Genomic DNA, 57,671 nt, shown 5'->3' with positions numbered 1-57,671 from the left:
ATGCCTATACAATAGTAAATAGAAAGTCTATAGTGGAAACGTATATTTGAAAAGAGAGGTACCCTTTTAAAATAGAAGAAAGGCAGGAATTTTGAATGACTACTTTTAATGATACGCTTCTTCGTGCGGCACGAGGAGAGCAAGTGGAGCACACGCCGGTTTGGTATATGAGGCAAGCAGGAAGATCTCAACCAGAATACAGAAAAATAAAAGAAAAGTATTCTTTAGAGCAGATTACGCATGAACCAGAATTATGTGCATATGTTACACGTTTGCCAGTGGAAAATTACAATGTAGATGCGGCGATATTGTATAAAGATATTGTAACACCACTTCCTGGCATAGGTGTAGATGTGAAAATAAAAGCTGGCGTTGGACCAGTAATTTCGAATCCAATCAGTACAGTGCAAGATGTATATAATCTTGGTGACTTATCGCCAGAAGATGATGTTCCATTTGTATTAGAAACGATTAAATTGTTAACAACTGAACAGTTGAATGTTCCATTAATCGGATTTGCTGGGGCTCCATTTACACTTGCAAGCTATATGATTGAAGGTGGTCCTTCGAAGAGCTATAACAAAACAAAAGCGTTTATGATTTCAGAATCAGAAGCATGGTTTGCATTAATGGACAAACTTGCAGATATGATTGTCGTTTATATTAAAGCACAAGTAAAAGCAGGGGCGAAAGCGATTCAAATTTTCGACTCATGGGTTGGTGCTTTAAATGTAGCGGATTATCGTATTTTTATCAAACCAGTTATGACACGTATTTTCACAGAACTTCGTGAACTAGGTGTTCCATTAATAACATTTGGTGTAGGTGCAAGTCACTTAGCGAATGAATGGCATGACCTTCCGGTAGACGTAGTTGGGCTAGATTGGCGTTTATCAATAGAGGAAGCACGTGCGAAAGGGTTAACGAAACCGCTTCAAGGAAACTTGGATCCGTCGTATTTAATCGGAGACTGGGCAGAAATCGAAAAACGCGCGAAACTTATTGTGGAGCAAGGTGTAGCACAACCAGGTCATATCTTTAATATTGGTCACGGTGTATTCCCAGAAGTGAATCCGGATACATTAAAACGCTTAACAACATTTGTACATGAATATAGCCGCGAGCTTATTGCAGCAAAGTCAAACTAAACTTTTTTTGAGGTGACAATGATGAAAAAAACAATGGGATTATTAGTAATGGCATATGGAACACCGTACGAAGAAGCAGATATTGAACGTTACTACACACATATTCGCCACGGTCGCAAACCAAGTGAGGAACAATTGGCTGATTTAGCGGGCCGTTACAAAGCGATTGGTGGGATTTCACCATTAGCAAAAATCACGAAAAACCAAGCACAAGGATTATGTGATCGTTTAAACGAAGTACAAGATGAAATCGAATTCAAAATGTATATTGGGCTAAAACATATTGAGCCTTTCTTAGAAGATGCAGTTGCACAAATGCATAAAGACGGCATTACGGAAGCGGTATCAATTGTACTAGCTCCTCACTTCTCGACGTTTTCGATTAAATCGTATAACGGTCGTATTCAAGAAGAAGCAGAAAAACTAGGGAATTTGAAAATTACTTCTGTTGAAAGCTGGTATAACGAGCCAAAATTCATCCAATACTGGAATGAAAAAGTAAGCGAAGCATTTGCAGCTATGTCTGAGGAACAACGTGAAAAAGCATGTTTAATCGTTTCTGCCCATTCTCTTCCTGAGAAAATTCTTGCAATGGGAGATCCATATGCAGATCAGTTAAATGAAACAGCAGATCTAATCGCAAAAGCTGCTGGCGTGAAAAACTATGCAGTTGGTTGGCAAAGTGCTGGACAAACTCCAGAGCCATGGATTGGACCCGATGTACAAGATTTAACACGTGACCTAAACGAACAAAAAGGATACACAACATTCGTTTACACACCAGTTGGTTTCGTAGCAGAACATTTAGAAGTGCTATACGATAACGACTATGAGTGTAAAGTTGTGTGTGATGACATTGGAGCGACGTACGTACGCCCTGCTATGCCAAATGATCAACCATTATTCATCGATGCAATGGCCGATGTTGTACTAAAACAACTTCGTGCGTAACTAATAGGAAATGTAGTCCCCAAAAACTAATGCTAGGTGGTTTTTGGGGATTTTTTCTTGGAGATTTGGTTTAGTTGGAATTTAGAATAGGTTAGTTGTAAAATTTCCATGTTTAGTTGTAAAATCTGAGCATTTAGTTGTAAAAGCATATTTTATCCACATTAACCGAATATTTTTTAATACTTTAACGGAATTTCAAACTTTTTTCACACGTATTCGTTAAAATAGCTGTAGGGGGTGAGGACTTGAAAAGGCTAAGTATATTGTTCGTTTTATTTTTGCTTGGTGCGTGTGCAAAACCCTCACTACCATCCATTGATCCATCGATTGATTTTGTTGCGAGTTTAAATACAGCCGACGGAACGATCGATTTCATTTCAGCGCAGCAAAAAGTGATGGAAAGTTGGCAACTGGATGCTTCGTATACAGGGTTTACATTGGTAACAGACGACATTCTATTACTGTATGGATTTACCTTGAAGAAAGCAGTTCTAATCCAGTTATCTACTGGTAAGCAGCTGGCAACATTGGATGTAAAAGAAGGAACAACCTTTGCTTACGCATATGAAGAAAATATTTATATAACAAATGGAATAGAAAATACGGTCACTCTTTTTAATAAAAAAGGGGAAGCCTTAAAAGAAGCAGCAACTGGGAATTATCCGATGTCGATGATTGCACATGACGGTAATCTATACGTAGTCAACTTCAAAGATGAAATTCTTTCTATATTTTCATTAGATTTAAAGGAAAAAACTACATGGGATATCCCGAATTCTTCACATGGACTATTCGTAAATGGAAATGAACTATGGCTTGGTGGTCATGGGGCTGGCAGCAGTCCTAATCGGGTTATTAACAGATATAATATAGCGACTGGAGAGTTACTAGGTGAAATCGAAACACCGATGATGCCAGTGAATATGACGAAAGCTGCAAATGGGCATGTTTTTGCAGTCAGTCATGGAAGTAGCACTGTTTATGAAATTTCAGAAACGGGTGAGGTGCTAGCTTCACTCAAAGCAGGAGCGAATCCTTTTGCAATCGCAACATACGGAGATAATATCGTATTAGCAGGTTATGAGGATCATCAAATATACTTTATACAATCGGGAAAAGTAATAAATAAGGTACAAGTAGGAAAAGGACCATTTCAGCTAGTTGTAAGGGAGGCGAGCAAATGACGACCATATTAGTAGTGGATGATGAACAGGATATGCGTGGATTAATTGAATTGCATTTGCAAAAAGCTGGTTTTGATGTGTTACACGCTGAAGATGGAAAAGAAGCGCTGAAAATGGTTCATTCATTTTCCATCGACTTAATACTGCTAGATGTCATGATGCCTGGGAAAAGCGGATTTGAAGTTTGCCAGGATTTAAGGGAATTTACATTAGTACCGATTATATTTCTCACCGCCTTAGATGCAAAAACAGATTTAGTGAAAGGACTTGCGCTTGGTGGGGATGATTACGTCATTAAGCCATTTACCGCAATCGAACTAATAGCGAGAATAGATGCTATATTAAGAAGAACTGGAAAAGTATCCGAAGACAATAAGCTTATAAAAGGGATTATAGTAAATGACCCGTCTGCCAGATTAATATTACGAAACGATCAAAAAATTAACCTTACGCTCAAAGAATATGAACTGCTCCTTTTATTTATGGAAAATGAAGGGAGAGCATTTTCTAGAGAACAGCTACTGGAAAAGCTATGGGGCTTGGATTATGAAGGTGGAACACGAACGGTAGATACACATATTAAAACGCTTCGGTTAAAGCTTGGTATCGTTGCGGGAAAATATATTGAAACGGTTTGGGGAATTGGTTATCGTTTTGAGGTAAAAGAATGAAAAAGCTTTCGTTTAAAATATGGATGTTGCTCCTCGTTTTTATTACAACGACGATTGTGTTTTTAGTCATCTTTACGAATTTTTTGTATGAGGAACTTTACGTTCAACATACTGAAATGTCTATGAAGGAAGTGGCGGAAAACTTACAGCGTACATATGATGGCGGTGTCGTGACGAATGATTTTATTAAACAAACAGAAGATTATAATCGTTTTTCAGATGTGGAAGTATTTACGGTACGAAACCCCAGAGAGCTGAGTGCATGTCTTCCTTTTGATATTGATTATGACACGTTGATAGGGGCAGAAGAACGGGCGGAGTTGTTAGACGGAAATGCAATCACAAAACGTGGTTACGAAAAGCGATTTGATCGGGATGTAGCATCGGTTATTTATCCGCTCGTTGATGAGAATAGATTAGAAGGTATTATTTATGTATACGTACCTTTAACAAAAATTACCGAAATGGCTTCGAGTGATGTACTTTTTTTACTGGCAATTGTTTCTCTTTTATTAATTTGCTTGGCATATATTAGCTTGAAAAGTTTGCAAAGAGTGTTAAAACCATTAGCAGTACTAAACGAAGCAGCGCTGGACATGGCTGCAGGAAAGTATGATACACGAGTTGCAGTGGAGTCTCAAGATGAAGTGGGAGAGCTGGGGAAAAGTTTTAACCATATGGCAATGTCCATTCAACAAGAAGATGACAAAAAGCGAGACTTTCTTTCAATTGTATCTCATGAACTTCGCACGCCGATAAGTTATATAAAAGGGTATGGGGAGGCATTTGAACAAAACCTTATACCAGAAGAGAAAAAGGCTGAAATATACACACTTATCACACGAGAAGCAAATCGTATGCAGAAGCTCACGAATGATTTGTTAACCGTTGCAAGATCCGAGTCGTTAGTAGAGGTAGAAACAAGCCCACTCGTTTTAGCAGAAATAATTCGTGAAGCAGTGCAACTTGTAAAACCAATGGCCAACGAAAAAGAAATAACGTTTGCTAATTCGATAGATGAAGAGACAATTTTATGTGCAGACGAGCAAAAAACAAAGCAAATCCTTATTAACGTATTAGAAAATGCTATTAGATATTCACCTAACAATTCCGTCATAACAATTTCGAATAAAGCAACAAAAAAAGAAACGACTATTCAAATTGCAGATGAAGGTTGTGGAATCGAAACGGAGCATCTAGTGCATATCACCGAGCGTTTCTACCGAGTGAATAAGGCCAGAAGCCGGTCGGATGGCGGAACAGGATTAGGGTTATCTATTGCTGCACAATTAGTAGAAGTGCAAAATGGGAAACTTGCATTTGAAAGCGAAGTAGGAAAAGGAACTAACGTATATATTACATTACCAATTTGGGAGGATACATTTTCATGAAAAAAGGGATAGCGGCATTTTCAATAACGGCAATGATGTTAACTGGTTGTGGAGCAGAAGAGGAAAGTCATACAAATCATGAAGAAACGACTTTTCAAGAAATTGTTGTACAAATACAAACAGCTGAACAATTACCAGTAGGTGAAGAAGTTGTTCTATCTGCCAAAGTGTCTCAAGGGGAAGAAGCAGTTGACGATGCGGATAAAGTAGAATTCGAAGTATGGGAATCCGGTTTGCGTGATGAAGGAAAAATGATCGAAGGGACGTTAACAAAAGATGGTGTCTATGAAGCAAATCATACATTCGATCATGACGGGGTCTATTATATGTATGCCCATACGACTGCAAGAGGTTTACATACAATGCCAAAACAAAAATTAACAGTTGGCAGTCCTGATTTGAGTTCCGTATTACCAGACGAAAGTGATGACACAATGCATAAAGGTCACTAAAAAAATACTTGCAAAAAGAATACACTGGTAGTATTATAATGACTAGATGACCGAAATGGTTTTCTGGTCATTTTTCTTCAGAGAGAAAGGAGTGCTACTAAATGGATCGAAAAAAAGAAATTTTAGAAGCAGCAACAAGATCTTTTTCACTTTTTGGATATAAAGCCACAACGATGGAGCAAATAGCGAAAATCGCAAATGTAGGAAAAGGAACTATTTATACGTTTTTTGAAAACAAAGAAGTTCTCTTTCAAGAAATTGTGAGGGCAATGATTTGCGAGATGAAGCAGGAGGCGACGAGTGTAATTCGAGAAGGTGCTTCTTTTCAGGAAAATGCCCATGCTGCTTTGATGAAAATGTTAGAATTCCGAGAAACTCATCAACTATATGCAAAAATTGTGGATGAAGAAAAAGACTGGAGAACACCAGCAGTCAAACAAATGCTTCACCAAACGGAGGAAGCAATTGTCACATTCATTAAAGAAAAGATTGATAAGTATGTAGCCAAGGGAGAATTGAGACAAGTAAATAGTGAGCTTGTAGCATATTTATTATTTAAAGGCTATCTAGCCTTTATTAATGATTGGAATGTAACGCATGACGAATCATTATCCGAAGTAGAAATCGCAAACTTTTTTCAGGAAACAATTTTTCGGAGTCTCTTAGTTTGAGACTTATTTTTTTGATGATGAATGACCAGTTGGACAAAATGGTCAAATAGTTTTAGGAGGAAGATAGAATGATAAAAGCAGAATGGAAAGCGATATTGACGAATCGTAAACTGTTGATTCCTATTATCGCAGTATTATTTATTCCCGTTTTGTATGCAGGAATGTTTTTATGGGCTTTTTGGGATCCATATGCTGGTCTAAGTGATTTGCCTGTAGCAATCGTTAATTCAGACGAAGGTGCTGAAATGGATGGACTAGAGTTAGATCTTGGAGAAACCTTAAAAGATAAGCTGATCGATAGCGAGCAATTCAATTTTATATCTGTGTCGAAAAAAGAGGCACTACAAGGTTTAGAAGATCAGGATTATTATTTGCTCATCGAAATTCCAGAGAACTTTTCACAGCACGCAACAACCTTATTAGACGAACAGCCGGAAAAAATGGTTATTACGTATAAGGCAAATGAAGGATATAACTTCTTAGCCTCTCAAATTGGTGGAACTGCGATGGATCGAATTCGCGCAGAGGTCAATAAAGAAGTCACATCCACCTATGCAGAGCAGTTATTTGATTCGATTACTAAAATAGGTGATGGTTTTGCGCAAGCATCAGATGGTGCTGGTCAATTAAAAGACGGTGCCTCAGAATTAGATAATGGTGCTAGTGATTTGAAAGGCTATTTAGAACAACTGGCAAGCAGCTCAATCGAATTACGAGACGGTACTAATACAGTAGTAGATGGTATTCAAACAGCTGCAAAAGGATCTACTCAACTAAATGATGGAATAGCTAAACTTGCTGATGGGTCTACTCAGTTAGCAGATGGTGCAAACCAAACAGCAACAGGCGCAGGCTCATTAAAAACTGGTATAACAGATTATACGGCCGGAGTTGCAAAACTAAATGAAAGCTATCAATTACTTAGTGAAAAAGAAAAAGCTTTAGTCGCATCATTAGCACAGTTACAAAGCAGTTCTGCGACGGTAAATGATAGTACAAACCAATTATCGCAAGGGGCTTCTCAAGTAACTTCTGGTATTAAAGCGTTAGCGAATCAAATGGAACAAATCAGTGCAACACTTCCAGCAGAACAAGCGGCAGCACTAACAGAGACATTGAAACAATTAGAATCTGGAAGTTCGACTGTATCTGCGGGGTTAGAAAAACTTGCAAATGGAACAACTGCATTAGAGAGTGGAGCAGCTCAAGTGCATACTGGTGCTGAACAATTAAGTGCAGGATATACACAAGCTGCGCAAGGGGTTGCAAAACTAAATGAATCCTCGAGAGCACTAGTAGAAGGTTCTTCTAGTTTAGCAACAGGAACACATACATTAGCGGCAAAAATGAAAGAATTTAACACTGGTATTCAGCAAGCATATGCTGGTTCAACTAACTTGGTTAGCGGTCTAAATCAATTAGCAAACGGTTCAACCCAATTACAACAAGGAACTGGAACACTAGCAGAAAAATCTGGAGAACTTGCAGATGGATCTTCTAAGCTAGCAGATGGTACAAAAGCATTGGTCGATGGTACGGATACATTGCAATCTAGCTTGCAAGATGCAAGTAAAGAGGTTGGAGAAGTAAGTGCCAACGATGCAACATTCGATATGATCTCGTCACCCGTAGATGTAGAGACTGAAGCGGTCAATTCAGTACCGAACTATGGTACAGGTTTCACTCCTTATTTCTTGTCACTTGGTTTATTCGTCGGGGCATTACTAATTTCGATTGTATTCCCACTCGTACAACCAGCTATTAAGCCAACAAATGGGGCATCTTGGTTCACAAGTAAAGTAACAGTACTTGGAGTAGTAGGGATTATACAATCGTTAATCGCAGTAGCAATCGCATTATTTGCGCTTAAATTAGAAACACAAAACGTTGGGATGTTCATCCTAACTGCGATCATTACAAGCTTTACATTTTTAGCGATGATTCAATTATTTGTTTCTGTTCTAAGTGATTCTGGACGTTTCTTGGCTATTCTTGTGTTAATCCTTCAATTAACAACAAGTGCAGGAACATTCCCATTGGAATTAATTCCACAGCCATTACAAATTTTCAATAAATTATTGCCGATGACTTATTCTGTTCAAGCTTTCAAAGCAGCTATTTCTACAGGAAATATGAGTGCTCTATGGGCAAGTAACGGAGTTCTTATTGGATTTATGGTAGTATGTCTAGTATTAACATTTGGCTATTTCATGTTGTTGTTCAAAAAACGTCATTCCAATCAAACAGCAGAAGCATAATAAAAAGCGCTTATCTCAAAAAAGGAGATAAGCGCTTTTTGCTATTCAAAAATAAGCAATAAAAAAGAACGATAAGTGGTATAGCGCACATTATCCCTATATCACGTACAAAAAAAGCCAACTAGAAAGGGGAGGATCTAGTTGGCGTCTTGAATAATATTAAAGGTTATTGCATTTGTCACACTGATTTCCATAGCACTCATGTTGTTCTTCTATGGTCTCGCCACATGTAGCGCAATTCTTTTTAGGCAGATTACGGAAAAATTCAAGTACGTTTTCTAACATAGTTGTTCCACCTCCGTCTGTTATATAACTGTTTTTATTGAATTCATTGTAATATAACACAGAATCTTTTGTCAACATATTAATTCATTTTTTGTTAAAATAGGAGTAAAGGAGAGATCAACATGTATTTTATTGATAATAAAGGCATAACTGACCCACGTATTAACCTAGCAATTGAAGAGTACGCACTAAATACAATGGATGTGGAAAAAGATTCATTTCTTTTGTTTTACATAAATCAACCCTCTATCATCATTGGTAGAAACCAAAATACGATAGAAGAAATTAATACAGATTTTGTAGAAAAAAACGGGATTATCCCTGTCCGCAGACTTTCAGGTGGCGGCGCTGTGTACCATGATTTAGGAAATTTGAACTTTAGCTTTTTAACAAAAGATGATGGAGACAGCTTCCGCAATTTCAAAAAGTTTACACAGCCAGTTGTTGATGCATTGCAGAAAATGGGTGTCAACGCGGAACTATCAGGACGCAATGACATATTAGCAGAAGGCAAAAAAATCTCAGGAAATGCTCAGTTTTCAACTCGTGGAAGAATGTTTAGCCATGGTACATTAATGTTTGATACAGAAATAGATAAAGTTGTATCCGCATTAAAAGTAAGCAAAGAAAAAATTGAATCTAAAGGGATCAAATCAATACGAAGCCGTGTAACGAATATTGCTGATTTACTGGCAGAACCGATGACGATTGAACAATTCCGTGCTGAAATTCTTTCTTCTATTTTTGACGGATCCGACAATATTCAATATTGGGAGCTTACGGATGAAGATTGGAAAAACATTCATAAGCTGTCGGAAGAACGTTATCAACAATGGGATTGGAACTACGGTAAATCCCCTAAGTTCAATATGAAGCATTCACACCGTTTCCCAACAGGTGGTGTAGATGTTCGTTTAGAAGTAAATAAAGGTATCATTGAAGAAGTGAAAATTTATGGTGATTTCTTTGGCGTTGGGGATATCGAAGAAGTAGAAAATGTATTAACTGGAAAAGTGTATAGTAAACAAGCGATTGAAGAAGCACTGGAGTCAGTTGATGTACCGAAATACTTAGGTGGTATTTCAAAAGAAGAACTAGTACAACTTATTTATTAAATCGATCCAGTCGAAGTTCAGACTTCTACTGAAGCAAGTTAATTGCGTAAGCACAATTCAAAATCTGGACGCAATTATGCTTAGGCGTAATTGATCTTCAGTTTATGAAAATGGAAGGGTCTAACATACTTAACGTATGGAAGACTCTTTTTTGATATAATAAGGAAAGTACAATGTTCCTAGAGGAGGATTTAAGTGATGATACACCGTGTGTTAGTAGTAGAAGATGACCTGAAAATCGCATCGCTACTTGCAGATACCCTGAGGAAATACCATTATGAAGTACATACAATTGAAGATTTTGATCATATTGTCGAGGAGTTTACAGCGTTCGATCCCCATATTGTATTATTAGATGTGAATTTACCATCTTATGACGGTTACTATTGGTGCCGTCAACTCCGCCAGCTAACTACTTGCCCCATTATTTTTGTGTCGGCTAGATCAGGAGAAATGGACCAAGTATTCGCACTCGAAAATGGCGGAGATGATTTTATCACGAAGCCTTTTCATTACGAAATCGTCCTAGCTAAAATAAAAAGCCATTTAAGAAGAACATATGGGGAATATGCAGCTAAACAGGAAGAGCGAGTGGTGAAAGTAGGGAAATTGCAGCTCTATATGGAACGTATGGAATTACATACGTCCAAAGAAGAAATTCCACTTCAAAAGAAAGAATGTACCATTTTAGAATTATTACTGAAAAATTATCCTAAGCTAGTCACTAGAGAACAATTACTAGAAGAACTATGGGATGATCAATCATTTGTGGATGAGAATACCCTCAATGTAAATATGACGCGAGTACGGAAAAAAATGGCGGATTACGGTGTTTTATCAACAATTGAAACTGTTCGAGGAGCGGGATATCGTTTGAATCTAAGTCCGGAGGAAGCTTAATATGTTTCGGTTATTTATAAAGGAACATCTACTTTTTATCATTTTTCAGTTTTCCTTAGTACTATTTGTTATGCTGTTATACTGGCTAGATGGATTTCGAAATCTAGATACCGCTGTCTATTCCATTGTTATTAGTAGTATATTAACGCTTACTTTTTTAGGGACGTTATTTATGAAAAAATATACGTTTTATAAAAAAATTCTCTCAGTCCCAACCCAAATAGAAGTTGTTCTGCAACGAGCAGCACAATCCCCAGAAATTAGACAAGTAGAAATTTACTTACAACATATTTATCGTTTATATCAAAAAGAAGTACAGCTTTTATATGCAAGACAAAATAGACATTTACAATTTATGAATAGCTGGGTGCATCAAATGAAAACGCCTATTTCAGTTCTCGAATTGATGACGCAAAATAGTGAACAAATAGATTCGAAAAGTGTCGTGGAAGAAATGGATCGACTCAAGCGAGGACTTGAAGCAGTTTTAATGAATGCGCGATTAGATACTTTTGAAGAAGATATGCAAATCGAACGAATCGATTTAAAACAACTAGTAACCGAAGTCGTAACGGAAAATAAACGGCTATTCATCGGAAAGCATCTATTTCCTGTCATTTCGATGGAAGATGATTGTATGATTACTTCGGACAGAAAATGGATCCGTTACGTCATTGCCCAATTTGTAACGAATGCCGTTAAATACACTTTTGAGCAAAATAAAAAAGTGTATTTCGAAACGAATATCGAGGAGAAACAAATCATTTTCTCTGTTAGGGATGAAGGAATTGGTATCCCTGCGTCTGATATTAAAAGAGTGACAAAAGCATTTTTTACCGGAGAGAATGGAAGGAAAACTGGTGAGTCTACTGGTATGGGCTTATATTTGGCGCAGGAAATATGCAATCGTTTAGGGCATGAGATACGTGTTTCTTCAAAGGTAGGAGAAGGGACAACCGTATCGATCCAATTTGAAAAACAAGAAACTAGGAAGCAAGGTGGGCAAGATGACCATATTAATACTGGAGGAAGTAACGAAAGTATATGAAGGGAAAGTAGCACATCTAGCGATTAATCAACTTAGCTTTGAAGTGGAAAAAGGAGAGTTTATCGCTGTGATGGGCCCTTCTGGAAGTGGAAAAACGACATTGTTAAATATAATTTCGACGATCGATCGTCCAACTTCAGGAGAAATCACGATAAGCGGTTTAAAACCAGCAGAACTTCCCAAAAATGACTTATCACTTTTTAGAAGAAGAGAGCTTGGTTTTGTATTCCAAGACTTTAATCTACTTCCTGCACTAACGGTGGAAGAAAACATGGTATTACCACTTACGCTTGATGGTCAATCCTTAGAAGTGATGAAAGCCAAAGTCCAACAAATTGCAGAACATCTCCATTTAACCTCTATTTTAGAAAAAAGACCTTCCGAGATTTCCGGAGGGCAAGCTCAAAGAACTGCCATAGGCCGCGCGTTAATACATGAACCGAGCATTATATTAGCAGATGAGCCGACAGGAAACTTGGATTCCAAAGCAGCAAAAGATGTATTAGAAATTCTTACCCAAGTGAATAAAGTAAGTCAAACGACGATTATAATGGTAACCCATGATCCTATAGCAGCAAGCTATTGTGATCGAGTGTTATTTATAAAAGACGGGGAATACTTCAATGAGATTTATAAAGGTGACCTGAGACAAACATTTTTCCAACGGATATTAAATGTTTTGTCATTATTAGGTGGTGGCGGTGTAAATGACCTTTCAACAATTCGCTTATCATAACGTTATTCGTAATAGCCGAATATATGCTGCGTTTTTTATGGCTAGTATTTTTTCGGTTATGGTGTTCTTTATTTATTCCATGCTGATGTTTCACCCGAATATTGAAGATAAGTTTTTACGAGATGTTGCTTTTGGTGGAATGCTTGTTGCGCAAATTATTCTCATCATTTTTACTATGTTTTTTTTGTTTTATTCGATGAGTGCGTTTTTACAAGCTAGATTACATGAGTTTGGAGTTTTACTACATTTAGGAATGGAAAGGCAACAGTTAAATCGTTTAGTCTTTTTGGAAACGATGATTTTAGGGTTTATATCTATTACAATTGGCATTTTCTTTGGATTTTCATTTTCTAAATTTTTCTTTATGATTATTCGAGAATTATTTTTATTGGACAGCTTACCTTTGTACTTATCATGGAAGCCATTTGCTTTGACGATTGTTGTGTTTTTATCACAGTTTATCATCATATCGATCAGTAGTGTTGTATTCATCCGCAAGAAGGAGATTATCCAACTTATAAAAGGGGTTGGCAACCAAGGCGAAGTGGCTACGTACAAAAAGGGAAGTGCTTTATTGGGATTAGGCTTGCTATTTGTGGCGTATAGTCTCGTTATTTTTTCCGTTTTCCATATGAATATATTGGTGAGCTTACTTATTATTTTAATGGCTTTTATCGGCACGTACTTCTTTTACACGGATAGTATTTTATATATACTGGACATTATTCGAAGAAAGCAAAGTCTTTATTGGCATTCTTTTCGGCTTATCGCTTTTGCGGAAGTTTCGATTAAGATTAGGGAAAATGCGCGGATGTTTTTTGTTGTGACGATTGTGTCGACGATTGCGTTTTTATCTGTAGGTGTCGTTACTTCGTTTACTTCATTTACAGCGCAATATCGAGAATTAAACCCTGTCAGTATTTTCTACGCTAGTGATTGGGACAACCCTTTTGAAGAAGCACATATTATGAAATTATCGCAAGAACTGCAAAGTGAGGGCTTGTCTTATGAGCTTGTGAGATTCAATGTAAAAAAGCAAACCTCTTCTAGTTCGCATGAACCAGTTAATGTCATCAAGGAATCGGAAGTGAATAGTTTAGCTGTTGCTTTAAAAATTCCATTGATTGACTTGAAACAAGGAGAGGCTTTATTAGTCTCGGATAGCCAAGTAGATGTTGAAAATATTCGAAGTGGAAAAGAACAAACTGTGCTCGAGGAAAGTAGCATACCTATTCAAATAAAGGATAAGTATAAATACTCGATTTTCCCTTCATTCACCTTAAAAAATAGAACTTTTATTATTAGCGATGAAGATTTTTCTCTCCTGACAGAACCGCTCTCTGGTTTTGGGCTAGAAGAGTCTAAAATTACTTTTTTTGCCTTTCATGTACCAGAGTGGTTGCGTACAAAAGATGTTGGAACAGACTTAGATAAGATTATGACGGAGACGATGGGAATATCGGAAGTGAATCCTAATCCATTTTATTTTAATAATCCTGGATTGAATTTCTCCGTTATTCGCGCTACGTTTGCATTATTATTGTTTACTGGTTTGCTTGTAGCGGCAGTGCTCTTACTAGCAGCAGGAAGCTTTGTCTATTTTAAATTGTATACCGATTTGGAAAGAGATAAAAAGCAATTCGATGTCCTCCGAAGAATGGGGATTACCGAGCAAGAATTAGTGAAAATCGTAAATCGACAGTTAGTGCCACAATTCTTTTTGCCTTGGGGACTTGCAATGGTACATAGTACATTTTCATTTATTTTCCTACAAGCTTTTTGGGTGGATCTAGCAGCGGTTTCTATTGCAATGGAAATGTTAATCGTACTGATCGTATTTACTGTTATTCAAGTATCGTATTTCTACTTAATCCGGTGGAGATATATTGCACATATACAAGAGTAAAAGAAGATTGCAAAATGCAATCTTCTTTTGAGATTGAATAGTCGAAACTTTTTTTATATAATGAATATGGGGATTATGAATGAATATTCATTCAAATAAAAAATGGGAGATGGGAAAATGAGTTTAGCTTCACAAGTTCAACAAATTGCCTCCAAACATCCAGAAAAAATAGCGTATCACTTTATGGGAAAAGACACGACATATGCACAATTTGACGAATCAGTAGAGCGATTTGCGTATGGGCTTAAAGGGTTAGGAATTAAAAAAGGAGATCATGTAGGCTTTTTACTCGGCAATACCCCACATTTTTTAATTTCTTTATATGCTACTATGCGTTTAGGGGCAACTGCGGTACCAATTAATCCTATTTATACACCAGATGAAATTTCTTATATTGTGAAAAATAGTGATGCAAAAGCAATTATTGCGCTAGATGCGTTATTACCTTTAATAGAAAAGTGCGCGAATGTATTTACGACGGTGGAAAACTATATTATTTGTGAAACACAAGCGGATACGCCAGATAAGTTAGCTGGGCTTTCGGAAGATTTGAAAGTAAAAGTGAAATCGTTTTCATCTTTACTGGCAATTGCGGGGGAACGAGTAAAGCCAGTTGAAATTTCAGAGGATGATACGGCAGTTATTTTGTACACATCAGGTACTACGGGACAACCAAAAGGTGCCATGCTTACATATAATAATATATTTTCGAATGCTCGTGACGTTGCAGAATATTTAAGTATTAATACAGATGATCGTGTCATTGCAACGCTCCCTGTATTCCATGTCTTTGCTTTAACGGTTGTTGTAAATGCACCATTACTAATGGGAGCTACGATATTACTAGTTCCTAGATTCAGTCCGCAAGAGGTATTCTCTATTGCCAAAGAACAAAAAGCGACTGTTTTTGCAGGAGTGCCGACGATGTACAATTTCTTATATCAATTCCCTGAAGATAAAGTGGAAGATTTTAAATCCATTCGTTTAGCAATTTCGGGTGGCTCTTCATTGCCAGTTGCGTTATTGCATAATTTTGAGGACAAGTTCCATGTAAGAATATCAGAAGGATATGGCTTATCTGAAGCTTCACCAGTAACTTGCTTTAATCCAATTGATCGGGACCGTAAACCAGGCTCGATTGGCACAAATATTGTGAATGTAGAAAACAAAATAGTGAATGAATTAGGGGAAGAGGTTCCAATTGGAGAAGTTGGAGAACTGATTGTCCGAGGACCTAATGTGATGAAAGGCTATTATAAAATGCCAGAAGAAACCGACAGTGCGATTCGAGACGGTTGGTTATATACAGGCGATCTTGCTAGACAAGATGAAGAAGGTTATTTCTATATTGTCGATCGCAAGAAAGATATGATTATTGTAGGAGGATATAATGTATATCCACGGGAAGTAGAAGAAGTTCTCTTCGAACATCCAGGTATTGTAGAAGCGGCAGTAGTCGGAGTGCCAGACCCTACTTTTGGGGAAGAAGTATTAGCGTTTGTTGTGAAGAAAGAGGCTTCTTTAACCGAAGAACAATTGCAACAGTATTGTGCCGAAAAACTAGCAAAATATAAAGTTCCTAAACGAATTGAGTTTTTAGAAGAGTTACCAAAAAACACAACAGGAAAAATTTTACGCCGTTCGTTAAAAGGACAAACTGTTCAGTAAATGTAGTAGCCGCTTCTTGATGGAGTGGCTTTTTGTTTTTTGGAATAGAATAAACTAAATATATAAGGTGTTGTATAGGAAAGATGCGTCTTAGTCATTATTGTCTCACCCCAAGTAAAGGGCTATTGTAAGAATTAGTTGCTTTCACTGACAGTTTAGTTGCTCTTAGACCTGATATAGTTGCTTTTAGACTATAACTGGTTGCTTTCAATGGCAATTGGTTGCCCTAAGCCATTTATTGGATATTTACAATGTAAATTGCTAACTTATCAAGGTCCCGAATTAACAATAAATAGTTGAACGAGAGAATATAGACTGTAAATTCGACAATATTGGCTCCGAACACACTAAGGAAGTCTAACAGAAGCTGGCCTAGCGAGTTCAGTTGGCGTTAAGTGAAACTTTATAAAAAAGTTGATTATTAATAATAAAGAACGATAATTTATTATTGGATTTTTATGTTAATGCAACTATGAAGATTGTGAAGAAATGTATTTTAACTAATGTAGACTAGAAATAAAGCCGTACCGTTTTTAAAGAAATAGATAAAATTGTGTAACAATCTATTTTAATTGGCAGAGCAAATAAGGCATATATAGGGGAATATGTTGGTGACAAGAGAAAAGAATGAGTAACGCGGGAAGTTGATGTTATTTACACTTTGGTACGGAGGGAACTTATGAAAACACATTATTATTTAGGTTGGTTTAACAATTTTTTCCCAGAGAATCTGGGCATGGTGTTACAGGAGGATATAACTGATAGAAAATCGCTTGCTATGATTAGCTCGAATCCATCGTTTTATGAAGATGATGGTGCTACTGAACGTTCGTGGTTAGAACAGGCAGGCATTATGTTTGATGAATATCATTTGATTAATTATAGCGTACAGAAGGAAGATGCCCAAAACTTAATTCAAAATGCTTCAGTCATTTTCTTGTTAGGTGGAAATATTCTTAAACAAAATGAATTTCTAATGGAATATGAATTGTCGCATTCGATTAAAAATAGCGGAGCCGTTGTGATGGGAGCAAGCGCTGGTGCGATCAATATGTCCGCTAAATGGTTATGCTCGAAAAGCTTTGGCTATAAAGTTGAAATAAGCTCTGTTTACGAAGGAATCGGTCTTGACGATTTTTCTGTCCTTTCTCATTTTGATCTTGAAAATAATATTCCACTGGTTCAAGACGAATTGTCTCCCTTATCAGAAGAAATTAATATTTATGCGTCTAACAAAGACTGCGCTATACGTGTAAAAGGAGACAAAATCGACATTATAGGCAATGTATATTTAATTTCTCACTCAAAGATTCAAAAAATGGATGAGACGCTCTAGTGAATGGCTATAGCTTAAGTGAATTATTTTCTTTATGTAAATCGCTAGCCCGGTGGAAATGGAAATCATAGTCACTCCTAATTGAGCTCTCTACCACGCACACTCTTTTATAAAACTAGTTATTTGTTTATTCATGTTCCAGCTTTAAATTTTATCACAATGCAGGAAAAAGGTTTCGAGTGTCGAAATAAAATATGAAAGATGTATTTTGAAAGTGAGGAATAGAAAAATGACGACAAGAAAATTAGAGGCAAAGGATTTATTTAACTTGCATTCCGTTACAAACCCGGTTATTGCACCGAATGGAAAAGAAGCAGTATTTATTCGTACGGAAATGGATGAAAAAGAAAATACATATTATGCGTATTTATATCATGTAAACGTGGAAACAAAAGTGGTGACACAGTGGACACATAAAAAAGAACGAGTATCGTCACCGAAATGGTCTGCAGATGGAAAGCACATTGCATTCCTATCGAACCGGGAAGAGAACAATCAAGTATATGTCCTATCAACAAGTGGCGGAGAAGCAAAGAAATTAACAAAAGTAGAACAAGGCATTTCTAGCTTTCTTTGGTCACCGTGTGGTCAAAAAGTATGGTTTGTTGCTTCTTTAAAAGAGGGGAAAACATGGACTGACGAGCCAGAAAAAGAAGAAAATAAATTACCGGAAGCTTATATTGTAGATAAAATGAAATATCATGCTGATGGCGCTGGCTTGTTACCAAAAGATACATATAAGCATATTGGGTACATCGATACTGCTACTGAAGAAGTAACGCAGTTTACAGAAGGATCCTACAATTATAACTTACAAGCTATTTCACATGATGGAAAGAAGCTCGTGATGGGGGTCAACAGAGAGGAAAACCAAGACTTTTCATTCTGCCAACCGTTATTGTTAGTTGATATAGAATCAAAAGAAGAAACAATGATAGTGGAAGAAGGTGGCTACTACGGCGGAGCAACTTTTTCAAAAGATGACAAGTATATTGCATTTACTGGCAGCAATCGACAATATGAAAATGCAACACATACGGAAGTATATGTGTATGAAGTGAGTTCAGGAACTCGCCAAGTACTAACAGAAGGAATTGATGCACCTGTAGGAGATTATTCTGGTGGAGATTTGCAGCAAGGTGCTAATGCTCCAGATGTAGTATGGACGGAAGGCAATCACTTGTACTTTCAATTGTCTACAATGGGAGACGTTCGACTTTATTTTGCTTCATTAGATGGTGCAGTGTATCCCGCAACAGCGGAAAATGAACATGTGTATGGGTATGATATTGATGCGACAGGCATGTACACTCTTGCGACAATAAGTAACGCAATATTTCCCGGGGAATTATTTAAGCAAAATTTAGCGACTGGTGAAAGAGTGCAACTTACAAACTTTAATGAGTCATTATTAAATGAACTAGAGCTTTCTGAACCAGAAGCAATCGTTTTTAAAGGTGCTAAAGATTGGGATGTTCACGGCTGGCTAATGAAACCAGTAGGCTATGAGAAAGGGAAAAAGTATCCACTTATCGTAGAAATTCATGGTGGTCCGCATACGATGTATGCCAACACATTTTTCCATGAACTGCAATTGTTAGCTGCAAAAGGATATGGTGTATTGTATGTGAATCCGCGTGGTAGTCATTCATATAGCCAACAATTCGTCGATGCAGTTCGTGGTGACTATGGAGGCGGAGATTATGAGGACATTATGGCAGGACTCGATTATGTACTTGCTGAAAATGACTGGATAGACGAAAAAAAACTTGGTGTAACTGGAGGTAGTTATGGAGGGTTTATGACAAACTGGATTGTTGGTCATACGAATCGATTTAAAGCAGCAGTTACTCAACGATCAATCTCAAACTGGATTAGCTTTTACGGAGTTTCTGATATTGGCTATTACTTTACGCCATGGCAAATTGGCACAGATATGAAGGATATAGAGAAACTTTGGGATGCTTCCCCATTGAAATATGCTTCGAATGTAGAAACGCCATTGCTTATTTTGCATAGTGAAAATGACTATCGTTGCCCGATTGAACAAGGACAACAATTGTATATAACACTAAAAGCTATGGGGAAAGAAACGAGTTTTGTCCGTTTCCCTCAAGCAGATCATAACCTTTCGAGGGTTGGATTGCCTAATTTGCGACAAACTAGATTGGAACAAATTACAAGTTGGTTTGAGAAATATATTTAATAGTGAAAAACCCCTTCATTTTTTTGAAGGGGTTTTTGATGAATCATCTCTTATGGAAGCCTTTTTTATAAAACATTACAACTAATCCTATAATCCAAATAGGTCCTACAATTAAAGCAATGCGAGTATCAGGAAAATAAGCCATGAGCCCAAGAACTAATAGCAAGAAAGCAATAGCTAAGTATGGCCCAACTGGATAGAATAATGCCTTGTACGATAACTTATTAACCTGTTCTTTGGAAAGGGTCTTGCGGAATTTTAACTGAGATAATAAAATAATTCCCCAAGTCCAGACAGCACCGAAAGTTGAAATACTGGTCACCCATATAAATACTTTTTCTGGAACGAGGTAATTCAACAAAACACCAACTAATAGTAAAACGGCAGAAAATACTATCGCTCTAGCGGGCACTCCTGCTCCGTTAATTTTTTTGAAGTTAGGAGAAGCTTGATTTTGTTCTGCTAAGTTAAATAACATACGACCTGTACTGAAAATACCGCTGTTGCAGCTAGAAAGTGCTGCTGTTAATACGACGAAGTTAATAATGCCAGCAGCTGGTCCAATGCCGATTTGTTCAAACATTAGAACGAACGGACTTCCATTTTGTCCAATTTCGTTCCAAGGATAAATGGACATGATAACGAAAAGAGCCCCAACATAAAAAATAAGAATACGCCAGAAAACAGTGTCGATTGCACGAGGAATAACGGTTTTTGGATTTTTTGCTTCACCCGCTGTTACACCAATCATTTCCACTCCTAAATATGCAAACATGACCATTTGTAAGGACATTAAAATTCCTGTAATCCCATTTGGTGCAAACCCGCCATTAGACCATAAGTTACTGATCCCAACAGCTATTCCACCATTGCCAATTCCAAAAATAATTACCCCAAATCCAACGAAAATCATTGCTAAAATGGCGATTATTTTAATAAGGGCAAACCAAAATTCGAATTCTCCATAAGCTTTCACAGCGATTAAGTTGACTATTGTCATCATAATAAGTGCTGCCAATGCCCAAACCCACGCTGGTGTATTAGGATACCACATTTGCATATAAACGCCCACAGCCGTAATTTCAGCCATGCAAGTAACAACCCATAAAAACCAATAGTTCCATCCGGTGATATAACCTGCAAGCGGTCCAAGGTAATTCTGTGCATATCTACTAAATGATCCGGAAACAGGATTATGTACAGCCATTTCTCCAAGTGAACGCATGATGATTAAAATAACGAGACCACCAATTATATATGAAAAAAGAATGGCAGGTCCGGCTAAACGAATAGCCGTTGCGGAGCCCAAAAATAATCCTACTCCAATTGCTGCCCCTAAAGACATGAGGGTGATATGCCGTTGTTCGAGTCCTCGTTGTAATTGCTGATTTCCACCCAAAGTTGTGTCACTCCTTTTTCAAATATTAATTTTGTTATATAACACTTTAACACAACGAAGAGCCCAATGGATACGGTCATATGTACGAAATTATGATAATATTATGTATACGCAAGTAGGACGGGGGTCATGAAATTGCAAGACATTACGATAAGACCGATAGTAGAAAATGAACTGGTTCGCCTTTGGGAATTAAGCGCAAAAGAAACATCACCAGAATGGAAAAAATGGGACGCTCCTTATTTTCCGTATGAGCCGAAAACTTTGGAGCAATTTCTAGAGAAAAAAGATCAATTGGTTAACCAAGAAGATATGTGGGGAATATATGCAGATAATGAATTAGTAGGATCGCTTTGTTACTACTGGGAGCATGAAGAATCACTTTGGTTAGAAATGGGTGTTGTCATTTATGATCCACAGTATTGGAGTGGCGGTATTGGAACGAAATCCCTTCGTATGTGGATTGCGCATTTATTCCAAGAATTACCGCTTGTCCGTGTTGGCTATACAACTTGGTCTGGTAATGAGCGAATGATCAAAGTTGGAGAGAAGTTAGGGATGACGATGGAAGCACGCCTTCGAAAATGTCGGTTCTATGATGGAGTTTATTATGATTCTATTCGAATGGGGTTGCTAAGAGAAGAGTGGGAAGAACAAGTATGACAGCTTTATTTGAAATAAAAGATTTAACGAAAAATTATTGGCAGGCAGAAAAACAAACGGATCGTACTTATTTATTTTCCGGTTTAACCACTACTATAGAAAGTTCGGAGCGAATCGCTTTACTTGGTCAATCTGGTCAAGGAAAAAGTACGCTTTTACGTATGCTTGCACTGCTAGATAATGCAGATAAGGGAGAAATCCGATTCAACGGGATTCAAGAACGGGATATGGATGCTCGTGATTGGCGTATAAAGATAACCTATGTGGCTCAGCAAGCAACTATGCTTCCTGGAACGATTGCGGATAACTTAAAAACAGTGAGTAAATTACATAATGCAAGATTTGATGACAAGCTTGCACGAAGGCTAATGCGGGACATTGGTCTTGAATCGTTAGACTGGGACAAAAAAGCAGCAAATCTATCTGGAGGAGAAGAACAGCGAGTAGCTTTAGTTCGTTCCCTATTATTGAAACCTTCTATTTTATTGCTAGATGAGGTGACTGCTTCACTTGATCAGCATAGTAAAGAAGTAGTCGAAAAAGTTCTGTTAAATTGGAACACAACATATAAAACGTCCATCCTCTGGGTGACGCATGATTTAGAACAAGCTAGAAGAATTAGCGAACGAATATGGTATATGGAAAAAGGAACATTAGCAGTTGATTGTGAAACAGAAATGTTTTTTGAAAATCTGAACTCTTTCCCTATTGAGGTGACATCATGAGTTTAGTAGCATTAAGTTTTACTTTACTCTTCATTGTCATTACAATGCTTCTTTCTGTCTGGCAAAAGCTTGATTTGGAAAAGGATATTGCAATTGGCACAGTGCGATCGGCAATTCAGTTACTTGCCGTAGGATATGTGTTGCAATTTATTTTTAAATCAGGGAATTCATTCCTCATTGGATTGATTATTTGCATCATGATTATTGTTGCGGCATTGAATGCAGCTAAACGGGCAAAAGGGATGAAAGGAATCGTTTGGAGAATTACTCTGTCGATTGCAACGATGGAAATAGTGATGATGGGACTTTTACTAAGTTTGCAAATAATCGAAGCAACCCCGCAGTATATGATCCCACTTAGTGGCATGACGATTGGGAATGCAATGGTTGCCTGTGGTTTGTTTTTGACGCAACTAAAAAGGGAAACTGAAAGCTCCAAAGGTGAAATTGAAACACTACTAGCATTAGGTGCAACGAGTCGACAGGCGGTTCAGGATGTGCTGAAACGATCCGTTAAATATAGTATGATTCCAACGATTGATGGGATGAAAACGGTAGGATTAGTTCAGCTTCCTGGAATGATGACTGGAATGATTGTCGCAGGAGCAGACCCGGTAGAAGCTGTTCGCTATCAAATATTGATCATCTTTGTGTTTGTTAGCTCCTCCGCAATTACGAGTATGCTGCTTAGTGTGCTTTGTTATAAAAATTTATTCACAAAAGATTTGCAGTTAAAGAAGTGGAGTGAATGAAATGGAATCAATACTTATTGAAGAAACACCCGCAAAAGTTACGGTTAAGTATGATCCGGCACCGCTCGATTTGCCGGAGAGTATTAAGGGACAGCATGATAAGTTTTGGGACGACGTATAGAAAATGTTTATAGTCTGTTTTTGCAACCGTCACTTCAAGCTCTTTTGGCCTATGATGAATTTGGGTGATTGTAAATACTTCACCGTTACGCACAATTCGTAACAAAGGCTGAGCATTTCCTTGTAAAGTCATATTCACTTGTGTAGCCGTTATTACGAGCGACAATTATATTGCTTTCGGCAGGATGAATGAACATACTTCGACACCAGTTTCTATTTGTATTGTTAGAAGAAGCACATGTATTAGATTTTATTGAAAACAATCATTCCTTAAAGGAAGATTATTTAGATCCCATTTTAATAAAGTATGTAGAAAAATAGATATTATAAGGTGATAAGAGAGTTACTATCCATCATTAAATATATCAAGGCTTTAGGAAGACTGCAATTTACTGGTGGGGGATTAGATGAGTCTGACTTAGATGGCTTTGAATTCAATTTTTAGTGAAAAGTATCGGGAAAGAATTAGAAGAGGAAATGGGCTTGTTTAACGAATCTCCTTATGTAAAATCATTTGCACCAAGGTTTTTGAAAAGTAAAGGAACCTATGATTTTTGGGCAGTAATGTTCGAACTCCAAGTAGACTTTACTTCGAATGAACTACAAATGATGTTCGACAAGCACAATCAGGGTCTAATAGATAAAGGCGAGCACCCAGAATTTGAAAAGTGCAAAATGCAGAGAGGATTAAGTTCCTCCCTGCATGTTTTTTGTTAATATTAGGTGCAAAAAATGCGCTGTATATCTACTTTTCTAGTAATACTCACTTTATCCACTGTTCCATAATTATTACTTCTTTATTTGTTGCGTCCATCTTAACGGTTCTGCCAATAGGCATCGTAAGCATTGGATGTGTATGGCAACAGTCAAAATCTGCTAGGATCGGAATGGTTGTTTGACCAATTGTTTCCACTAGAATATCATGCGGTTTTCTTCCAGTTCCTTGATCATCAAATAGTTCATGTTTTCCTAATATAATTCCCGAAACACGATCGAATACTCCATTCAATTTCAAAAGGTTAAAATTCTTTTCTACAACAGAGGCGGTTTTCATCGTATCTTCAATTAATAGAATATCCCCTTCTTGAATCAAGGGCATATAAGGACTTCCCCAAATACCATACATCGCATTTAAATTGCCACCTATTAATCTACCTTGAGCATTACCTTCATTCACGGTAATCCAATTATTTGGTATCTGCTGCTTATTTTCTGTTTTGATTTCCCAATTGAGTGGCTCGTCAGTCCAATAAGGGGGAGTAGGAACTGTAAAAGGAACTTGTTGTTCTTCTATTAACATATCCTTGAAATATTCATATGTATAATGAACAAATGGCTCAAACTCGCCAAACGAAGGAACCAGAGCGGGACCATAGAATGTAGGTATTCCTGTTTGAGCATATATTCCTAACAAAATAGCGGTAGCATCCGAATAACCAATCATAATTTTAGGGTGCTTTTTAAAAGCTTCATAGTCAATATAAGGTAAAAGTGCATTAGAATTGGTTCCGCCAATTGTCGACATAATGCAACCGATGTCTGGATTTCTTATGAGTTCGTTTAATTCATCGGCGCGTTTTTGAATGGTTCCAGCTCGGTAATGGTCATGCTTGCCAGTAAGATTACCTTCCACAATTTCAAATCCTTTAGATTGTAAAAACCTCTTAGCTCTTTCGAAACGTTTTGGAGAAGAATACGTAATAGGTGAAGAGGGGGAGTAAATCCCGATTTTATCTCCTTGTTTTAATCGATTTAATAGGATCATAGTTTGGTTTCTCCTTATTAGTATTTGTATATGACTCGTCAGTTCATTATCTCATGTATTTCGAAATAGTGTGACTCTTTATAGGAAAAGTTTCCTTCATACATTTTTGTATGGAAAGTCCTTCTAGTTGTAAAAGGAAAATTTAGTGAAACATATGTGGCACATTGTGAAATATTTAACTAAAGAGAGAGTTAGGATGAAGTACTTGCTCCTCGCTTCTTATATAATAGAAGTAATATTTGATGGAAAGGGCGCATGTGATTATGCAGCTTATTATTACCTTTAGTATTTTAGCGATAAGCATCGTGTTATTTATAAGTAATCGAGTGCGAGCAGATTTGGTTGCTGTTTTGGCTTTATTGGCATTCGTTATTACAGGTATTTTAGATCCAGCTGAAGCGCTTGCTGGGTTTTCGAATTCGGTCGTAATCATGATTGCGGGGCTGTTTGTAGTAGGTGCAGGAATCGTGCGGACGGGACTTGCGCAGACGGCTGGGAATTTACTGCTTAAATGGTCTGGAAAAAGTGAAAACAGATTATTTATCTTATTACTCGTTATTACTGGTATAGTGGGAGCATTTATGAGTAACACAGGAACGGTTGCATTAATGCTTCCGATTGTTATTAGTATTGCGATCAGTATTAATAGTAGTCCGTCGAAGTATTTAATCCCGCTTTCGTATATCAGTAGTTTGTCTGGGCTTTTAACATTAATTGCAACGCCAGCCAATTTAATCGTTAGCCAAGTGCTAGTGGATAATGGCTATAAAAAGCTTGGTTTTTTTGAAATTACGCCAGTTGGGGTTATTGCTATTATTGTCGGTATTCTTTATTTTGTTATTGCTCGAAATGTTGTTTTACCAAACGCTAAAAATAAAAACTCCTTAAAAGATGGACATAAGCTCTCGCCGAAACAATTGGCAATCGACTATGAACTTGGTGGGCATTTACACCGATTAAAAGTTCCAGAAAATTCGCCGATGATTGGAAAGCAGCTGGCCGACTTAAAACTTCCTGCTAAGTATCATTTAGCTATTTTAAAAATAGATCGTAAATCGATTGAAGGCATCAATCTGTTGCCGATCACTTATCAGGAAATGGCTGGACCAACTAGTATCATTCATGCCAAAGATATTTTATTCGTGCAAGGGGCATTTAGTAGTATGAAGCAGCTTGCAGATGATTTTTTATTAGAAATAGCTGAAGAACAATCGGAAGCAGACGTACTCGTATCCAAACAGTTGGGGATTGCCGAAGTGCTGTTAACCCCACATTCTAGCTTGATAAATGAAACAGTTGGTAGCATTGGTTTTCGGGAAAAATATAATTTGAATATACTAGGTGTCAATCGTAAAGGGGATTATGTACTTAGTGAAATGGCAGATGTACGACTTCGTTTTGGAGATGCGCTTTTAGTGCAAGGAGCATGGGATGAAATAGAATTGCTATCTAAAGCGATGCAAGATGTAGTCGTTGTAGGACAGCCAAAAGAACATGCAAGTATTGCTGCAGCAAGCGGAAAAGCGCCGATTGCAGGAGCCATTATGCTGTTCATGATTATTCTCATGATTTCTGAAGTTTTTCCGGCCGTTATTTCTGTTTTAATTGGGGCAGTTTTGATGATTGTGACCGGGTGTTTGCGAAATATGGATGATGCATACGGAAAGATGAACTGGGAGAGTATTGTGTTAATAGCAGCCATGCTTCCAATGGCTACAGCTCTTGAGAAGACGGGCGGAATGGTCATTCTTTCAGAAGGGATTATTAACTTACTCGGAGGTTTCGGAGCAATGGGCGTACTTATAGGCATCTATTTTATTACAATGGTGTTCGGCCAATTTATAAGTAATACGGCTACAGCTGTTTTATTTGCACCGATTGCGATGAGCGCAGCAGTTAGTATGGGAGCAAATCCGTACACATTTTTAATAGCAATCGCAGTTTCGTCCAGTATGGCTTTTGCAACACCAGTCGCATCACCTACAAATGCATTAGTGATGACAGCGGGTGGATATAGGTTTTTTGATTTTATGAAAGCGGGGATTCCGCTACAAATTATTATGTTCGTCGTCATGATGATCGTGATTCCACTGTTCTTTCCTTTGTAATTTTAAGATGGGTTTCTCTCTTTGTAGAGAAACCTTTTTTTGTGGCTTAGGAAACTATAAAATTTTTGACATGTGGATACTTTTAAAAAAACATTAAATTTGGATTTATAGTTTTGAGCGTGGTATAGGGAAAGTGTGTCTTAGTGAGTTCAATTAGGAGACCGCTATACCGCCGCCGGACGAGTGACGAGCCACTACGTCGCTAACGCTCTTGCACGAAGGTTCTCAAACCTTCGTGCAAAATTCCAAAGAATGGCTAAGGGCACTCAAAAAGCTATTGAAAGCAACTAATTTTAGTACGAAAGCAACTAGAATTAGCATGAGAGCAACTAAAATGTCGATGAAAGCAACTAATTTGTTACAATAACAAGTTTACTAGGATTGAAACGACCAATATTTATACATATTATAGGAATAATATGTATAAAAGTCCACTAAACTTGTCTAACCGGCATCTGCACGACTATTTTTTGTATTCACAGTGTATATTGTCTCGTTCAATCACTTATTTTATTTGGGACATTGGTAAGTAAGCAATCTCCATTGGATTTTCGCAGCAGGGCGGCGACTCCGAAGGGATTAAGTGAGTAAGATGAGACTTCACAACGTACGCGCGTAGGCGCGGCGGTGAAGGCTCATCACTCACCCCACGGAAAGCGTCCGCCCTGCTGCGAAAATCCCTGCGGACACTGCATACAACTCACTACGACACATTATCCCAATTATGCGTTTCATTCCATTCGAAATTCTTTTTACTGAATCGGGGGCAGAAACAGGCGCATGTGATTTTTTTGTTTGACAATTTGCTCAATTATGATATAACTATTTATAATGCGCCTAATTCAAAGTAAATAACTCGGAATAATGTAGTTTAAAAAGGGGTTAACAAATGGGCAGAGAGTTTGTCGATATTTTTGATGATTGGGCGGATTCATACGAGGCTTCAGTTGCTGGAGAAGAGCCGGAGTATCGCGATGTATTTGAAGGATACGACAGTATTTTAAATGCAGTTACCACACGAGTTTCAGGTACTGTAGTTGAATTTGGAACAGGTACTGGAAATTTAACTGCAAAGTTAATAGAAGCAGGTATTTCGGTTATCGGTATCGAACCTAACACTAAGATGCGTCAAGCAACAGCTGAGCGCTTTCCTTCTATTAAAGTAATGGATGGAGACTTGCTGGAATTTGAAGCAGAAACAGAAAGTATCGATGCATTTGTCAGCACATATGTATTTCATCATTTAACCGATGAGGAAAAAAAAGAAGCATTACAGAAGTATGCAGAGCTTCTACCGACAAACGGAAAAGTAGTATTTGCTGATACTGCTTTTATATCCAGAGATGCAAAACAAGCACAAATAGTAAAAGAAAGAGCACGTGGATTTCATCATGTAGCAGACGATCTAGAAAGAGAATATTATACGACGATCCCAATCTTAACAAAATTGTTCAATGAGGCAGGTTTTCAAGTGCAATTCACACAAATGAATGATTTTGTTTGGTTAATGGAAGGAAAAAAATTATAGGAGCGATAAACATGCAAAAAATGAATGTAGAAAGTTTTAACTTAGATCACACAAAGGTTGCAGCACCATTTGTCCGTTTAGCAGGGACAAAGGAAGGAATTCGCGGAGATGAAATTTATAAATACGATATCCGTTTTAAGCAACCTAATAAAGAGCATATGAAAATGCCAGCTTTGCATTCATTAGAGCATTTGATGGCAGAAAATATTCGTAATCATACGGACCAAGTAGTAGACCTTAGTCCAATGGGATGCCAAACTGGATTCTATTTATCGATTATTAATCATGAAAACTATGATGAAATTTTAGAGATTCTAGAAAAAACATTACAAGATGTGCTACAAGCAACAGAAGTGCCTGCTTGTAATGAAGTGCAATGTGGATGGGCAGCTAGTCATAGCTTAGAAGGTGCAAAAGAAATTGCGGCTGAAATGCTCGCTAAAAAAGATGAGTGGCGCCAAATCTATCACGAGGAAGCATAATGAACTATTTTCGTAGTGTCCAGGAATTAATAGGAAGAACGCCTATCGTGGAAATTACGCATATAAAGATTCCGAACAATTGCAGAATCTTTGCTAAGTTGGAATATTTAAATCCAGGTGGTAGCGTGAAGGATCGACTGGGTTTATCTTTGATTAAAGATGCGGAGGAAACTGGAAAGCTAAAGCCTGGTGGGACGATTATTGAACCAACCGCTGGAAATACCGGAATAGGTATTGCACTTGCCGCAATTGGAAAAGGGTACAAAGTGATTTTCGTCGTTCCTCAAAAGTTTAGTGTAGAAAAACAAACATTGATGCGTGCTTTAGGAGCAGAAATCATAAATACAGAAACGTCTCTTGGGATGCAAGGGGCAATTGACAAAGCAAAAGAATTAGCTAAGAGCATTCCACATGCTTTTTTACCATCCCAGTTTTCCAATCCAGCGAATCCGGCTACTTATGAAAAAACACTTGGGCCTGAAATATGGAGAGATTTAGATGGACAAATTGATGTATTTGTTGCTGGTGCCGGATCAGGTGGGACGTTTATGGGAACATCTACTTTTTTGAAAGAGCGAAATGCTCATGTAAAAACAGTTATAGTAGAACCGGTTGGATCTATTTTGAATGGTGGGACAGCGGGTTCGCACGTGACGGAAGGTATTGGAATGGAGTTTCTACCTACATTTATGGACCCATCTTATTTTGATGCAATTCATACTATAAGCGATGAAGATGCCTTTGCACAACTTCGAGCATTATCCAGGCAGGAAGGTTTACTTGTTGGTAGCTCATCAGGCGCTGCTTTTTTTGCCGCTTTGAAAGAAGCAGAAATTGCAAAAGAAGGAAGCCATATCGTCACTATTTTCCCAGACTCAAGCGAACGTTATTTAAGTCAAAATGTGTACCAGCTGTTTAAGGAGGAAAAGTAAATGCGTGCGAAAACAAAACTGATTCATGCAGGTATTGTTGGCGACGAAGCAACTGGAGCAGTATCGACACCGATTTATCAAGTGAGTACGTATAAGCAAGAATCGGTTGGGAAATTCAAAGGCTATGAATATTCACGTACTGGAAATCCTACTCGCCATGCATTGGAAGTATTAATAAGTGACTTGGAAGGCGGAGTTGCTGGATTTGCATTTGCTTCTGGCATGGCAGCAACAAGTTCCGTGATGATGCTTTTCAATAAAGGGGATCATATCATATTAACCGATGATGTGTATGGTGGCACATATCGTGTGATGACGAAAGTATTAAATCGTTTTGGACTTGAAGCTACTTTTGTGGATACGAGTGATATAGCTGAAGTGGAAGCAGCTGTGTTAGAAAACACAAAAGCGATATTTTTGGAAACACCGACAAATCCTTTATTGAAGATTACAGACATGGAAGCTGTCGCAAAGCTTGCCAAAGAAAAAGGACTGCTAACCATTGTAGATAACACGTTTATGTCGCCTTATTTCCAGCAACCAATTGAGTTCGGAGCAGATATTGTCGTGCATAGTGCCACGAAATATATTAGTGGGCATAGTGATGTAGTAGCAGGGCTAGTTGTGGTTAATTCTGAAAAGCTTGCGACTGATTTACATTTCGTACAAAATGCGGTTGGAGCGGTGCTTGGACCTCAAGATTCTTGGTTATTAATGCGGGGGATTAAAACGCTCGGACTTCGTATGGAAGAGCATCAATCAAATGCACAGCGAATTGCGGAGTTTTTGAATAATCATGAAGCTGTTGGAAAAGTTTATTACCCTGGTTTTGTGGAGCACCCAGGTCATGAACTGATGAAAAAACAAACGACTGGTTTCGGTGGGATGATTTCTTTTGATGTAGGAAGCGAAGAAAAAGCAGATGCTTTACTGGCAAAACTACGATATTTTACATTAGCGGAAAGTTTAGGAGCGGTGGAAAGCTTAATCTCCGTGCCAGCTAGAATGACACATGCATCGATTCCTAGGGAGCGCAGGCTAGAACTAGGTATTACAGACGGTCTTGTACGAATTTCTGTTGGGATTGAAGATGCAGAAGATTTATTAGAGGATTTAGAACAAGGATTAGCGTAAGCTAAATGGCGCATCACTTGGATTGAGTGATGCGCTTTTTTATGGTTTAGGAAGTAGTTGGACAATCACACACCAAAGTTGGTTAATCTTTTGCGAAACCTGGACAATCCCCTCCCAAAGTTGGACGATCTAATCAAATAGTTGGACAATCTCTCCTCCAAACACTGTAAATTTATGGGGATATGCATATTAATATAGGTTCCTTCCCATGCATTTTCCCTATAAGGTGTGACACCCACATTAACGTTAATTATTTTCACTTGTCAGATCAAGGAAGAGAAAGGCGCTTTAGTTATGACAAAAAAGGACTACCTTCAAAGCACAATTTCACTTCGAAGATAGCCAGAGTTTCTTCAGGCAATATTCATTTAAGTCAGTATTTCTATTTCTTTTGAATTTAAATGATTTTCCCAGTATTGTTGTAGTTTTCGTTTCCCTTCTTTAACAGAGGGATGGAATTGTATATATGCTTGATTTCTCGTTTGCTCAATCTCTTGAATAGAGGCTTGTATAGGAATCTCTTGATTGGATACTCCACTATTGTGAACAATCGATAAACCTGCTGTAATACCTTGACGGATTGCTACTTTGGCGCCTTCAATTCCAGTAATATTTCCAGCAACATACAGACCGGCTAGTGTGGTTTCCATCTGTTCATTATGAAGAGGTATGTAGCCGCCAAGTTCCTCGATATGATAAAAAGGACAACCAGCTACAGCTGCCAATTCTGCTAAAGGATATAATCCGCCTGCAATACAAACAAAATCAGCTTCTATTTTTTCTTCCGTACCTGCAATTACTTCTCCAGTTGGACTGATGCTGGCAATTTTGACCCCTTCTACTTGCCCTTCTCCATATATTTCAACTATCGCTTTACGAAGCATAATGGGAATATCCCACATTTTCACGCCACTCTTCGGAAAAAAAGAGATACCCATCCTTTTCATGAACTCGTTTTTCATCAGTTTGCTACCAAGTTTAACAAATGTAGAAGGAGCCATGTGCGAAACATGAAGTAATGAATTCATGACATCTATAGGATTTCCTGATTCTTTTGTTACCTCGCTCATCATTGGTAAGGCAATACATTTGACCCCAACATCTGCAAGTTTCAATTCCATGGCTATTGCAGATGACAGGACGTTTACACCAATAATAACCCCTTGGTCACCAGGTTTGACTCGATGGACATTGGTCATTACTTGGGCCGCCCCAACCGACATAACGCCGGGTAATGTCCATCCGGGAATAGGTAAGGGTGCTTCTGCTGCCCCGGTAGCGAGTAATAAATGAGAAGTGTAATATGTTTCGGTATTTGTATAAACGACCCATTCCTCTTCGATTTTCTCGATGTTGGAAACGGCAGTGTTTAAATGGATTTTGACGCCGAGATCTATTGCCTTTTCATATAGTTTTTTAGATTCTTTTATACCATTCCACCAATTTCCGTTAGGTTCTTCGTAAAGTTGACCTAATAATCTACCTCCAGCAATCATATATTCATCGATAACCAAGACGTCTAATCCATTTTCTGCAATAGTAATGGCAGCGGACAAGCCTGCGGGACCAGCGCCAATAATAATGACTTTATTCATTGTCTGGCCTCCAATCTCTTACCGAAGTTAAAAAGGTTTCGCCGCTTTTCACATTCATGCCTTCTTTTAAAGGGGTTAGACAAGCTCTTACACCTTGTTGTCCATCGATAGTGACGCGACATTCGAAGCAATGCCCTATATTACAATAAAAACCGCGTGGTGCCCCGCTTTCTTCATGTACTCGTAGCGTGCGGATGCCATTTGCTAAAAGGGCGGCGGCTAATGATTCATTGTTTAAACCTTTTAATTCTTTATTGTTAAACGTAAAAGAAATTACATTCGTGTCGTCTATTTTATCTAATATTGGATGATTAATAATTCGTTGTGTCATCTTTTCACCGCTCCTAAATCGCCGAAACTTATAGGTCTGATAGGTGGTTGGTATTTCAGCGTGATTTGTGTAACATCTCGTTCGTTAGAAGTATGGGCAATGCTATCGACCATATTACGACAAGTTCTTCCACCACAATAGCCCATGCCCGCTCGTGTTCGAAGTTTTAGTTCTCTTGAAGTACAATTATACTTTTGGACGGTATCGACTAATTTTCCATAAGTCACTTCTTCACATCTACAAATAATCATTTCTTTTTCCATCAACAAGATCACCTCATACTTTAGCATTTTTAATATACATATTAATTACTATGCAAGAATGAAGCCAAAACAGCCTGAAAATTATTTAATTCCTAATTTGCTCATCCGGTTATAAAGTGTAGCTCTTGTCACTTCTAAATTTTTTGCACAAAGTAACTTGTTCCCATTTACTTTACTGAGCTCTCTTAGAATAATGTCCTTTTCATATTCTTGTAGTTGTGCGCTTAAGGATTTCTCTTCGTTAATGATAGATGGATACGACGGTATGTCAGTCTTTATAATTTTGGATGATGTAATTCTTTCCATTTCAATTGGAAGATCATCGAGTTGTATTTCTCCATTTTCCGAAAATACAACTAATCGCTCGACGATGTTTTTTAATTCTCGAATATTACCCGGCCACGAATATTGAAGTAAAGATTGCATGACAGCTTGTGATATACCGTGGATTGGACGGTTGTATTTCACCGAAATTTCATATAAAAAGTAATGGGTCAATTCTATAATATCTTCTATGCGTTCTCGAAGTGGAGGTACACGAAAATTGACCACATTTAAACGATAATAAAGATCTTCTCTAAATTTTCCTTCATGAATAAGTTCCTTCAAATCCTTATTAGTTGCTGCGACAACTCTAAAATCGACTTCTAATTCTTTTGTTCCTCCTACCGGGTAAAACTTCTTTTCTTGCAATAGGCGTAAAATTTTTACCTGCATTTCTAAAGGCATTTCACCTATTTCATCTAAAAATAAAGTGCCATTTTTAGCTAGTTCTACTTTCCCTTTTTTTCCTTTTTGATCCGCCCCAGAAAAAGCTCCTTTTTCATATCCGAAAATTTCACTTTCAAACAGACCAGTAGGAATTGCCCCACAGTTAATGGCAACAAAAGGTGCATGTTCAGATTCACGCAAATTGTGAATTGCCTTTGCAAATAATTCCTTACCTACTCCACTTTCACCATATATGAGGACAGCTGCATTAGTTAAAGCTGTTTTTTTGGCAATTTCGATTACTGATTTTAGTGCAGGGCTATTTCCTTTTATATAAGAGAAAGGATTTATGGAAGGAGATGATTTTCGTACTTCTTCCTCTAAATTGAATAATTTTTTAGATGTCACGTAAAGTTCATTGTTCAATCTGATTTGACTTGTTATATCTGTTTCGGACACTACTGCCCCAATGACCTCCCCATTGAAATGAACAGGGTTTGAATTGATCATTACGACTAAATCTTTTCTGGCATTATGTTGACTATGATAGACAGAAGTTCCTTTTTTTAGAGCGTTTAATATCTCCAACTGATTCTCTTCGAAAAAATCCGTTATTGGTTTTCCGATAATATCTTTATCTTTGACAGAAAAGATTTTTTCGGCTCCTTTTGTCCAATAGAGTACATTTGTATCGTCATCGATAACCGTACATGATTCATCAATCGTATTTAAAATGGTTTGTAAGTAAGCATGCGTACGTTCGTATTCATTCCATAAATTTTTTGAAAGTGCTTCATAGGTTACATATCCCACATAATCATTTTCACTATTAACAACGATTACCAAGTCATTTTGTGAAAGTGAAAAAAAGACTTCTTCTATGGAACTATCCAATGAGATCACACGGCAAAAAGTATAGGTTATTTCCTTGGATGATTCGGAAAGTTGAATAAAATAATCTCTATTATCGATTGAAGTGAAAACTTTTTTAGGTGTTTCTTTTTCTAAAAGCTTAGTTAAAGAAGCTGTATCTTTTATGGAATCCATTTTTACAAAATCTTTATTTATTAATTTTTCTAGTAAACCTTGTTTATGATCCATTTAATTTGCCACTCCTACTGTCAAATAATTTTGAATTGTATAATTTATTTTACACAAGAAGATTGAAAGTTCAATAGAGGAATAAAGAATTTCGGTATTCCCCCTATTTGGCATAGTACTTGCATTAAGTAATGTCGTATCGATAAATGGAAGGAGGGCTAAGATGGGAAACACTCAGCATAGGGATGTTGTTGTTATCGGTGGAGGCATTATAGGGGCAGCGATTGCCTATTATGGCTCTAAAGCTGGTTTAGATATGACGATTCTCGAAAAAAAAGAACTGGCAAGTGGAACTTCTTCTAGATGTGATGGAAATATACTTGCCATAGATAAAGATCCTGGTTTTGACAGTCAGATGTCATTGAAAAGCCAAGAACTTGTCCATTCTTTAAACAAAGAATTGGAAATACCTTTCGAATACCGTAATCCTGGAAGTATTTTAGTTTGTGAAAACGATGCCGAAATGGAAGCGGCGAAAAAATGGGTTAGTAGCCAGCAAGCAGCTGGGTTAGATTTCAAAATGTTAAATCGTGAAGATATTCGAAACGAATCTAAATATTTCGCGGATGATTTACACGGAGGATTAGAGTGTAAAACGGACTCCACTGTAAATCCTTATATGTTGACCTATTCAATGTTTAATAGTGCAGAAAAACAGGGTGCAAAAATTCATACAAATACGGAAGTCAAAAATGTTAAAACGAACGGTTTGGGAAAATTTACAATTGAAACGGACAAAGGTACCTTTACGGCAAATAAGGTTGTTAATGCATGTGGCATATGGGCACCGAGAATAGGAGAGATGTTAGATTTAGATATTCCAATTCTCCCAAGAAAGGGACAGCTAATCGTTGCTTCGCGACAACAACCGGTAGGATTACGAAAAGTAATGGAGTTCGGCTATCTCATTTCTAAATTTGGAGGAGAAAGAACCGTGGATCCTTACACAGAGAAATACGGTGTTGCACTTGTATTTGAACCGACCGAGAGCCAAAACTTTTTAATCGGGAGTAGTAGACAATTTGCTGGTTTTGATACACGGGTTGATCATGAAGTGACAAAATATATTGCCAAACGTGCGGTCCGTTTTTATCCAAAAATTGCAGATATGACGGTTATTCGAACATATGCAGGTTTGCGGCCATGGACGGAAGATCATTTACCAATAATTTCTCAAGTAGAGCATATTCCAGGCTTCTATATCGCTGCAGGACATGAAGGAGATGGTATTAGTTTAGCCGCAGTAACAGGGAAGTTAGTAGAAGAGATGATTAACGAAAAAGAAACATGCATTCCAACTGAACCATTGCAGTTGAAACGTTTTAAAGGGATGGTGACAAACTGATGAATTTCCAACGATTATTCACGACAATCGATACACATACAGGAGGTAATCCGACAAGAACATTAATTAGCGGGCTTCCGCCCTTAAAAGGAAATACAATGTCTGAAAAGATGTTGTATATGGAAGAACATTATGACTGGATACGAAATTTTCTAATGAACGAACCCCGAGGTCATGGCGTTATGTCGGGAGCTTTAATGACGGACCCATGCCATCCGGAAGCAGATGTAGGTGTCATTTATATTGAGACAGGTGGCTATTTACCAATGTGTGGTCACGATACAATCGGTTTTTGTACCGCACTTGTAGAAGCAGGACTAATCGACGTACAGGAGCCTTTCACCAATATTAAGGTGGATACTCCAGCAGGTCTTATTGATGTAAAGATCAAAGTCCATGACGGAAAAGCAGAAGAAGTAACGTTTGCAAATGTTCCTGCCTTTCAATTGAAATCTATCAATATAGAAGTAGATGGCATCGGAAACGTGGAATGTGATATTGCCTACGGTGGTAATTTTTACGGAATTATCGATGCGCGTAAACATAATCTAGAGCTCAATGAGAAAAATGCAACAACTATTATCAATCAGGCGATTGAAATACGCAACGCAATTAATGATTCGGAAGAAGTTGTCCATCCAGAGTTTCCATTCATAAACGGGCTGACTCATATTGAGTTTTTTACGGATTCAGTGCATCCAAATGCGGATGTAAAAAATACAGTTATTGTACCTCCAGGAGGAATTGACCGCTCACCATGTGGTACAGGTACATCTGCAAAGCTTGCGACTTTATATAAGAAGTCAGAGATAGGGCTAGATGAACTTTTCGTCCATGAAAGTATCGTCGGCACATTGTTTAAGGCAAGAGTGCTGGAGGAAACAAAAGTGAAAGAATTGGATGCGGTTATTACGGAAGTAACTGGCTCTGCTTGGATTATGGGAATGCATAAGTTTTTCTACAATGAAAAAGATCCGTTAAAAGAAGGGTTTTTACTCATTCCGCCCATGCAACATGAACCAGTGAAAGAGGGTGTCTAAGTGAATTTCGAAAAAATGTACAGCACCATTGATACACATGTTGTTGGTGAGGCATTTAGAATTGTCATCCAAGCTCCTATTGCATTTTTAGGAAGTGACATTTTACTAAATAACGATGTGTTGAAGAACAACTTTGAAAATGCCAAAAAGTTATTGTTAAATGAGCCGCGGGGACACCGTGGGATCAATGGTTGTGTTGTTACTCCATCCTATGTGGCGGATTTTGGACTGTTATTTTTTAACCATGAAAAAGTATCGAATTTTAAATATGAAGGATTATTTGCAACTGTAACTGCATTAATCGAAACAGGGAATTTGGAAAGAAACGCTAACGATATTTATAAAGTAGAAACGGTTAGAGGAGTTTATACATTAAAGCTACAGATTGAAAATCAGGAAGTGGTATCTGTTTATATGGAAAGTGGAATATGCTCAGAAAAAAAATCCGATTTCGACTACGCTTCAATAAATGTGGACAATGCAAGAAATTACTTGTTATATAATTTGCCACATTCGATTCCAACTATTGACCTGCAATATTTAGCCGAATTGAATCGTTGGGGTACAGAAAAAATTGCAAATTTAATAAATGACAACGTCGATTTTGAAGGAATCATACTAGTGGAGTCTAGTCCGGAATATCCGAATAAAGTTCGATCGGTAACTTTTGAAAAGGACGGCTATATTTTGCGATCTCCAGGAATCGATAGCACATTTGCTATTCTAAGTTCTCTATCAACCAATTCGGAAATTGAGAACAATAGTATTTTTGGAAGTTCATTGACTGCTAAAAAGCTTTCAAAGGGAGAACATCAATTTTCCATAGAAGCGCAAGCATTTGTCACGGGAGCACATGAATTTATATTTGACGAAGACGATCCACTGAGGAATGGGTTTTTATTAGTGTAAAACCTTATTACAAATCAAAAATTAGGAGGAATTTATAATGGTAAAACTTGAAGGGGTATTTCCAGTATTGATTACACCAATGATAAACGAAAAGGAAATTGATTGGGAAGGATTCAAAAATAATATTGAACATTTCATCAATGAAGGTGTAACAGGTATCACTATAAACGGGAGTACAGGCGAATTTGTTAGCCTTACAAAAGAAGAGCGATTTAAAGCAGTTGAAATTGCAGTTAAACAAGTAAATGGACGAATTCCACTTGTGGTAGGTACAGCAGCTGAAACGACAGCGGATGCAATTGAATATACTCAACAAGCAGAAAAAGCCGGAGCGGATGCGGCGCTACTAATTAACTCGTATTATGCGCATCCAAAAGAAAATGAAATCTACGAACATTTTAAAAGTGTTGCAGAATCAGTAAAGTTTCCCATTATGATTTACAATAACCCGTTCACGTCAGGTGTCGACATTAGCACGGAGACGATTTTGAAAGTAGGTCGTGACGTCGACAATATTACACATGTAAAAGAATCGAGTGGAGGCATCGGAAAAGCGCGTGATATTGCTAGACAAGGCAAAGGATTTATCAAAGTGTTTAGTGGTTCTGAAGATCTTGCACTGGAATCATTACTTGTCGGAGCGACAGGCTGGATTTCTGTATCGGGTAACATTGCACCGCGACTTGTAACTGATATATACAATCATGTTCAAAACGGGAATATTGAGGAAGCTTGGGCACTGTACGATAAAATATTACCGCTATGTCAATTCCTAGAAGGATCAGGTAAATACGTGCAAATTGTAAAAAGAGCGATGGATTTGCAAGGGTTAGCCGGTGGACCATGTCGCAAACCAAGACTTCCACTTAATGATGAAGAAGAAGCAAAGTTGAAAGAACTTCTTCAAAGCTTAGAAACAGTTACAAACTAACTAAAAGAGGTGGATAAACGATGGAAGCAACTGACTATCAACTAAAACCAAAAGTTCAAGAATTTCTAGAAGGTGTAAAAGGGCTCTATATAAACGGAGAATATGTACAAGCGATTAGTGGTAAAACCTTTGATGTTATCAATCCTGCAACCGAGGAAGTGATTGCGAAAGTAAGTGAAGCACAAGCGGAGGATGTAGATGTAGCAGTTGCAGCAGCACGAAAAGCCTTCGATGAAGGTGAGTGGACGAAGATGGCGACGGCGGAACGCTCCCATCTCATCTATAAGTTCGCAGACTTACTAGAAGAAAATCGGGAAGAACTTGCACAACTAGAAGCATTAGATAATGGGAAACCATACACAGTAGCGCTAGCGGATGATGTCGATGGAACTGTTCAGCACTTTAGATATTATGCCGGCTGGGCAACGAAAGTGTTAGGACAAACGATTCCTGTTTCTCCGGATTACTTAAACTACACAGTACACGAACCAGTCGGAGTCGTGGGGCAGATTATTCCGTGGAACTTCCCACTTGCCATGGCGGCTTGGAAACTTGGTTCCGCCCTTGCTGTAGGCTGTACAGTTGTCATCAAACCTGCAAGTGAAACTCCGCTTTCCCTTTTATATGTGGCGAAGTTATTTAAAGAAGTCGGTTTTCCAGACGGAGTTGTTAATATAGTTCCTGGTGCTGGACGAGTTGCAGGAGATGCAATCATCACACATAAAGACGTGGATAAAGTTGCATTTACTGGATCAACAGCTGTAGGTAAAGAGGTTATGCGTAAGGCAGCGGACCAGATTAAAGGGGTTACACTGGAGCTCGGTGGTAAGTCACCAAGTATTATTTTGGAAGATGCAAACATTGAAGAAGCGATCGAAGGTGCATTTAACGGTACCATGTACAATCACGGACAAAACTGTAGTGCATGTACACGTGTTTTTGTTCATCGCAAGTATTACGATCATGTCGTTAATTCATTGGCAGAACGCGTAAGCGCTTTGAAACTTGGTCCAGGAATGGATCCGGAAACAGAAATGGGCCCCCTTGTTTCTGCTAAACAACAACAAACAGTTCTTAGTTACATCGAGCAAGGCAAAAAAGAAGGGGCTAGACTTGTTGCGGGCGGAGAAAAGGCGTTCGATACAGGCTACTATGTTCAACCAACCATTTTTGCAGACGTACAAGATGATATGGTTATTGCAAGGGAAGAAATCTTTGGTCCTGTTATGTCCGTATTCGTTTTTGATAAGGTAGAAGAAGTGATTAAACGGGCCAACGACAGCGATTATGGTTTGGCAGCTAGTGTCTGGACACAGAATATTAAAACAGGTCATTATATTGCTCGCAAGCTACAATCAGGAACAGTGTGGATTAATGATTTCGGGCTAGAGTGGGAAACCATGCCTTTTGGTGGCTACAAACAATCTGGAATCGGACGTGAAATGGGCGGAGAATATGGATTGGCCAACTATACAGAAGTCAAAAGTGTTTTTGTAAATATAAAACAATAACTATCTACAACTATTTTGACCTTATGAAAATGGCCCCGAATGAATATTTCGGGGCTCTCTTCTTAATAAGGGATTTATTATATCTTTTGAAATGGTTACAAGTTTCAAGTGTTTCTTAGCATACAACTAGTATATTAAGGAGGATAAAAAGTGGAAGATATAGTTAATTGGTTAGTCGACCAGGTATGGAGTATAGGATTAGTTATCTTTGTACTGGGAGCAGGATTATTTTTTACTATTGTTACACGTTTTGTGCAACTAAGATATTTTAAGCAGATGATTAAATTGATATTTGAAGGGAAAAGTTCAGAGGCGGGAATTTCTTCTTTTCAGGCTTTTTGTTTAGCATTAGCAGGACGCGTAGGTATTGGGAATATTGCTGGAGTAGCTACGGCTATCGCCTTCGGAGGTCCAGGAGCAGTTTTCTGGATGTGGGTAATGGCAATTTTGGGTGGAGCAAGTGCATTTGTCGAATCTACACTTTCCCAAGTATATAAAAGTAAAATAGGAAATCAATATCGAGGAGGTACCCCTTATTTTATAGAAAAAGGGTTGAACTTGAGATGGTTTGCCGTAATAATGGCGGTTGTTGTCACCCTATCCTATGGCATTTTAGTTCCGGGGATTCAAGCGAATAGTATAGCAGTAGGATTTGAAAATGTACTTGGATTGAATAAAAATATTACAGGAATAGTAATGGTGGCTTTGCTTGGCATTATTATTTTTGGCGGTGTCAAGAGGATTGCTAGTGTCGCAGACAAAGTGGTTCCTTTTATGGCATTAGGGTATGTGGTTGTCACATTCATTGTTCTATTTGCTAATATTTCAGAAGTTCCTAAAATGTTTACTTTAATATTCTCCAGTGCGTTCGGCGTGAATGAAGCGTTTGGAGGAATTCTCGGTTCAGCCATTGCTTGGGGAGTCAGAAGAGCGATCTTCTCAAGTGTTGCGGGTGTTGGTGAAGCAACATACAGTTCTGCAGCTGCTGAGGTTACCCATCCTGCCAAACAAGGCTTAGTCCAAGCGTTTTCGATTTATATCGATACAATTGTGGTCTGTACGGCAACAGCATTTATGATTCTTGTAACTGGCATGTATAGCGTCACACCAATTGGGAAAGAACCCCTTGTTCAAACGATGGGGAATATAGAACCAGGCCCAATTTATACACAACAAGCAGTGGAAACAGTTTTTCCAGGTTATGGGGGATTATTTGTTGCCATTGCAATATTCTTCTTCGCGTTCACGACGCTAATGGCCTATTATTATATAGCCGAAACAACCTTGGTGTACTTGGATAGAAAACTAAAGGCGCAGTGGTTAAAAACAGCATTGAAATTAATTTTTTTAGCTATGGTATATATCGGTAGCGTCAAGTCAGCGGCTTTTATGTGGGCTCTAGGGGATTTAGGATTTGGAAGTATGGCTTGGCTCAATATGATTGCCATTTTACTTCTAGCAAAGCCGACACTAAAAGTATTAAAGGATTTTGATGTACAGATGAAGGCCGGAAAAGATCCGGTGTTTGACCCGATTAAAGTGGGGATCAAGGGTGCTGAATTTTGGGAGGAGAGATGTAAAGAGGTGGAATTAGATTCCCTTAAAGAAAAGAAGGATGGAAAAGCTTCCTAATTGGAAATATACTCTGAAAGTTTAATTCACCAAAATATATTTAATAGATAAAAAAAGTCCAAGAAAATCTGGAGAGCAGAGTTTCTTGGACTTTTTTATCAATCAGTTATTTTTTATGAAATGTACCAACCTTGGAAAGTTTGGGGTTAAAGGATTTGTAGCTGTTTTGGAAAAGAAGTCAAAACATCCGCCTTACCTTCTTCGTTAATATAGACTATGTCTTCTATACGGACGCCGCCGACATTTGGTATGTAAATACCCGGCTCAATGGTGAAAACTAGACCGGTTTCAGCAAGCTGTTCATTGTTTTGATGAACAGAAGGCTCTTCATGTACTTCAATCCCTAATCCATGTCCTACACGATTATTGAAGTAGTCTCCATATCCATTATTATGGATGACATCTCTAGCTGCAATATCAAAGGTCTTTAATGGGACACCAGCTTCTACAGCATGAATACCTGCTTCATTGGATCGCAACACGATATCATAGATTTCTTTTTGTTTCGCAGATGCTTGGCCAATGATAAAAGTTCTTGTAATGTCGGAACGATATCCATCTTTGGCAACTCCGAAATCGATTAGTAAGTAATCGCCTTGTTGGATTTTCCTTTCTCCAGGTGAACCGTGTGGCAATGCAGCTTTTTCACCGGTCAATACAATGGTGGAGAATGAAGGACCGTCCGCCCCGAATTTCCGCATGAGAAATTCTAATTCCCCAGTCAACTCAGATTCGGACATACCGATTTTCACTTTTTTTATGCCTTCTTCTAGAACTTTTTCTATAATTCTTATAGCTTCTTTTAACTTTTCAATTTCATCTTTGGACTTTTTCAGTCTTTGCTTGTTGATGAATGGCTGTACATCTACAATTTGTATATTTGGGAAATAGGTTAAAAGGCCAATATAACGGTCATAACTTAAGTTTTTTGCTTCAATTCCAATAGTATTTTCAATGTTACCGATTGATTTACTTACAACATCAAAGGGAATTTCCTCATCTGAAATCGAGATGATAGTTGCTATATCAGAGTCCTGTACTGCAGCATCTTTGTCCAAAGCAGGTACAAACAAATATGTCTCATCTGTAGTAGCGTTAATGAATAAAGACATAAATCTTTCATGGGGATCTGAATTGAACCCCGTATAATAATAGACATTTGCTGGTGCCATTATCATGACAGCTTGAATGTCGTTCTCAACAAGATAAGTTTTTAATTGTTCTCGTCTTGTTTCATATATGTTACCCAATATTAAAGCCTCCTAAATTTGTAATTACTAATAATTATGCAAGAATGATGCCATATTGGCAAAGAACGAGGAATGCTCGCGTTAAAAATGTAATAGCGTTGGCATGGTAATTGCATATTTGTTTATATCAGATGACAAAAGGAAGCAGAACTTTAATTCCGTCTTACAAGTTATATAAATACGTTCAAATCGTGTTTGAGCTAAATGTGTAACTAAAGACAGGAAGATAAAATGTGTATAAAAACATTAGATTTTTAGTAAGAGAAAAAGCATGAAAAGTAGGGATGCTTTAGAAAACAATGGCTAGTCAATTCAAATAATTAGACAGTCATTGTGAAGGACACTAACTAACTGTAAAGAAACTTAAACACTTGACAATGTGTAAGGGATTCCAAAAATGATTGATTGGGGGTATTCACTAATGACAAAGCAGAAATTATTTTTCTTTACAATTTTTTTTATTTGTTTAATTTTATTGGCTGGATGTTATGGTGAGGATAATGTCAATACAAATAGTGTTTCTAATGATAAAAGTGAAAGTGGGGGGATAGTGGAAAAAACGTGCTTCATTTAGCCGTTTCTGGGAAGATTCCGACACCAAAAACTAATGGGATATTGGATGGACTATCTCAAACTATGATGCAGAACATTTTTAGGGTCTCTTTAGATAAGATGAGAATGGATATAATACACGTTCCATTTGAGGTGAGACTTTGTTTTAAGTAATGGTGTTCCAACAGCGGCACATGACTTCATTTACGCTTGGAAAAAAAGCATTACATCCTAGATACTATCTCTCCTTACGTTTACTTGATGGGAGCGGTGAAAGGTGCTATAAACACTCAGAATCCGGACGATGAAATGTATGGAAAAGTGGACTTGCTTGGTGTTATTGCATCAGATAATATTACCTTAGTAGAAATAGAAAATAGTGTGCCTAACTGTACAGAGCTTCTAGCAAACCCTGTTTTTTATCCACAGAACGAAAAATTTTAGGAAGCAGAAAAAAATCAGTAAGGACTAGAACCTGCAAACCTTGTCTTCAATGGACCTTTCATATTGGAATCATGGGAAAATGAACAGAAATGGACATTGAAAGAATGAAAAGTATGAGGGTGAAGATAATGGGGAAATTGATGAAATCGATTTTAAAGTGGGAAAGGATGCTTCTACTGAAGTGGTTCTTTTTAATTTGCATTGGATTTGCTCTCCTTTATCGTTGTATTTACACAGTCATAAATACATGCAAGTTATATGCCAATACAATCAAAAAAAGAAAGGGAAAACAATAATTCCCTTTCTTATTTCCATCCAGATAAGCACTATGAAATGTATTTGAATAGGATAGGATATGTTCTACCAAAAAAATAAGGATGCTAGTGCGATTCCCGTAATAGCACCGAGCGCAATACCAAAGCCAGCACCAAATCCTTCACCAAACCACCCTAAACCATAACCACCAAATTCTGCGTCTGGTCGAATCCAAACTGTATTTCTACTAACTCTCGTAACTTCCCCAACGTGAACACTACCATCACGACAAGTTATTCGCACTCTTTGTCCGTGATATCTACAACATTGATTGTATAACTCAGATCGATTCATATTCGTCCTCCTCTCAAGACAAATTACATACATGTATGTCCTATTAACATATGCAGTTCATAATATTGCATAAAAGACAATCGTCTAGCGTGTAAAGTTTCTAAATTCATTTGACATGTAAACATAAGATAAAGAAAAAACAAAAAGGAAGAGATGCATGCCTGTAATTCAAACTCAAAACCTTCTTTATAAGTTTGTGGAACAATGTGAAGAGCAATCAGGAAGAGGTGTCTCTATTAAACATTCTGAAATAATAGGAGCACCACTCATGAAATTATTTCCAACATTAAATCCTGAAGTAGTACAATATGAACTTTTAAGAAATGGTTTATTTCAGCCGGAAGAGTGGCGAAATATTAAAGAGACAGTGAAACAAATGGAAGCACAAAATATGTGGCAAACCGTGAAACAGGAATATAGATTATTAAGAAAGCGGTGGAATGGTCCCAAAGTTTCCATCTACATTTTCCCAATTAAAAATGCAACTGCAAAAGCAAGAAAAGGAGTACCTAAAAAGAATGGCATAGCCTATAAAGGCGCATTATTTTTGTTCTTATCTCCCGATCTTCTTACCGAAGAGATAAAGGCTCTCTTAGCTCATGAGTATAATCATGCGTGTAGATTAGATTATTTAGATCAAGCCCCAAGTAAGATTACATTAATGGATTCGCTTATTATTGAAGGGCTTGGAGAATATGCAGTGAAGGATCTATACGGTGAAAAGTGGTTAGCTCCTTGGATAAATTTGTATATATTCGAAGATGTTTTGGCAATATGGAAAAGATATTTTATTCCTTCGTTAGATGTGGAAGGAGTTAAAAATCATCATCTTTTTTTATTTGGTAAAGACGGAGGTCGCTTGCCGAAATGGATTGGATATCATATAGGTTTTCATATTGTAGATAGTTTTCAAAAAAAACATGGACCTTTCCTAAACAATGCATTGTATAAGAAATCTGCTAAGGAAATAATCAAGGGTTCTGATTTTCCTCTTAAGTTAGATGACATTTAAATACCCGATAGCTTATCAAATGATTGTACTGAAGTAAAAATTGTTGATGTTCATCCAATAGGTCGTAGAATTTTGACTGAATGTTTTTGGATTGGTTGATATCTAAAATTTCACTTGGTGTTAGTGCGGGAGGAGTTTTTATAATTTCTATTTTAGTGAATCCAGCTAGCTGTAACTTTGATATCCACTCTTCTTCCCTTAAAACTTCTTCTATACCGTATAACTTACGTATTTCTTTTTGCAATGCTACTGGTAAAATTTGTTCGGCTGTCATTTCGATGATAAGCAATCTGCCAGTATTTTTTAATACTCTCGCAAGTTCACTTAATGTTTTTGATATATTAGTAAAGACAATTACTGACTCGGCAATGACCAAGTCGAAAGAATCATCCGCAAATCTTAAATTTTCTGCATCCCCCTCTATCAAATGGATAGGGGGGGTATTATTTTTCAGCCGTTCTTTCGCTTTTGCAATCATGATGGGATGATTATCTATTGCTGTCACTTGGCAATGAAACCTTTCCGCTAAAAAAGCTGCAGTTTGTCCCGTCCCACATCCTACATCCAGTACAGACTCCCTTGGTTGAACCTTTTCGGTTTCCAATATAGATTTAGTTAAATCAAATCCTCCAGGATGCGCACCGCCTATTCCAAAATAAGCTAATAAATCTAAATAATCGCTAGAAATTGGATTTCCCTCCTTTCGTTAATACATGTATTGTATGCTTGTCATGCATTTTAGAACTGTATGAGTAAAGAAGACGGAATTTTGTAACTATATTGTTGGAGAAAACGTACTAATAATAGAATGCATCTAAGCGGGGGAGATCACATGAAAAAAATAGGCTTTTTCCTTCTTTGTTCTATCTTATTAGTATCTTGTGGTTCACAGACAATTATTGAGTGGGTTGATTTTGTAAAAATAAATGGAAAGCAATATGATGCGGTCTATACTGCCGTGATTTCCGATTCTGTAAACATAGGAGAAAAAGTGGGAGAAGTTAAGTTTAGAGTGGCGGATAATGTTTCTAATCCAAGTTACCGGATTAAAGAGGGGGATGCAGCATTTTGGGAGAAAGGAACTGAAATATATAGTGTGAAAGACAGAGAGGGCTTAATTGCCATTCCTGATGAATCTGAAATAAATGGCTACCATATATACAAAACAGATGAGAATAATCTTAACTATCATTACAAAGATCTTGCTTTGGAAACTATCAATAAAGTGGAAATATACGAAGGGGATTATGAACCACAACTGACTCATACAATTGTGAATGAACAAGAAGTAGCAGAAATAATAGCGATTCTTAGTGATGGGGAAACAAACCCTGCTTTTGATCCAAACAACACTTATGGTGATCCTATCAGATTCCAAGTAGTTCTCTATAGCGAGGAACCGATTGCATATAAGTTCTCTATATATTACGACGGTAATGTTTGGTTTTGGTACCCATGGGATACTTCTATTATTTCGGATGAAATAGAGAGCCATATTAGAAAAGCTGGGTAGCAAGCTATTTTAGTCATAAGGGAGGATCTTACACTGACTAAAAAAAGAGCGTTTCTATTACTATTTTTTGCAATTATTATTGTTCTACCATTTTGTTATATTGAGTGGAAGAAGCATTATCTAGCAAAACAAGTGGAGGAATATCTAATAGAAGATAAAGGATATGATTTGCAAGAAATCAAATCAATTGAAGGCATATTTTCCAAGATGCCTGTTTGGAGTGTGCGGGTAGTATTTGAAGATGAAAGCGATATAAATTATGATTATCAAATTGAATCGGGAAATGTACTACAAGTAAGGGAATATCCAAGGAAAGGTGTTAATAAGTCATTTTTTAAATGATTATCTAGATGGAAGTATGGATTTAATTCATAGAGAAAATAGTAGATAAACACCATAAAGGTAGACATCTTCGTCACAACTAATGGAGGGTGTCTTTTTATGTGCAAGGAAATAAAGGATTTTACGAAGTTATTAGAGAATGACATGTACATAAGCAAAGGGGGAAGATCAGTTTGAGTAAGCATTTTTTAAGTATATCCATTGTTTTATTGAGTATAGCTATATTTTTCTTAGCTTTTCAGCTAGGAAATAGTGTATCCAGTGAAGAAAATGAACCAGTGCAAATGGTTGATAGTAAAGGGTTATTAACAGTGGAGGAAGCGGCATCTTATTTGAATTTAAACAAAGAAAAATTAACAGCTATTATTCGGCAACAAGATAGCAGTAGAGAAATACTCTCCAGTTTTGATACATACGAGTATATCCCCTATATTCAAATCGGGGAAGACAAATATTTTAACAAGGAACAAATCGACGAATGGATTCGATACAACACAATAATTTGGAAGGAAGTTGAATATTAAGATGAGTAGCATTCTCGTTAGTAGTAAAGTGTTTTTACGTGAAATGGAAGAAAAGGATTGGATGGACGTTCATAAATATGCTTCCAATGAAACAGTATGCGAATATCAACCTTGGGGACCAAACAGTAAAGAAGAATCACAGGATTTTGTAAATCAAGTGCTGGCGGATGCAAAAAGAGTAGAGCGAACACGATTTGTTTTTTCAATCGTTGAAAAGGAAACAGGAAGCATGATTGGAGCGGGGGAGCTTAATATCCGAGACAACCATAATAAGGCTGGAGAAATCGGATATATTGTAAATCCAGATTATTGGGGCAAAGGAATAGCAACCGAAGCAGCAAAGCTTTTAATCGATTTTGGTTTTGAACAATTATATCTTCATCGCATTTATGCAACTTGTGACCCTAGAAATATAGCTTCCAGCAAAGTACTTGAAAAAATAGGGATGGTTCAAGAAGGTAGAATGCGTGAAGATTTACTCATAAAAGATGGATGGAGAGATTCGTTCTTATATAGCATTTTAGAAAAAGAATGGAAAAAGTAACTCTTTCTATGGGGGGATAAAATAGAATGGAATATGTTTACCATATGGTTCCTAACAAAATGGTCGATAATAAGTTGGTATCGTTGAATAGTTTAAAAGAAAAAAATGAGGAACTTTATAAGGAGTATAGTAAGAAATATAATGATCATCCAGATCGATTGAAACTGTTGGAACGTAGAGTACCTAAACTAGATTGCTTATGGAATGATGTGATTTTCTTTTTACCACTCCATCCACATCATGTGTATCGTGCATTAAAGACGATAGGTGTAAATGTCAAAACGAATTTGTTATTTTATAAAATCCCTGTAAAAAAGCTTCTGCAAAATAAAAATGCGGTTTACTGGTATCGGAAAGTATATGATAAAGGTCCAGCTAGTGAGATAGCTATCGAGGATATTGAACTAATTAATATGGAAAGCTTCGAAGAACTAATTCAAATTCCAAAAGACACAGTGACCTATTTCCAAGAAGAACATAGGAATGGAAATAAGTTTGGTATGTTTGTATACATACCACATATTTTGAGTTTAGGAGAAGTTAGTATAGAAAATGTGGAAGTTATTAATTGGAGCGAGGAATTAGAACAAATTTAATCAATTACGCCAAGGCGTAATTGATTTTCGTGGGAGTTTGTTGATATCAATTTTATTTCTCTTTTATATGACCTATCTAAATTTCATCAGTATCAATTTAGATGCGACATATATTCAAATGCCGTTGTTCCATAGATGCTTTTAAAGTGTTTGTTTAAATGAGTCAAATCAACAAACCCACAAGCAGCAACTGCCGAATAGATATCCCTGTTTTTCTCTATTAACTTCTTTGCACGTTCTATCTTGCAGTTTAGAAAGTATTGATATGGTGTAATTCCAGTATGGGCTTTGAAAGACCTAATAAATTGAAACTTCGATACATTAAGCTCTTTACATATCTCATCCAGTTTAAGTACTTTATCCAAGTCAGCGTGCAGCATATCCTTAGCTTTTTTTATGAGCGCATTGTCTTTTTTATAGTTGGTAGAAAGTTCAGTTTGAAAAAGGCTATCCGTTAGTGATAAGAATAATTCATTGCATATAGCCTCATCTTTTTCGCTTAATACTGCATTTGAAAGACTTAAGATACTTTGCTTTATTCTTTTATCGTATATAATTGGGGTTGAAAAGTTCATTATATCCTTTTTTCGGGTAGCCTCTAAAAGTAATTCTGGCTCAATATAAAGCATCACATAATCAATACCTGACGCATCATATGCCATTCCATCATGTGTTTGTTCCGGATTAAAAAGCATCACACCATTTGGTGAGGAGGATTGTAAGCTACCACCCAGGTGATACTGTTGAATACCTCGTAATGTTACCCCGATTGCATACTCCTTGTGCGCGTGCTTTTTGTATGTAAAATCAGTCATACTAGCAGATAAGGCAGTAATACCCGCCGATTTTTTATAGATAAATTTGTCCATTTTATTCACCTCTTCAAACGTTACCTTACATCCAAATCATGATAGTAGCATAAACCAAAGATAATGCCATGATCACATTCACTATCTTTTCATGCTTCTGTAGATACTGCTTGAAGATCGCACCGAAAAGAACCCAAGTAGTAAATGCTAAAAATCCAATAATCGTTATAACTATAACATTTATTGTCACTGCTGGCGTGACGCTATAGTATGGTAAAACAAAGCTAGGAATGACAGTCAGTGTAAATAGTACAACTTTCGGATTTAAAAATTGCATTAGAAATCCTGACATAAAAGTGCCCGTTCTATTATCAGTTGGTTCCGATGAATCCATTTTATAAATTTGATAGGCAAGGTATAACATATAAAGACTTCCGATTATCTGCATACCTATTAAAATTTTGGGAATGACTGTTATAAGCACCGTATTCAATATAGCAGAAAGACCAAGTAACAAACCAAAAGCAATCGTTGCTCCATACGTATATTCCATTGCCTTTTTTGGTCCATAATTATGCACGGTAGATAATATGACGATATTCGTAGGACCTGGTGTAAAAGTGACGATAAAGCAGTATATTAAAAAAGATGTAATATTCATGAGGAAACTCCTTTCAAGTCTTCTTATGAATAGTACATCTTATTATTTAAAGGTATATAGTACATTATTGCACGACTGCAAGTAAACTATCTCTCTAATTCAATAAAATAATGGTCTTTTCGGTAAGACATAGCCTCCATAGTAGCTATCAAGTTATCTTCATGATAAACCTCAATTCGATAGAAGCCTGTGCGGAAATTTCGTTTAACTTCTGTTGCACGGGCAACTAACTTGTCCCCCGGTTTAGCTGATTCCATAAACTGTATCGTTGTATTTACTCCTAATGATGTTTTTCCAAAAGCATTGCAAGCTACCGAAAAAGCATAGTCTGCTAAAGCATAAATAATGGCACCATGTACAGTTCCATATGCATTGACCATTTGACTTTGTACTTCTAATTGGGCCTGCGCAAAATCAGCTTTGAATTCGGTTAGCTCAATACCTAAAGAAAGTGCATAAGGATCATTCTTTACTTTTTGCAAAATTGCTTCGTAATGGGTTTCGTGAATTTCTAATTCATTTATTCTTTGTTTCATTTTTCCTATCCCCTTTGTTTGAATGAATGTGAACTACTCCCACCACTTAACACCCTTACGGGATGTTTGAAGTGGGGGCTTCTCGGTTAGTCGTTACTTTTGTTAGCTAACGAATTAGTCATAAGACTGCGAGCTACCTCCCATGTTCCATGGGTTCTTTGATTCTAATTACACTAAGGCTAATAAGCGTATTGCTTCATTTCTAATATTGAGTGCAGAATTATAATCTCTATCGAGATTTACACCACATGTGCAAGCATACACTCGTTCAGATAGTGATATATCCTTCACAGCTTCACAATTACTACAAGTTTTTGTAGATGGAAACCATTTGTCTATTTTCACAAGTTGTTTTCCTTGTTCTTGTAATTTGTACGATAAGAAAGTAGTGAACATTCCCCAACCATTATCAGCGACGCTTTTACCAAAGTTAAGTGCTCGGGACATACCTTTCATGTTCAAGTCTTCGATTGCTACAACATCAAACTGTGTAGTCAATTCTTTTGACTTGTGGTGAAGGAAGTTATTTCGTTGATTTGCTACTTTCTCATGTAATTTAGCTACCACAATACGTTGCTTATTCCAACGAGCAGAACCTTTGATTCTTCTTGATAGAACTCGTTGAGCTTTTGCTAATCTACCTACCATTTGACGATAGAAGCGAGGGTAATTGGCTTTTTCACCTTCGCTGCTAACGTATAATTCAGACATAGCAAAATCTAAACCTACAATGGATTCTGATTCTTTTTGAACGATTTCTTTTTCGTATTCAGTCAAAATAGAAACATAATACTTACCAGTTGGTGTCATAGAAATAGTGCATGACTTGATGATATGGTCTTGTGGTATTTCTCTATGTTGTTTGATACGTACCATTTTAAGTTTCGGCAATTTAATATGGCGTGCAAATAACATAATATTTCCGTTTACTACATTTGTTTTATATGAATTTCTACCTTTTTTACTTTTGAACGTAGGAAATTCATTTTGACCACTAAAGAAGTGCTTGTAAGCAGTTTGTAAGTTTAGTTGAGCGTTCGCTAATGCTAACGAATCTACTTCTTTTAACCACTCAAACTCTAATTTATATTTTGCAGGAGTTGGTAGCTTTTGTTTCTTTAATTGTTCACTATCATCTTTGTATTTCTCGTATGCTACTTTACGTTCTGCCAACATTTTGTTGTAGACAAATCTCACACAACCGAAAGTTTTACGTATAAGAAACGCTTGGTCTTCTGTTGGGTACAAACGGAACTTATATGCCTTATTTTGCTTTACCATATCATTTCACCTCACTTTTCACCTTGATTTTCAATATACTTTTTAACTACATCTATTGGTGAGCCACCAGTAGTTAGTAAGCAGAAACTTCTAGACCAAAACATTTCTTTCCACAGTTTCTTTTTTACTTTAGGAAAGTCTTTCTTTATTAGTCGAGAACTTGCACTCTTATACGAATTAATGAATTTTGTCATTTCTGTATTTGGATGTGCTTTGAACAGAATATGAACATGGTCTACATCATGATTCCATTCAACTAACGTGATGTTATAGTTTTCTGAAAGCCTTACAAACATATCTTTTGCATAGTCTGACATAGTATCATCAAATACATTTCTTCTGTATTTCACGACTAATACAAGGTGATAATGCAATAAGAACACTGAATGATTATTACTATCTAATTTCATTGATTTACCAACCTTTAATCTTTATAAGACTGATTATATCAGAACCAAGAATAAAAGACAAAATCCTTTTGGCTGTCGCCAAACCGAAATTCATCTCCCACCTAAAATTGGGCTTATTCAGCCCTTCAAGAATTTTTGAGGAAGGAGAATTCTTTCGGATAGTTCGTTAAAAAATAAATTGAACAAGTAACATGTAAACAATTGTCCCAGCAGCTATGGATAACAACATATTACGCTTCCAAAGATGCAATCCAGTCACAATTGCCACTGCAAACAATTCCGGAATACCATGTGAGCCAGTGAAAAGGGTGACATCTTTCAAACAATAGATGACTAACAGACCAATAACTGCTAATGGCAACACGCTGCCGAGATATTGAACATATGGAGGGGTAGTTTTACCAGTAGAAAATAATAAAAACGGTATAAAACGAGTGAGCACCGTTCCTAACACTACCATGGCAATCGTAATAATTTGAAAGCTTAAACTCATGCTGTTACCTCCTTCTGTTCGGAAACTTTTCTCATAATTGTTACGCCTGCTAAAATAGCAATCATGGCAGGGAGAATGAAGCCACTACCACCAAAAATGACAAGACTAATAATAGACGCAGTCAGACCAATAGTAGCAACCAAATGTTTTTTCTCTTTCAGCCATTGTTCAATAAAGATGACGACAAATAGTGCAGTCATGACGAATTCAAGCCCCTCTGTATTAAAGTGAATCAGAGAGCCAAATAGACCACCAAGTGTGGAGCCAAGCACCCAATAACTATGGTTCAACAACGTCACAAATGTCATAAACCATCCTTTATCCACATCTTTTGGGATATTAGCAGAATAATTGATAGAAAAAGATTCATCACACATACCGAAAATAAGGTAGGCTTTCTTTCTCCCTGTCCCTTTGTACTTCTCCAACATGGAAATCCCATAAAATAAATGACGTGCATTCACTGTTAAGGTGAGTACCAGTGCATTTAATGGGTTGAAGGACATCAATAATAAATTTGCTGCTAAAAATTCCATGGAACCTGCAAAAATGAGAAGACTCATCAAAATCGGATAAATTGCGTTAAACCCTAAGGATTGCATATACATTCCATAAGCAATACCTAAAAATACAAATCCCGCAAAAATAGGGATGGTATGCGGGAAAGCCGCCTGAAAGGCTTTCCATATCATTTCTCTTTTGTTCATTTGTTTCACTTCCTCAGATGCTTTGCTAGCTTCAATATAGCATTAAAAATCCATACAAAAAACAATTAAATTGTATGTATTACAATTTAATTCATAAAATTCGGTGTATAATTGTAAGGAAAAAGAGGAAAGAGGTGTTACAATGCCTGTCAATTCGTTCGATCAGTACCCGATGTCTTGGAAACCAGAAAAGGCTCATTTAACAAGGCCATACTATCAATCGATAGCCGCGTTATTGGAACAAGATATTATGAAAGGCTTTTTAGCGCCTGGAACAAAATTACCTCCTCAACGAGAATTGGCTGATTTTCTTGATTTAAATTTTACGACGATTACACGTGCCTATAAACTTTGTGAGCGAAGAGGTTTTATCTACGCAACAACAGGTAGTGGAACTTTCGTGGCGCCAAATGCAACTCGGTCTATTACTATTTCGTCAGAAAGTTCGAGAAATATGCTAGACCTTGCCTTCGTTGCTTCCTTTGAGCAAACAAATAAACTCATAGAAGAGACGCTTCAAAAAGTAGTGAATAAAAACTATGTAACGAGGTTACTCAATTACAACGATCCAACGGGTATCCCTCACCAAAAAACTGCCGGCTTAAATTGGATGAAGTCATTTAATATTCAGGCGGACCAAGAGCGAATGGTCATTGTGTCAGGTGCTCAAAATGCTTTAGCGATTACTTTAACAGCTTTATTCGAACCTGGACAACGTATAGCGACGGATTTCTACACGTATTCTAACTTTATAGAATTAGCAAAATTATTACATATACAGCTTGTACCAATTGATGGAGATGCCTTTGGGATGCTACCAGAAGAACTCGAAAAGCATTGCACTCAAATGAAAATTCACGGGATTTTCTTAATGCCATCTTGCTCCAATCCAACTACTATTATGATGTCAGACCGTAGAAAACAAGCATTAGCAGATGTCATTCGTCAATATCGGTTAATCTTAATAGAAGATGATATTCATGCTTTTTTAACAGCAGGGATAATAGAAGATTACAAACAGCCGATGTTTAACTTATTACCAGAACAAACGGTATATATTTGTGGGACTTCTAAATCGATTTGCTCAGGTCTTCGTGTAGCTTATATGGTGTATAGCGACGCTTTTCATCATAAAATTCTACAGTCCATCTATACAATAAATGTAAAAACCTCTTCATTTGATGCAGAAGTAATTACCGAATTGATTCTTTCTGGAGTAGCATCTAAAATTGCTAATCAAAAGAAGCAACTGGCACAAATGGCCAATGACATCTATACAAATTATTTTCCTTTAAAAAGTTTAGGGGAACATCCACTTAGTTTTTATCGTTGGTTACCGATTCAAACAAGTTTAAACTCTTCACAAATCGAAATGGATTTGAAAAATATGGGGATAAGTGTCTTTCATTCCGATCGATTTATGAGTGGACGTTCAACAAAGGATCATTATTTACGCATAGCGCTTTCCTCTACGAATACTTTAGATGAGTTACAAATGGGATTAAATACACTTAAACAGTATCTTGGTTAGGACAAGTAAGTAGGATCAATATCTAAAAAAATACAGTTATTCAAGCAGAATAAAAAGGGAGAGAAAGAAATGTTACAATCAATCATTTTTGATATGGATGGAACTCTATTTCAAACAGATAAAATTCTAGAATTATCGTTAGAAGATACTTTTAACTATTTAAGGTCACTAGATAAATGGCATACAGTAACTCCAATTGATAAATATCGTGAAATAATGGGGGTACCATTACCGAAAGTATGGGAAGCTTTATTGCCTGATCATTCTGATGAAGTAAGAGAGCAAGTGGATGCTTATTTTCTAGAGAGATTAATTGAAAATATTAGAAGTGGAAAAGGTGCTTTATATCCTAATGTAAAAGAGGTTTTTAGCTATTTAAAAGAAAATAATTGTTCTATCTACATAGCAAGCAATGGTTTAACGGAATACTTAAAAACAATTGTGCATTATTATCATTTGGATAATTGGGTTACCGAAACATTTAGTATTCAACAAATACAGACACTCGATAAAGGCGATTTAGTAAAAAAAATTATTGAAAGATATGATATTAATAAAGCCGCGGTAGTTGGAGATCGTTTTTCTGATATAAAAGCGGCTAAAGATAATGAGTTAATAGCTATTGGCTGTAATTTTGATTTTGCTCAGGAAGAGGAACTTGCACAGGCAGATATAGTTATAGATGATTTGATAGTGTTAAAAACAATTGTACATAACATGTAAAAAAATTTAAAAACGAATGTGGAGAGCCGTAATATGTATGGCTCCCTACTAAATTTTGATTTACTAAAAATATCCATAAGTTTGTTTACATACCTCATATTTTCAGTTTAAGAGAAGGAAGCATAGTAGGTGCGGATGTTATCACTTAAAACTCCTCGTATTCAGCAGAAACTAAGTACTTCTTTTGGCGATTCTTCCGGTAGTTTTGTTCTGCGGTCATCTCAATAATCA

The 57,671-nt window shown here is 37.1% G+C and carries 58 protein-coding genes; 41 read left to right on the top strand and 17 right to left on the bottom strand.

Features of this window, described 5'->3' with window-relative positions; all coding sequences use genetic code 11:
- Positions 1-95: 95 nt before the first annotated feature.
- The 8 genes from hemE to ACIQ38_RS11035 all read left to right on the top strand — a co-directional run bounded on the left by hemE (position 96) and on the right by ACIQ38_RS11035 (position 8,726).
- Positions 96-1,148, top strand: coding sequence for a uroporphyrinogen decarboxylase (gene hemE, locus ACIQ38_RS11070; RefSeq protein WP_402822349.1), 1,053 nt, complete (start codon positions 96-98; stop codon positions 1,146-1,148).
- A gap of 18 nt (positions 1,149-1,166) precedes the next feature.
- On the top strand, positions 1,167-2,099 hold the full coding sequence (gene hemH / locus ACIQ38_RS11065; RefSeq protein ID WP_402822346.1) for a ferrochelatase: 933 nt from the start codon (positions 1,167-1,169) through the stop codon (positions 2,097-2,099).
- A 245-nt stretch (positions 2,100-2,344) separates the two neighbouring features.
- Entirely contained in the window at positions 2,345-3,283 is a 939-nt protein-coding gene (locus tag ACIQ38_RS11060) for a YncE family protein (protein ID WP_402822344.1), read from the top strand.
- Positions 3,280-3,954: a response regulator transcription factor gene (locus ACIQ38_RS11055; protein ID WP_402822341.1), complete on the top strand. Its 675-nt coding sequence runs from the start codon at positions 3,280-3,282 to the stop codon at positions 3,952-3,954. The genes ACIQ38_RS11060 and ACIQ38_RS11055 overlap by 4 nt, the downstream gene beginning before the upstream one ends.
- The gene (locus tag ACIQ38_RS11050; RefSeq protein ID WP_402822338.1) at positions 3,951-5,345 is read left to right on the top strand and encodes a sensor histidine kinase; all 1,395 of its coding nucleotides are present in this window, start codon (positions 3,951-3,953) and stop codon (positions 5,343-5,345) included. Before ACIQ38_RS11055 ends, ACIQ38_RS11050 begins: the two co-directional genes overlap by 4 nt.
- Entirely contained in the window at positions 5,342-5,797 is a 456-nt protein-coding gene (locus ACIQ38_RS11045) for a FixH family protein (protein WP_402822335.1), read from the top strand. Before ACIQ38_RS11050 ends, ACIQ38_RS11045 begins: the two co-directional genes overlap by 4 nt.
- 101 nt (positions 5,798-5,898) lie before the next feature.
- Positions 5,899-6,468, top strand: coding sequence for a TetR/AcrR family transcriptional regulator (locus tag ACIQ38_RS11040; protein WP_402822332.1), 570 nt, complete (start codon positions 5,899-5,901; stop codon positions 6,466-6,468).
- Positions 6,469-6,536: 68 nt separating this feature from the next.
- On the top strand, positions 6,537-8,726 hold the full coding sequence (locus ACIQ38_RS11035; RefSeq protein WP_402822330.1) for a YhgE/Pip family protein: 2,190 nt from the start codon (positions 6,537-6,539) through the stop codon (positions 8,724-8,726).
- A 159-nt stretch (positions 8,727-8,885) separates the two neighbouring features.
- On the opposite strand, the gene yhfH is transcribed toward ACIQ38_RS11035, so the two are convergent.
- On the bottom strand, positions 8,886-9,011 hold the full coding sequence (yhfH, locus tag ACIQ38_RS11030; RefSeq protein ID WP_402822327.1) for a protein YhfH: 126 nt from the start codon (positions 9,009-9,011) through the stop codon (positions 8,886-8,888).
- A gap of 122 nt (positions 9,012-9,133) precedes the next feature.
- Between yhfH and lplA the strand changes: the two genes are divergently transcribed.
- The 8 genes from lplA to ACIQ38_RS10990 all read left to right on the top strand — a co-directional run bounded on the left by lplA (position 9,134) and on the right by ACIQ38_RS10990 (position 19,926).
- Positions 9,134-10,126, top strand: a complete 993-nt coding sequence (lplA, locus tag ACIQ38_RS11025; protein WP_402822324.1) for a lipoate--protein ligase — start codon at positions 9,134-9,136, stop codon at positions 10,124-10,126.
- A 198-nt stretch (positions 10,127-10,324) separates the two neighbouring features.
- A complete protein-coding gene (locus tag ACIQ38_RS11020) occupies positions 10,325-11,026 on the top strand; it encodes a winged helix-turn-helix domain-containing protein (protein WP_402822558.1) in 702 nt (233 codons plus the stop codon).
- Between the two features lies 1 nt (position 11,027).
- Positions 11,028-12,074, top strand: coding sequence for a sensor histidine kinase (locus ACIQ38_RS11015; protein ID WP_402822321.1), 1,047 nt, complete (start codon positions 11,028-11,030; stop codon positions 12,072-12,074).
- Positions 12,034-12,810 carry an ABC transporter ATP-binding protein gene (locus ACIQ38_RS11010; RefSeq protein WP_402822319.1) on the top strand — a complete coding sequence of 259 codons (777 nt, stop codon included), beginning with the start codon at positions 12,034-12,036 and terminating at the stop codon, positions 12,808-12,810. The genes ACIQ38_RS11015 and ACIQ38_RS11010 overlap by 41 nt, the downstream gene beginning before the upstream one ends.
- On the top strand, positions 12,782-14,716 hold the full coding sequence (locus tag ACIQ38_RS11005; RefSeq protein ID WP_402822316.1) for an FtsX-like permease family protein: 1,935 nt from the start codon (positions 12,782-12,784) through the stop codon (positions 14,714-14,716). Before ACIQ38_RS11010 ends, ACIQ38_RS11005 begins: the two co-directional genes overlap by 29 nt.
- Positions 14,717-14,833: 117 nt before the next feature.
- Positions 14,834-16,384: a fatty acid--CoA ligase family protein gene (locus ACIQ38_RS11000; protein ID WP_402822314.1), complete on the top strand. Its 1,551-nt coding sequence runs from the start codon at positions 14,834-14,836 to the stop codon at positions 16,382-16,384.
- 679 nt (positions 16,385-17,063) lie between these two features.
- Positions 17,064-17,720: a Type 1 glutamine amidotransferase-like domain-containing protein gene (locus ACIQ38_RS10995; RefSeq protein ID WP_402822311.1), complete on the top strand. Its 657-nt coding sequence runs from the start codon at positions 17,064-17,066 to the stop codon at positions 17,718-17,720.
- A gap of 229 nt (positions 17,721-17,949) precedes the next feature.
- Positions 17,950-19,926 (top strand): S9 family peptidase, encoded by a 1,977-nt coding sequence (locus tag ACIQ38_RS10990; RefSeq protein WP_402822309.1) that lies wholly within the window; start codon positions 17,950-17,952, stop codon positions 19,924-19,926.
- Positions 19,927-19,969: 43 nt separating this feature from the next.
- Here ACIQ38_RS10990 and ACIQ38_RS10985 read toward each other — a convergent pair whose 3' ends face one another.
- On the bottom strand, positions 19,970-21,325 hold the full coding sequence (locus tag ACIQ38_RS10985; RefSeq protein WP_402822306.1) for an amino acid permease: 1,356 nt from the start codon (positions 21,323-21,325) through the stop codon (positions 19,970-19,972).
- Positions 21,326-21,454: 129 nt separating this feature from the next.
- Between ACIQ38_RS10985 and ACIQ38_RS10980 the strand changes: the two genes are divergently transcribed.
- The 5 genes from ACIQ38_RS10980 (at position 21,455) to ACIQ38_RS10960 (ending at position 24,302) form a co-directional block, all read left to right on the top strand.
- Positions 21,455-21,988, top strand: a complete 534-nt coding sequence (locus tag ACIQ38_RS10980; protein WP_402822303.1) for a GNAT family N-acetyltransferase — start codon at positions 21,455-21,457, stop codon at positions 21,986-21,988.
- Positions 21,985-22,713: an ABC transporter ATP-binding protein gene (locus ACIQ38_RS10975; RefSeq protein ID WP_402822300.1), complete on the top strand. Its 729-nt coding sequence runs from the start codon at positions 21,985-21,987 to the stop codon at positions 22,711-22,713. The genes ACIQ38_RS10980 and ACIQ38_RS10975 overlap by 4 nt, the downstream gene beginning before the upstream one ends.
- Positions 22,710-23,465, top strand: a complete 756-nt coding sequence (locus tag ACIQ38_RS10970; protein ID WP_402822297.1) for an ABC transporter permease — start codon at positions 22,710-22,712, stop codon at positions 23,463-23,465. The genes ACIQ38_RS10975 and ACIQ38_RS10970 overlap by 4 nt, the downstream gene beginning before the upstream one ends.
- A gap of 309 nt (positions 23,466-23,774) precedes the next feature.
- Positions 23,775-23,906: a hypothetical protein gene (locus tag ACIQ38_RS10965; protein WP_402822294.1), complete on the top strand. Its 132-nt coding sequence runs from the start codon at positions 23,775-23,777 to the stop codon at positions 23,904-23,906.
- Between the two features lie 162 nt (positions 23,907-24,068).
- Complete coding sequence (locus tag ACIQ38_RS10960; RefSeq protein ID WP_402822291.1) at positions 24,069-24,302, top strand: hypothetical protein; 234 nt, start codon at positions 24,069-24,071, stop codon at positions 24,300-24,302.
- A 46-nt stretch (positions 24,303-24,348) separates the two neighbouring features.
- On the opposite strand, the gene ACIQ38_RS10955 is transcribed toward ACIQ38_RS10960, so the two are convergent.
- Positions 24,349-25,350 carry a S66 family peptidase gene (locus ACIQ38_RS10955; RefSeq protein WP_402822289.1) on the bottom strand — a complete coding sequence of 334 codons (1,002 nt, stop codon included), beginning with the start codon at positions 25,348-25,350 and terminating at the stop codon, positions 24,349-24,351.
- Positions 25,351-25,613: 263 nt separating this feature from the next.
- Here ACIQ38_RS10955 and ACIQ38_RS10950 point away from each other — a divergent pair, with 263 nt between their 5' ends.
- From ACIQ38_RS10950 to ACIQ38_RS10930, 5 genes are all read left to right on the top strand, one after another.
- Positions 25,614-27,458 carry an SLC13 family permease gene (locus ACIQ38_RS10950; RefSeq protein ID WP_402822287.1) on the top strand — a complete coding sequence of 615 codons (1,845 nt, stop codon included), beginning with the start codon at positions 25,614-25,616 and terminating at the stop codon, positions 27,456-27,458.
- An 889-nt stretch (positions 27,459-28,347) separates the two neighbouring features.
- Positions 28,348-28,986, top strand: a complete 639-nt coding sequence (locus tag ACIQ38_RS10945) for a class I SAM-dependent DNA methyltransferase (protein WP_402822284.1) — start codon at positions 28,348-28,350, stop codon at positions 28,984-28,986.
- Between the two features lie 11 nt (positions 28,987-28,997).
- Entirely contained in the window at positions 28,998-29,468 is a 471-nt protein-coding gene (locus ACIQ38_RS10940; protein ID WP_402822281.1) for an S-ribosylhomocysteine lyase, read from the top strand.
- On the top strand, positions 29,468-30,400 hold the full coding sequence (locus ACIQ38_RS10935; protein ID WP_402822278.1) for a PLP-dependent cysteine synthase family protein: 933 nt from the start codon (positions 29,468-29,470) through the stop codon (positions 30,398-30,400). The genes ACIQ38_RS10940 and ACIQ38_RS10935 overlap by 1 nt, the downstream gene beginning before the upstream one ends.
- Positions 30,401-31,534 carry a bifunctional cystathionine gamma-lyase/homocysteine desulfhydrase gene (locus ACIQ38_RS10930; protein WP_402822275.1) on the top strand — a complete coding sequence of 378 codons (1,134 nt, stop codon included), beginning with the start codon at positions 30,401-30,403 and terminating at the stop codon, positions 31,532-31,534. It abuts the gene before it with no gap.
- A gap of 368 nt (positions 31,535-31,902) precedes the next feature.
- Here the strand turns inward: ACIQ38_RS10930 and ACIQ38_RS10925 are convergent, their stop codons facing one another.
- From ACIQ38_RS10925 to ACIQ38_RS10910, 4 genes are all read right to left on the bottom strand, one after another.
- On the bottom strand, positions 31,903-33,129 hold the full coding sequence (locus ACIQ38_RS10925) for an NAD(P)/FAD-dependent oxidoreductase (RefSeq protein ID WP_402822273.1): 1,227 nt from the start codon (positions 33,127-33,129) through the stop codon (positions 31,903-31,905).
- Complete coding sequence (locus ACIQ38_RS10920; RefSeq protein ID WP_402822270.1) at positions 33,122-33,460, bottom strand: (2Fe-2S)-binding protein; 339 nt, start codon at positions 33,458-33,460, stop codon at positions 33,122-33,124. The genes ACIQ38_RS10925 and ACIQ38_RS10920 overlap by 8 nt, the downstream gene beginning before the upstream one ends.
- Positions 33,457-33,729 (bottom strand): (2Fe-2S)-binding protein, encoded by a 273-nt coding sequence (locus tag ACIQ38_RS10915; RefSeq protein WP_402822267.1) that lies wholly within the window; start codon positions 33,727-33,729, stop codon positions 33,457-33,459. Before ACIQ38_RS10915 ends, ACIQ38_RS10920 begins: the two co-directional genes overlap by 4 nt.
- 75 nt (positions 33,730-33,804) lie before the next feature.
- Positions 33,805-35,535, bottom strand: a complete 1,731-nt coding sequence (locus tag ACIQ38_RS10910) for a sigma-54 interaction domain-containing protein (protein WP_402822264.1) — start codon at positions 35,533-35,535, stop codon at positions 33,805-33,807.
- A gap of 163 nt (positions 35,536-35,698) precedes the next feature.
- On the opposite strand from ACIQ38_RS10910, the gene ACIQ38_RS10905 reads away from it, so the two are divergent.
- The 6 genes from ACIQ38_RS10905 to ACIQ38_RS10880 all read left to right on the top strand — a co-directional run bounded on the left by ACIQ38_RS10905 (position 35,699) and on the right by ACIQ38_RS10880 (position 42,903).
- Positions 35,699-36,880, top strand: a complete 1,182-nt coding sequence (locus ACIQ38_RS10905; RefSeq protein ID WP_402822261.1) for an NAD(P)/FAD-dependent oxidoreductase — start codon at positions 35,699-35,701, stop codon at positions 36,878-36,880.
- Positions 36,880-37,920, top strand: coding sequence for a proline racemase family protein (locus ACIQ38_RS10900; RefSeq protein WP_402822258.1), 1,041 nt, complete (start codon positions 36,880-36,882; stop codon positions 37,918-37,920). Before ACIQ38_RS10905 ends, ACIQ38_RS10900 begins: the two co-directional genes overlap by 1 nt.
- A complete protein-coding gene (locus ACIQ38_RS10895) occupies positions 37,921-38,829 on the top strand; it encodes a proline racemase family protein (protein WP_402822255.1) in 909 nt (302 codons plus the stop codon).
- A 37-nt stretch (positions 38,830-38,866) separates the two neighbouring features.
- On the top strand, positions 38,867-39,760 hold the full coding sequence (gene dapA, locus ACIQ38_RS10890; protein WP_402822252.1) for a 4-hydroxy-tetrahydrodipicolinate synthase: 894 nt from the start codon (positions 38,867-38,869) through the stop codon (positions 39,758-39,760).
- Positions 39,761-39,780: 20 nt separating this feature from the next.
- Positions 39,781-41,271 carry an aldehyde dehydrogenase family protein gene (locus tag ACIQ38_RS10885; protein ID WP_402822249.1) on the top strand — a complete coding sequence of 497 codons (1,491 nt, stop codon included), beginning with the start codon at positions 39,781-39,783 and terminating at the stop codon, positions 41,269-41,271.
- Positions 41,272-41,421: 150 nt separating this feature from the next.
- Positions 41,422-42,903 carry an alanine/glycine:cation symporter family protein gene (locus ACIQ38_RS10880; RefSeq protein WP_402822246.1) on the top strand — a complete coding sequence of 494 codons (1,482 nt, stop codon included), beginning with the start codon at positions 41,422-41,424 and terminating at the stop codon, positions 42,901-42,903.
- A gap of 146 nt (positions 42,904-43,049) precedes the next feature.
- On the opposite strand, the gene ACIQ38_RS10875 is transcribed toward ACIQ38_RS10880, so the two are convergent.
- Entirely contained in the window at positions 43,050-44,153 is a 1,104-nt protein-coding gene (locus ACIQ38_RS10875) for a M24 family metallopeptidase (protein ID WP_402822243.1), read from the bottom strand.
- An 822-nt stretch (positions 44,154-44,975) separates the two neighbouring features.
- Here ACIQ38_RS10875 and ACIQ38_RS10870 point away from each other — a divergent pair.
- Positions 44,976-45,149 (top strand): hypothetical protein, encoded by a 174-nt coding sequence (locus ACIQ38_RS10870; protein ID WP_402822240.1) that lies wholly within the window; start codon positions 44,976-44,978, stop codon positions 45,147-45,149.
- Positions 45,150-45,509: 360 nt separating this feature from the next.
- Here the strand turns inward: ACIQ38_RS10870 and ACIQ38_RS10865 are convergent, their stop codons facing one another.
- Positions 45,510-45,758, bottom strand: a complete 249-nt coding sequence (locus tag ACIQ38_RS10865) for a hypothetical protein (RefSeq protein ID WP_402822237.1) — start codon at positions 45,756-45,758, stop codon at positions 45,510-45,512.
- 157 nt (positions 45,759-45,915) lie between these two features.
- Between ACIQ38_RS10865 and ACIQ38_RS10860 the strand changes: the two genes are divergently transcribed.
- Complete coding sequence (locus ACIQ38_RS10860; RefSeq protein WP_402822234.1) at positions 45,916-46,770, top strand: DUF2268 domain-containing putative Zn-dependent protease; 855 nt, start codon at positions 45,916-45,918, stop codon at positions 46,768-46,770.
- Here the strand turns inward: ACIQ38_RS10860 and ACIQ38_RS10855 are convergent.
- The gene (locus tag ACIQ38_RS10855; protein ID WP_402822231.1) at positions 46,751-47,374 is read right to left on the bottom strand and encodes a class I SAM-dependent methyltransferase; all 624 of its coding nucleotides are present in this window, start codon (positions 47,372-47,374) and stop codon (positions 46,751-46,753) included. The two genes, ACIQ38_RS10860 and ACIQ38_RS10855, sit on opposite strands and share 20 nt — an antisense overlap.
- Positions 47,375-47,602: 228 nt before the next feature.
- Between ACIQ38_RS10855 and ACIQ38_RS10850 the strand changes: the two genes are divergently transcribed.
- The 5 genes from ACIQ38_RS10850 to ACIQ38_RS10830 all read left to right on the top strand — a co-directional run bounded on the left by ACIQ38_RS10850 (position 47,603) and on the right by ACIQ38_RS10830 (position 50,289).
- Positions 47,603-48,283, top strand: a complete 681-nt coding sequence (locus tag ACIQ38_RS10850) for a hypothetical protein (RefSeq protein ID WP_402822228.1) — start codon at positions 47,603-47,605, stop codon at positions 48,281-48,283.
- Positions 48,284-48,289: 6 nt separating this feature from the next.
- On the top strand, positions 48,290-48,625 hold the full coding sequence (locus ACIQ38_RS10845) for a DUF3139 domain-containing protein (protein ID WP_402822555.1): 336 nt from the start codon (positions 48,290-48,292) through the stop codon (positions 48,623-48,625).
- Positions 48,626-48,798: 173 nt separating this feature from the next.
- Complete coding sequence (locus ACIQ38_RS10840) at positions 48,799-49,149, top strand: helix-turn-helix domain-containing protein (protein ID WP_402822225.1); 351 nt, start codon at positions 48,799-48,801, stop codon at positions 49,147-49,149.
- 1 nt (position 49,150) lies between these two features.
- Entirely contained in the window at positions 49,151-49,693 is a 543-nt protein-coding gene (locus ACIQ38_RS10835) for a GNAT family N-acetyltransferase (RefSeq protein WP_402822221.1), read from the top strand.
- 26 nt (positions 49,694-49,719) lie between these two features.
- Positions 49,720-50,289, top strand: coding sequence for a group-specific protein (locus ACIQ38_RS10830; protein ID WP_402822218.1), 570 nt, complete (start codon positions 49,720-49,722; stop codon positions 50,287-50,289).
- Between the two features lie 92 nt (positions 50,290-50,381).
- Here ACIQ38_RS10830 and ACIQ38_RS10825 read toward each other — a convergent pair whose 3' ends face one another.
- From ACIQ38_RS10825 to azlC, 7 genes are all read right to left on the bottom strand, one after another.
- A complete protein-coding gene (locus ACIQ38_RS10825; RefSeq protein WP_402822215.1) occupies positions 50,382-51,158 on the bottom strand; it encodes an AraC family transcriptional regulator in 777 nt (258 codons plus the stop codon).
- A gap of 25 nt (positions 51,159-51,183) precedes the next feature.
- Complete coding sequence (locus ACIQ38_RS10820) at positions 51,184-51,759, bottom strand: LysE family translocator (RefSeq protein WP_402822212.1); 576 nt, start codon at positions 51,757-51,759, stop codon at positions 51,184-51,186.
- Between the two features lie 86 nt (positions 51,760-51,845).
- Positions 51,846-52,295 carry a PaaI family thioesterase gene (locus ACIQ38_RS10815; RefSeq protein ID WP_402822209.1) on the bottom strand — a complete coding sequence of 150 codons (450 nt, stop codon included), beginning with the start codon at positions 52,293-52,295 and terminating at the stop codon, positions 51,846-51,848.
- A 168-nt stretch (positions 52,296-52,463) separates the two neighbouring features.
- On the bottom strand, positions 52,464-53,576 hold the full coding sequence (locus tag ACIQ38_RS10810) for an RNA-guided endonuclease TnpB family protein (RefSeq protein WP_402822206.1): 1,113 nt from the start codon (positions 53,574-53,576) through the stop codon (positions 52,464-52,466).
- An 11-nt stretch (positions 53,577-53,587) separates the two neighbouring features.
- Positions 53,588-53,986, bottom strand: a complete 399-nt coding sequence (tnpA, locus tag ACIQ38_RS10805; RefSeq protein ID WP_402822203.1) for an IS200/IS605 family transposase — start codon at positions 53,984-53,986, stop codon at positions 53,588-53,590.
- A gap of 166 nt (positions 53,987-54,152) precedes the next feature.
- Positions 54,153-54,479: a branched-chain amino acid transporter permease gene (locus ACIQ38_RS10800; RefSeq protein WP_402822200.1), complete on the bottom strand. Its 327-nt coding sequence runs from the start codon at positions 54,477-54,479 to the stop codon at positions 54,153-54,155.
- Entirely contained in the window at positions 54,476-55,186 is a 711-nt protein-coding gene (gene azlC / locus ACIQ38_RS10795; RefSeq protein ID WP_402822197.1) for an azaleucine resistance protein AzlC, read from the bottom strand. Before azlC ends, ACIQ38_RS10800 begins: the two co-directional genes overlap by 4 nt.
- 142 nt (positions 55,187-55,328) lie before the next feature.
- Here azlC and ACIQ38_RS10790 point away from each other — a divergent pair, with 142 nt between their 5' ends.
- Positions 55,329-56,717 carry an aminotransferase-like domain-containing protein gene (locus ACIQ38_RS10790; protein WP_402822194.1) on the top strand — a complete coding sequence of 463 codons (1,389 nt, stop codon included), beginning with the start codon at positions 55,329-55,331 and terminating at the stop codon, positions 56,715-56,717.
- A gap of 69 nt (positions 56,718-56,786) precedes the next feature.
- Positions 56,787-57,440, top strand: a complete 654-nt coding sequence (locus ACIQ38_RS10785) for an HAD family hydrolase (RefSeq protein ID WP_402822191.1) — start codon at positions 56,787-56,789, stop codon at positions 57,438-57,440.
- Positions 57,441-57,671: the final 231 nt, after the last annotated feature.

The organism is Psychrobacillus sp. NPDC096389 (genome assembly GCF_044762855.1).
In the GTDB taxonomy this organism is placed as follows: domain Bacteria; phylum Bacillota; class Bacilli; order Bacillales_A; family Planococcaceae; genus Psychrobacillus.
Note: the sequence above shows the minus strand (reverse complement) of the source record. Positions and strands in the feature narration are given on the sequence as shown.

What these genes read in the sequence shown, in the direction of transcription:
- hemE (WP_402822349.1), top strand. Translation starts at nt 96, where the DNA reads ATGACTACTTTTAATGATACGCTTCTTCGTGCGGCACGAGGAGAGCAA.
- hemH (WP_402822346.1), top strand. Translation starts at nt 1,167, where the DNA reads ATGATGAAAAAAACAATGGGATTATTAGTAATGGCATATGGAACACCG.
- ACIQ38_RS11055 (WP_402822341.1), top strand. Translation starts at nt 3,280, where the DNA reads ATGACGACCATATTAGTAGTGGATGATGAACAGGATATGCGTGGATTA.
- ACIQ38_RS11050 (WP_402822338.1), top strand. Translation starts at nt 3,951, where the DNA reads ATGAAAAAGCTTTCGTTTAAAATATGGATGTTGCTCCTCGTTTTTATT.
- ACIQ38_RS11045 (WP_402822335.1), top strand. Translation starts at nt 5,342, where the DNA reads ATGAAAAAAGGGATAGCGGCATTTTCAATAACGGCAATGATGTTAACT.
- ACIQ38_RS11040 (WP_402822332.1), top strand. Translation starts at nt 5,899, where the DNA reads ATGGATCGAAAAAAAGAAATTTTAGAAGCAGCAACAAGATCTTTTTCA.
- ACIQ38_RS11035 (WP_402822330.1), top strand. Translation starts at nt 6,537, where the DNA reads ATGATAAAAGCAGAATGGAAAGCGATATTGACGAATCGTAAACTGTTG.
- yhfH (WP_402822327.1), bottom strand. Translation starts at nt 9,011, where the DNA reads ATGTTAGAAAACGTACTTGAATTTTTCCGTAATCTGCCTAAAAAGAAT.
- lplA (WP_402822324.1), top strand. Translation starts at nt 9,134, where the DNA reads ATGTATTTTATTGATAATAAAGGCATAACTGACCCACGTATTAACCTA.
- ACIQ38_RS11020 (WP_402822558.1), top strand. Translation starts at nt 10,325, where the DNA reads ATGATACACCGTGTGTTAGTAGTAGAAGATGACCTGAAAATCGCATCG.
- ACIQ38_RS11015 (WP_402822321.1), top strand. Translation starts at nt 11,028, where the DNA reads ATGTTTCGGTTATTTATAAAGGAACATCTACTTTTTATCATTTTTCAG.
- ACIQ38_RS11010 (WP_402822319.1), top strand. Translation starts at nt 12,034, where the DNA reads ATGACCATATTAATACTGGAGGAAGTAACGAAAGTATATGAAGGGAAA.
- ACIQ38_RS11005 (WP_402822316.1), top strand. Translation starts at nt 12,782, where the DNA reads ATGACCTTTCAACAATTCGCTTATCATAACGTTATTCGTAATAGCCGA.
- ACIQ38_RS11000 (WP_402822314.1), top strand. Translation starts at nt 14,834, where the DNA reads ATGAGTTTAGCTTCACAAGTTCAACAAATTGCCTCCAAACATCCAGAA.
- ACIQ38_RS10995 (WP_402822311.1), top strand. Translation starts at nt 17,064, where the DNA reads ATGAAAACACATTATTATTTAGGTTGGTTTAACAATTTTTTCCCAGAG.
- ACIQ38_RS10990 (WP_402822309.1), top strand. Translation starts at nt 17,950, where the DNA reads ATGACGACAAGAAAATTAGAGGCAAAGGATTTATTTAACTTGCATTCC.
- ACIQ38_RS10980 (WP_402822303.1), top strand. Translation starts at nt 21,455, where the DNA reads ATGAAATTGCAAGACATTACGATAAGACCGATAGTAGAAAATGAACTG.
- ACIQ38_RS10975 (WP_402822300.1), top strand. Translation starts at nt 21,985, where the DNA reads ATGACAGCTTTATTTGAAATAAAAGATTTAACGAAAAATTATTGGCAG.
- ACIQ38_RS10970 (WP_402822297.1), top strand. Translation starts at nt 22,710, where the DNA reads ATGAGTTTAGTAGCATTAAGTTTTACTTTACTCTTCATTGTCATTACA.
- ACIQ38_RS10965 (WP_402822294.1), top strand. Translation starts at nt 23,775, where the DNA reads ATGAACATACTTCGACACCAGTTTCTATTTGTATTGTTAGAAGAAGCA.
- ACIQ38_RS10955 (WP_402822289.1), bottom strand. Translation starts at nt 25,350, where the DNA reads ATGATCCTATTAAATCGATTAAAACAAGGAGATAAAATCGGGATTTAC.
- ACIQ38_RS10950 (WP_402822287.1), top strand. Translation starts at nt 25,614, where the DNA reads ATGCAGCTTATTATTACCTTTAGTATTTTAGCGATAAGCATCGTGTTA.
- ACIQ38_RS10945 (WP_402822284.1), top strand. Translation starts at nt 28,348, where the DNA reads ATGGGCAGAGAGTTTGTCGATATTTTTGATGATTGGGCGGATTCATAC.
- ACIQ38_RS10940 (WP_402822281.1), top strand. Translation starts at nt 28,998, where the DNA reads ATGCAAAAAATGAATGTAGAAAGTTTTAACTTAGATCACACAAAGGTT.
- ACIQ38_RS10935 (WP_402822278.1), top strand. Translation starts at nt 29,468, where the DNA reads ATGAACTATTTTCGTAGTGTCCAGGAATTAATAGGAAGAACGCCTATC.
- ACIQ38_RS10930 (WP_402822275.1), top strand. Translation starts at nt 30,401, where the DNA reads ATGCGTGCGAAAACAAAACTGATTCATGCAGGTATTGTTGGCGACGAA.
- ACIQ38_RS10925 (WP_402822273.1), bottom strand. Translation starts at nt 33,129, where the DNA reads ATGAATAAAGTCATTATTATTGGCGCTGGTCCCGCAGGCTTGTCCGCT.
- ACIQ38_RS10920 (WP_402822270.1), bottom strand. Translation starts at nt 33,460, where the DNA reads ATGACACAACGAATTATTAATCATCCAATATTAGATAAAATAGACGAC.
- ACIQ38_RS10910 (WP_402822264.1), bottom strand. Translation starts at nt 35,535, where the DNA reads ATGGATCATAAACAAGGTTTACTAGAAAAATTAATAAATAAAGATTTT.
- ACIQ38_RS10905 (WP_402822261.1), top strand. Translation starts at nt 35,699, where the DNA reads ATGGGAAACACTCAGCATAGGGATGTTGTTGTTATCGGTGGAGGCATT.
- ACIQ38_RS10900 (WP_402822258.1), top strand. Translation starts at nt 36,880, where the DNA reads ATGAATTTCCAACGATTATTCACGACAATCGATACACATACAGGAGGT.
- dapA (WP_402822252.1), top strand. Translation starts at nt 38,867, where the DNA reads ATGGTAAAACTTGAAGGGGTATTTCCAGTATTGATTACACCAATGATA.
- ACIQ38_RS10885 (WP_402822249.1), top strand. Translation starts at nt 39,781, where the DNA reads ATGGAAGCAACTGACTATCAACTAAAACCAAAAGTTCAAGAATTTCTA.
- ACIQ38_RS10865 (WP_402822237.1), bottom strand. Translation starts at nt 45,758, where the DNA reads ATGAATCGATCTGAGTTATACAATCAATGTTGTAGATATCACGGACAA.
- ACIQ38_RS10860 (WP_402822234.1), top strand. Translation starts at nt 45,916, where the DNA reads ATGCCTGTAATTCAAACTCAAAACCTTCTTTATAAGTTTGTGGAACAA.
- ACIQ38_RS10850 (WP_402822228.1), top strand. Translation starts at nt 47,603, where the DNA reads ATGAAAAAAATAGGCTTTTTCCTTCTTTGTTCTATCTTATTAGTATCT.
- ACIQ38_RS10835 (WP_402822221.1), top strand. Translation starts at nt 49,151, where the DNA reads ATGAGTAGCATTCTCGTTAGTAGTAAAGTGTTTTTACGTGAAATGGAA.
- ACIQ38_RS10830 (WP_402822218.1), top strand. Translation starts at nt 49,720, where the DNA reads ATGGAATATGTTTACCATATGGTTCCTAACAAAATGGTCGATAATAAG.
- ACIQ38_RS10825 (WP_402822215.1), bottom strand. Translation starts at nt 51,158, where the DNA reads ATGGACAAATTTATCTATAAAAAATCGGCGGGTATTACTGCCTTATCT.
- ACIQ38_RS10820 (WP_402822212.1), bottom strand. Translation starts at nt 51,759, where the DNA reads ATGAATATTACATCTTTTTTAATATACTGCTTTATCGTCACTTTTACA.
- ACIQ38_RS10815 (WP_402822209.1), bottom strand. Translation starts at nt 52,295, where the DNA reads ATGAAACAAAGAATAAATGAATTAGAAATTCACGAAACCCATTACGAA.
- ACIQ38_RS10810 (WP_402822206.1), bottom strand. Translation starts at nt 53,576, where the DNA reads ATGGTAAAGCAAAATAAGGCATATAAGTTCCGTTTGTACCCAACAGAA.
- tnpA (WP_402822203.1), bottom strand. Translation starts at nt 53,986, where the DNA reads ATGAAATTAGATAGTAATAATCATTCAGTGTTCTTATTGCATTATCAC.
- ACIQ38_RS10800 (WP_402822200.1), bottom strand. Translation starts at nt 54,479, where the DNA reads ATGAGTTTAAGCTTTCAAATTATTACGATTGCCATGGTAGTGTTAGGA.
- azlC (WP_402822197.1), bottom strand. Translation starts at nt 55,186, where the DNA reads ATGAACAAAAGAGAAATGATATGGAAAGCCTTTCAGGCGGCTTTCCCG.
- ACIQ38_RS10790 (WP_402822194.1), top strand. Translation starts at nt 55,329, where the DNA reads ATGCCTGTCAATTCGTTCGATCAGTACCCGATGTCTTGGAAACCAGAA.
- ACIQ38_RS10785 (WP_402822191.1), top strand. Translation starts at nt 56,787, where the DNA reads ATGTTACAATCAATCATTTTTGATATGGATGGAACTCTATTTCAAACA.